The sequence below is a fragment of the Hymenobacter artigasi genome (assembly GCF_012275535.1).
Taxonomy (GTDB): Bacteria; Bacteroidota; Bacteroidia; order Cytophagales; family Hymenobacteraceae; genus Hymenobacter; species Hymenobacter artigasi.
This window is the reverse complement of the sequence record NZ_JAAVTK010000006.1, coordinates 115,343-173,013: the sequence shown is the minus strand read 5'-3', so window position 1 is coordinate 173,013 and position 57,671 is coordinate 115,343. Positions and strand designations below refer to the sequence as shown.

Below are 57,671 nucleotides of genomic sequence, written 5' to 3'. Positions count from 1 at the left end.
CGAAGGCAACCGGGTTATCAACGGCCTGCTGCAGTTTCACATCGCCGCCGAAGAAACCAAATCCGGCCTCTCGCTGGCCGAGGCCGAGGAAATGCTGGCCTCCGAAGAGTATCAGCAATTCCGGAATGTGCGCCTTACCGGCGTGATGGGCGTGGCCACCTTCACCCCCGATGAGCACCAGCTGCGGCAGGAGTTTCAAACGCTGCACGGCTACTTCGACCACCTGAAAGCCACGTATTTTACCGATGCGCCGGCATTCTGCGATATTTCGATGGGCATGAGCGGCGACTACGCGCTGGCCGTGGCCGAAGGCAGCACGCTGGTGCGGGTGGGCAGTGCCATTTTCGGCCGCCGGGGATAAGGGGCGGCCGCGCTCGGCGAACCGCAGCGTTGGCCTCCGCGACTTCTGCGGGAACCGGTATTAGCACAAGCCACCAAGCGCGGCGGTAGAAATTATCCTATCTTCCGTCCCTCGTCCGCCGCAAATTCCCACCATGCCTGCCACTACCGCGTCTTCGTTGCCCCCACCGGCCATTGTGGCCAACCAGCACATCTACGACGACTATTTCCGGGAAGAATTCACCCAAACGCTGGACGAAAACATCCTGCAGCTGCTCGACCGCGTGTGGTTCCGCTCCGAGCTGGTGGGCTTCGAGCACTTCCCGCAGCGCAACAATCCCGACCGGCCGCTCATCTTCGCCAGCAACCATTCCGGCATGGCCTTCCCCTGGGATGCCATCGTGGCGCTGTCGCACCTGTGGCGCCACCTGCTGGCCAAGAATGGCAATATCAGCGACTTGCCGCGCCCGCTCTCGGCCCCGCTGCTCTCCCAAACTGCCCTGATGAACCCGTACCTGGTGCGCGAATTCTGGAAGAAATGCGGCAGCGTGGATGCCACGACGCTGAATTTCGAAACCATGATGTACTACCAGGACCACAACCTGATGCTGTACCCCGAGGGCGTGCCCGGCATCGGCAAGGGGTTCAACCGCAAGTACCAGATTCAGCGCCTGGCTACCAGCATGGTGCGCCTGGCCCTGCAGCACGGTACCGACATCATCCCGTTCTACACCATCAACGCCGAATACCTCAATCCTTACGCCTACAGCTTCGAACCAATCAACCGGCTGACCAAGAAAATCGGCATCCCATTCCTGCCCCTCACGCTGCTGCTGGTGCTGGTGCTCATTCAGCCCTGGGCCTTTTACCTGGCTTTCCCGGCCAAGCTCACCTTCGTGATGGGCACCCGCATCCGCCCGTCCGACCTCACCGATAAAACCGTTGATGAGCTGACCCGCGAAGAATACCTGGCCCTGAGCGACCAGGTTCGCCAAAAAATGCAGACCGAAATGGATGCCGCCGTGCTCGCCCACGGCCAGAAGCCCTACCGCTGGGCCGAGCTCTGGCAGCGCATCAAGGAAAACCGTCGCTTCTTCCCGTTTTTCCTGCCCTTCGCCTGGCCCGCCATGTTCACCGAGTTCGAGCGCCTTTATGTGAAGGAGGGCCGCCGCAGCTTCCGCATGCAGCTCGATAAGCCCGGCGCGTGGCTGAAAATGCTCTGGCGCAACCCCATAACCCTGGCCTATTTCATCCCGTTGATAGGCTGGATTCCGCTGGCAATAAAAGGTTACAAAGGCAATAAGCTGGGGCAAAAAGTGGGAGGTAATTATAAATTTTGAATTATAAATTATAAATGGCTGGCATGGGCCGTCAGTTTTGAAATGAAGGATAATATCATTGTTGACAAAACGTACGCATTTGCATCGCGCATTGTGAAGCTGCATAAATATTTGACACAGGAGCAACGAGAATACGTCCTTTCAAAACAGATTTTAAGAAGCGGAACATCGATAGGTGCCAACGTGGAGGAAGCAGTGGCTGCTTCCTCCCGCACCGATTTTATCCACAAGCTTACCATCGCTGCCAAAGAAGCCTGCGAAACAGCGTATTGGCTGCGGTTGCTCCACGATAATGATTATTTACCTACACCAATATTTCACTCAGTTTATCAGGAGATTGACGAAATAAAAAGAATTATCGGCAGCATCGTTATTAGCACCAAAAGCACTAATGCCATACCCTGAAATAGCATTTATAATTTATAATTCAAAATTTATAATTCAAACCAATGCCCTCGTTTCAACACCTGCTGCTCAAGCAGTTCCTCACGGCGGCGGCCGCGCCGCTGGCCCGCCGCAAGCCCAGCGTGGGGGCCATTCGGCTGGCGATGGAAACCGGCGCACTATTCCAGTTCATGCCTTGGAAGGTGAATCTGGAAAGCTTTAAACTTGATAACCGCCTTGAAGCCGAATGGCTGCGGCCCCGCGCCGCGCACGCCACGCGAGTGCTGCTGTACCTGCACGGCGGCGGCTACGTGCTGGGCTCGCTGAACACCCACCGCAGCCTGGTGGGCAGCCTGGCCCAGCGTACGGGCCTCAACGTGCTCACCATCAACTACCGCAAGGCCCCTGACCACCCGTTTCCGGCCGCGCTGGATGATGCCCGGCGGGCCTACCGCTGGCTGCTACGCCACGGCCACCAGCCGCACGACATCGTGGTGGGCGGCGACTCGGCCGGGGGCGGCCTGGCCCTGGCCCTGCTGCTGGCCCTGCGCGATGCCGGCGAGGCCCTGCCCGCCGCCGGCATCGGCCTCTCGCCCTGGACCGACCTGAACCTGCCCATCACTGCCCTGCGCCGCGTGGCCCGCGAAGAAGGCCTCCTGCTCGAAGCCCTGCAAATGCGGACCTGGGGCCCCCTCTACGCCCACAAAACGCCCCTCACGTACCCGCTGCTATCACCCGCGCAGGCCGATTTGCACGGCCTGCCGCCGCTGCTTATCCAGATTTCCACGGCCGAAGTGCTGTATCACGACGTGGTAAAATTCACCCGCAAAGCCCAGGCTGCCGGAGTGTCCGTAACCCTGCAACCATTTGAAGGACTGGTGCATTGGTGGCATCTGTTCTGGCGCGTGGTGCCCGAGGCCCGGCAGGCCCTCGACCAGGTGGCAGCCTTCCTGACGGATATGTGGGCCCAGCCGCTGGCCGCGCCCGTGCGCCTGCCGCTGGCCGAGCGGCGCGTGTCGCTACGTCGCCGCGCCGCATAAGCTGTCGCTGAACGCATTGTGCAGCGTTGGGCCGAGGGTGGAATATTCAGGAAATTGAAAAAATAAATTCTCTTTTTGATGATTTTAGGCCACTTTTGGAGAAATCCGGCGTACACCGCTCAACTATGTTGGCGCGTGTGTGTAGGTTTGTATCGAATTTAGTCGGCTTGCATACTAATTTGGTATGGCAACGGGCTTTTATACAGTAGGTTCCCTTTTCTTTCTTTCACCCCAACTCGTTTCCTGCATCATGGAAGATTTGTTTAAAAAGTTCGTAAATGCTGGCGTCGGCTACATCGCCCAGGGCAGCAAGTCGGTCCAGAGCACCATTGAGAAATTGGTGAAGGACAATAAGATGACCCAGGCCGAGGGCAAGAAAATTGTGGATGAGCTGCTGAAAAGCGGCGAAACCAAACGCGTTGAGCTCGAAAAGCAGTTCCAGGGCATCGTGGACCGCGCCAAGAGCACCGTGGGCCTCGCCGATGCCAAGCCCGCCAAAGGTAAAAGCGCCGCCAAAAAAACCGCTGCCAAAGCGGCCACCAAGCCCGCTGCCAAAGCCTCCGGCGTAGTAAGCGCCGCTAAAACCACCGCTAACCAAGCTGCCAGCCGCGCCGCCGGTGCCGTGAAAAACGTGGCCGACCGCGTGAGCGCCGCCGCCGGCACCGCCCAGAAATCAACCGCCGCTACGGCTGCTGCCGCTGCAAAACCTGCTGCTAAGCCAACGGCTGCGGCCGCCAAAGCTGCTGCTAAGCCCGCCGCCAAACCCGCCGCGAAGCCGGCTGCGAAGGCCGCCGCCAAACCCGCCGCGAAGCCGGCTGCTTCGACTGCTGCGGCCAGCGGCGAGAGCAACTCGTAGTAATTTGCCTGCTAGTGCAAAACCCCGTTTGCTGTTTGCAAGCGGGGTTTTTTGTGTAATACTACCGGCCCGAAACGGAGGCGTAGCTCGCCTGAATCCGCGAAATCAGTTTAATCTGCGTAAATCTGCGGTCAATGTTTAAAAATACGATTTCCAACCTCTCCCGCATTCGGCAGGTGGCCGAGGTATTGCTGCGCTACGGCTTTGAGGACGTGGTGACGACCACGCCGCTGCGCCGCCTCGTGAGCCAGGCGCGCCGCCTGAGCTGGCAGCGGGCTGACCGGCAGGTGTTTGAAACCACGCGCTGGGAGCGGGTGCGCCTGATAATAGAGGAGTTAGGCCCTACATTCATTAAGCTGGCACAGGCCATGAGCAACCGGGCCGACTTGCTGCCCGAAGCCCTGATTGACGAGTTTGAGAAGCTGCAGAGCAACGTGCCGCCCTTCGAAACGGCCCTGGCCCGTCAGATTATCGAGGAGGAGCTGGGGCGGCCGATTTCGGAGGTCTTCAGCGAGTTCGATGATATTACGCTGGGCTCGGCCAGCATCGGGCAGGTGCACCGGGCGCGGCTGCTAACGGGCGAGGAAGTAGTAGTGAAAGTGCAGCGCCCCGGTGTGCGCGAAAAAGTGCGCTCCGACCTGGCGTTGCTGCACGAGTTGGTGCGCCTTACGGCCGGCTTCCTGCAAAAGCAGGGCCTCGCCAACCCGCAGGATATCGTGGACGCCTTCGAGCGCAGCATGAGCAAGGAGCTGGATTACACGGCCGAAGCCCGCTCAATGGAGCAGTTCCGCAAGCTTTACGAAGAATACACCACGTTTTACGTGCCCAAGCCTTACCGGGAGCTAAGCACGGAGCGCATTCTGGTGATTGAGTTTGTGAGCGGCTGTAAGATTACCGACAAGGTGCAGCTGCTGGAGTGGGGCCTGAGCCCGGCCGACGTGGCCGAAAATGGCATGGACATCTACCTGACCCAGATTTTTGAGTTCGGGATTTTCCACGCCGACCCGCACCCCGGCAATGTGCTGGTGCGCCCCGATGGCACCATCGTGCTCATCGATTTCGGCATGGTGGGCCGCCTCACCAAGCAGCAGAAATATGCCTTCGCGGGCGTGTTCATCGGCATGGCGCGGCAGGATGCCCGCAGCATGGCCCTGAATTTCCGGCGGCTGGCCCTCACGGCCGAAATTCCCGACATGCGCGCTTTCGAGTCCGACCTCAGCCAGCTGATTGAGGATTTCGCTATGCTTGACGTGAAGGAAATGAGTATGAGCGACTTGGCCGACGCGCTCCAGGGCATCATCTACAACTACAAATTGCAGGTGCCGGGGGCCGTGTTCCTCATCCTGCGGGCGCTGGTCATTTTGGAAGGCATCGGCAAGGTTTTGCACCCGAATTTCAACACCTTCGAATTTGTGGCCCCCTACGGCGCCAAGATTATCCGCGAGCAATACTCGCGCGAAAACCTGCTTACCGAAGCCGAATACACCGGCACGCAGCTGCTGGCCCTGCTGCAAACCCTGCCCGCCGATGTGCGTCAGATTGTGCGCAAAATCAGCAAAGGCGAGCTGCGCCTGAAGTTCGAGCTGGTGGGCTACACCACGCTGCTGCGCAAGGCCGACCAGCTGGTGAGCCGCACCATTCTGGCGCTGCTGTGCGTGGGCGGGCTACTGTTTTCGGGGCTGTCGCTGCTGGGCCATTACTCGGCCGCCATGCCCTACCACCGGGGCGTGCCCGAAATAACGTGGTGGAGCCTGGGCGCTACCGGCTTCCTGCTGCTGATACTGCTGCTGCTGGGCACCCGGCGGCGCGAGAAGTCGTAATGCCAGCGCTGGCCCAGCGCTGGCGCGAGTTTAGGCGAAGCCGTAATTCGTGCCGGGCTTTCGGGGGAGGCTGCGCCTCCCATTGGGGCGGGGCGGTCGCGCTTGCCGCTGGCGCGGCAGGGGAGGCGCAGCCTCCCACCACATCCGGCACGAGTTACGGCTTCGCCTAAACTCGCGCCAGCAGGCCAGCAATTCAATCAATAACTGAATTTGGACTAAGGGTTTGGCTGTGGGCCTTGCGTGGCCCGACCTTTGCGGCCGTGCGGGGGTATTTCGGCCCGCCTGCTGTAATGTCTGCTTCCTTCATCGTCCGCGTTACGTTTGCTGTTTTTGGGATTTTATGGGGATTGATGCCGCATTTCTCCGTTGCCCAGACGGCCCCGGTCGGCCCGCCGGTGCTGCGCGAAGCCACCCTGCGTACCGATACCGCCACCTACTTGCTGAGCCGCAACACCACGCTGGTGCAGGGCGTGCCCACGCTGTACTTCTGGTTCCGGCGCGACGATGAAACCGTGGAGTTGCGCCTCTACCCGGCCAATACCAACATTGCCAAGCCGTTGCGCCTTCGTCGTAATCCCGATTTTCAGCAGCTCGACTCGCTGACCCGGGAGGGCGACGGTAGTTTTCGCACGCGCCTCAAGTTTCAGAACCTGACCAGCAGCCGCTTCCTGCGCCTGGTGGTGGAGCAGGCCGCCGACTCGGCCGGGCGCGAGCCACGCCGCGAGGTGGTGCCGCTGTTGCCACTCGTGCACACTACGCTGGCGCTGCGAGTGGCTGATAACGAATTGTTTGTGGGTGAAGAAAAGGTGTTTGAGCTCACCAGCTCGAACACGCACAACGTGCATGCAACCGGCGAATGGGTGCGCGGCGCCGATTTCGACTACCGCCTGGTGGCCGAAGCCAACGGCACCCTGCGCCTGCACGTGCTGCCCAACCAGCTGGGCCTGCACACGCTGGCCGTGAAGCTGCAAACCGAGCGCCCGATTCTGCTGGCCGGCAACCGCATCAGCTACCAGCTGCCGGTGCTGAAGCAGGATTTCAACGTGAAGTCCAGCCGCCTGCGCTTCCTGTCGCCCGACAAGCGCAGCGTGACCATGGACGATGTGAGCCGTCGCAAGGGCACGGAGCTGATTCTGGACAACGGCCGCAGCTTCGACCTGCGCCATACCTACCGCGTGGAAGACCAGGAGGAACCCGGCGGGGAGCTCATCGCTGAAATATTCACCCGCCAGTTTCTCAGCAACGACCGGGTGCTGTGCTACCTGCGCCCCTACAACACCCACCGCCAGACCGAAGGCTACCTATACATCAAGGAAAATGACGTGGCCCGCTACCTCACCAACCTGGATATAACGCCCCAAACCGTGATTCGGAACGTGCAGGTGCTGCACCGGGGTGGCGAATGGACGTCCGGCCTGAGCGTGAGTCCCGGCGAAACCGTGGACGTGCGTCTCGAAGGCGAGGGCCTGCAAAAAGCCCGCATCTCGTTCGAGGACCTGCCGGTTATTCCGTCCGATTCGTCGGTGCGGACCGATGCCCGGCTGGTGTACCGCGTGCGGGTGCCGGTGAGCTATGATAAGCGGAAAAGCAATGTGTACAACGCGGGTCAGGCTACGGGCTACGCCCTGAGCATTAAAGAGTTTCAGCGGCCGCACCCGCTCGACTTTGTGTCGGTGGCGTATGGCGACGCGGCCCGGCCCATCACGCGGCTCAACGGCCCGGTGCTTTACGACGGCACCATTCGGGACGTGGTATTTCAGTTCAACCCCAATGCCATTGATACGCCCGATTTGCTGTTTGGCAAGCAGTACCTGACGTTCGAAATCCGCACCCTCAACAGCAAGGGCGAGCTGATTGAGCTGCGCAACGTGGAAAGCCTGCTGGTGTGCCCCGGCGACAACTCGCCCCGCTCCACTTTCTACCAGGACAAGCAGTGCCGCACCGACCCGCTCAGCCTGAACTCCCTGCTGGGCCGCAAAACCTATGACCTCGACGAGTGGAGCCGTATTGTGGTCACGGTCAAGCACCAGTCCAGCCAATACGCTGAGCCTGGCTATACCCAAACCGTAGAGCTGGTGCTGAAGCGCCGCTACAAGTTCGACATCGACGTGAGCTTTCCGGCCGGCCTGCTCACCCACAAGCAGGGCGATTCGGGCTTTGGCGACCTGGGCGGTATCTCGCTGGCCACGCTGGCCCAGTTCAGCTTCTACAGCCCCAACAAAATCAACCGCCTGCGGCCCTACAAAATAGGGGCGGGCTTCGTGGCGCTCAATGCCTTCAACCTGGGCAGCAGCAGTACCAACCGCGATTTGGGCGTGGTAATTCTCGGCTCGGTGTACCCCACGCGGCGCGAGGCCAAGTTCACGTTTCCGCTCTACCTGGGGGGCGGTTATCTGCTGGGCACCAGCCGGTGGTTCTACATGCTGGGGCCAGGCATTGGGGTCCGGTTGTAGCAAAATGCGCCTTCGCTAAAAGCCCCGTAGGGGCGACATATCGGTAGTAAGCAGGATAAAAAGAACGATAAAGCCCCATCGGGGCGACACTCGCCAGACGAGTGCCGCCCCGATGGGGCTTTATTAATGACAACCGGCCGGGTCGAAGCGGCACTTACTTGGCCCCATCGTCTGGCTTTTCCGGCCATTGGCATAAAAACCTGAAGGGTAGGCGGGGTTCGGCGGTAGTTTTGAGGCATGAAACCAACTCGTTCCGCTGTTCTTTCCTTTCATTGTCTGGCCCAATCTATTTATGGGGGGCGCTGGCCCTGGCTGGCGGCCGGCATCATACTGGCCGGTGCTACGCCACAAATGGTTCAGGCCCAGGGCCGCGTCACCATTAGTGGCACCATTAAGGATGCCAAAACCGGGGAGGATTTGACCGGTGCTTCCATTCGCATTCTGGAGCTGCCGGGCACGGGCACGGCCGCCAATACCTATGGTTTTTACACGCTCACGCTGCCGGCGGGCACCTACACGGTGGAGGCCAGCTTTGTGGGCTACGCCGCCCAGCCGCGCCAAGTGACGCTCGACAAAAGCCAGCGGCTCGATTTCAAGCTGGCCGGCGGCGGCCAGGAGCTGAACGAAGTGGTGGTGACTGGCCGCAGCAGCCAGGCCAACATCAGCAAAGCCCAGTCGGGCGTGGAAACGCTTGATATGAAGCAGATTGCCAAGGTGCCGGTGCTGTTTGGCGAGAAGGACGTGATTAAAACCCTGACTTTGCTGCCGGGCATCAAAACGGCGGGGGAAGGAAGCAGCGGCTTTTCGGTGCGCGGCGGCAACGTGGACCAGAACCTGATTCTGCTCGACGAAGCGCCCGTGTACAACGCCTCGCACCTGCTCGGCTTCTTCTCGACGTTCAATTCCGACGCCATCAAGGACCTGACGGTGTACAAGGGCGGGATGCCGGCGCAGTACGGCGGGCGGCTGTCGTCGGTGGTCGATATCAAGATGAACGACGGCAACAACCAGCAGCTGCACGGCAGCGGCGGCATTGGCCTCATTGCCAGCCGCCTGGCGTTGGAAGGGCCGATTGTGAAGGACAAGGGCTCGTTTCTGGTGACGGGCCGCCGCACTTACGCCGACATTTTCCTGAAGCTGTCGAACAACGAAACTACCAAGAACGCCCGGCTCTACTTCTACGATTTCAACGCCAAGGCCAACTACACGCTCGATGCCCGCAACCGCATCTACTTCTCGGGCTACCTGGGGCGCGATGTGCTGGGCATCAATACCTTCGAGAATAACTACGGCAACCAGACGGCCACGCTGCGCTTCAACCACCTGTTCACCGACCGGCTGTTTTCGAATACCTCGCTCATCTACAGCAAGTACGATTACCAGATAAAAATCCGGGCCAACGACTCCGATTTCAGTATCGACTCCAAGATTAAGGACTGGAATCTGAAGCAGGATTTTGAGTTCACGCCCAGCTCGAAGCAGACGCTGCGCTTCGGCCTGAACGCCATTTACCACACCATCACGCCCGGCCACGTTACGGCGGCGGCCGATGCGGCGGTAAATTCCACGGCCGACAAAACCAACTATTCGCTGGAATCGGCGGCGTACGTGTCGCACGAATGGGCGGCCACGGACAAGCTGGATTTCACGACTGGTTTGCGGCTTTCGGCCTTTAGCCTGCTGGGCGCGGGCACGTATTCGAGCTACAACCTGGCCGGCGCCGTGCTCAGCAGCCAGAGCTATTCGTCGGGCCAGGTCATCAAAACCTACCTGAACCTGGAGCCGCGCCTGGCGGTGAGCTACCAGCTGTCGGACAATACCGCCCTAAAAGCCGGCTACGCCCGCAACGTGCAGAACCTGCATTTGCTGAGCAACTCGGCCGCTTCGTCGCCCACCGATTTGTACGTGCCCACCACCAACAACGTGAAGCCCGAGCTGGCCGACCAGCTCTCGGGTGGCTATTTCCGCAAGCTGGGGGCTAATCAGGGCTATTCTTTTTCGGCCGAAGTGTACTACAAGTGGCTGCAGAACCAGATTGACTACCGCGACGGCACCCAGCTGCGCGGCAACCAGGACGTGGAAAGCACGCTGCTCTACGGCAAGGGCCGGGCCTACGGCATCGAATTTCTGCTGAAAAAGGAAACCGGCCGCCTTACCGGCTGGGTGGGCTACACGCTCAGCAAATCGGAGCGCCAGTTCACCGATATCAACAGCGGCAGCTGGTTCAACGCCCGGCAGGACCGGCCCAACGACCTTTCGGTGGTGGGCGTGTACCAGCTTTCGCCCGCCTGGAGCCTGTCGGGCACCTTTGTGGCCAGCACCGGCAACGCCGTGACTTTCCCTGTGGGCAAGTACCTCGTGGCCGGGCAGGTGGTGAGCCTCTACGGCCAGCGCAACGCCGACCGCCTGCCCGGCTACCGCCGCCTCGACGTGGGGGCCACCCTAGAAAAGCCGCAGAAAGAAGGCCACCGCTTCCACCACAGCTGGAATTTCTCCATCTACAACGTGCTGGGCCGCGAAAATCCCTACAGCATCACCTTCGAAACCAACCCTGACGACCCCTCGCGCACGCAGGCCCTTCAAACAGCCCTGTTCCGAATGGTGCCGTCCGTGACGTACAATTTCAATTTCTAAGGCAAAAGTTTCAGAACGAAAAAAGCGCGGTCATTCTGAGCGAAGCCGAAGCATCTCAACCGTCTAAGTAGTCAAATCGAATGCAATAGTTGTGCGGTAGAGATGCTTCGGCTTCGCTCAGCATGACGCTCCAGATTCTCTTTATGGAAACCCCAACCCGTTTCACCCTGCGCTGCCTGGCCGCTGCCGCCACCCTGCTGCTCGCCGCGTCCTGCCAGAAAGTCATCACCCTCGACCTGCAGGCCAGCGCCCCGCGCCTGAGCATCGAAGGCAACCTGGCCGACGATGGGCAGCCCTGCACCGTGCTGCTCTCGCGCAGCGTGAGCTATACCGAAACCAACACGTTTCCGGCCGTGAGCGGGGCCGTGGTCATGCTGAGCAACGACGCGGGCGGCCTCGAAACCCTGCGCGAAACCAGCACGCCCGGCCAGTACCGGGGCAGCACCATTGTGGGCCAGCCGGGCCGGCGCTACACCCTACGCGTAGAGGCCGATGGGCAGGCCTACGTGGCCGTATCCACGCTGCCCTCGCCGGTGGTGCCGCTGGCGGGCCTGCGGGTGCAGAAATCAGCTATTGGCAGCAATATTCAGGCGCTGCCGGACTACCTGGACCCGGCCGGCACGCGTAACTACTACCTGTTCCGGCAGTACCGCAACGGCCGCCTGAACAAGAATGTCTACCTGCAAAACGACGAGTTCACCGACGGCAAGCCCAACGTGCGCGGCCTGGGCGGCGGCGGCGGCGGGGGAGGCGGCAGCACCGATGCCGACAAACTCGTGGCTGGCGACAGCCTGCGCGTAGAAATGCAAAACGTAGACGTGAACGTGTACGAATACTTCCGCACACTCAACCTGACCTTGCAGGGTGGGGGCATGGCCACGGCCTCGCCGGCTAACCCAAAATCGAACTTTACGGGCGATGTGCTGGGGTATTTCAGCGCGCATTCGGTGCGGCGGCGTACCATTCTGGTGCCGAAATTGTAATAGAAGCCAGTGACGTATGCGCCGGCCCGACCGCCCTATAGCCTGTTATGCACTGGGGCGGTCGGGATATGGCACCTACGCGCAGTTACCCGAGCGATGTGAACGATGATGAAGGGGCCTTCGTGTCCTCGTATTCGGCCCTGCCGTGGGAAGACGCGCCCGACTACAGCAGTCAGCAACGTACAGGCCGGGCGGCTCCGAATGGCGTACCAATACGGCCTTAAAATAAAATGCCCGCGTCGAGGCGGAAAGAAGTATGCTGAGGATTTTGAAAATCACTCTCCGCTGCATAGGATTTCCGCAGACCGTCGTAAAGATGGTCGACGCGTGCTTCAAGGCTGAGCAGGTGTCCGGTGGGAATTTTAAACAGCAGGCCCGCACCGGCTACAAAGCCCGCGCTGATACTTTCGGGAAGCTGGTAAGGACTTGTCTGGCTATCGTTTAGGTATACATATTTGGTCTTCAATGTAGAAGCATTACTGAAATTGAATCCGGCACAGGGCCCGGCGTTGATAAAGGCGCGTACCGGGCCGTTGGTGAGCTGGTAGCGCAGCAGAATGGGAAGCTGCAGTTGCTTATAGTCAAGGGCCAGGGTTACGGCGCGGGAGGAAGTAATGATGCTCGGACTGATTACTGCCTGCTCGAATTCATTTTTAAGCGACAGATAATTAAGCTCTATCTGGGTCGAAAACCGACTGCGGCGCTGCATATTCAGGGTCACGCCAAACTGGTAGCTTGGTTTGAAATTAACGGGGCTTGCCGATTCCGGGCCAAAATTAAACCGACTGGCGTGAAGGCCGGCCTTCACGCCAAACCGAAACACCAACGCTCCCTTTGGCTCCATCACCCGGGTGGGCTGCGCGGGTTGGCGGCAGGTATTATAGGTTTTTACCAAGTCTAGCATCCCGCGCCGACTATAGGGAAACCGCCGCCGGGTTGCTTCAGCGCCAAAATCCAGGGCCGGGCAGTCGCCCATGAGGCGGTTCAGGGTGAGCATGGCATTCTGCGGCGCTATCTCCACCAAATAAGCCGAGTCGGCGGGCTGGACATAAAACCGCAATTCGTTTTCGGCATTGGTCCCGGCATATAGGCTCAGGTAGCCCAGGGCAATGGGCCGCACGAACTCGGGCGCGCCCTTCGCGCCCACCTGCCGGCTAACCAGCACCTGCTTGTAGGGGCGGCCGTAGCCAGCGATTTCATCGGGGTTGAATTGCAGCGTGGTTTTGCCCTGCTGCAATCGGGCCGCTTCCCGCCCCGGGCGGTAAAAGCTGTTGCGAATGGTGCCGCGCAGCGTATCGCCGTTGGCTTTTACCACAAAGTCCTTTTCTTTATTCTGCGCCCGGCTGGTCAAGCCCAGCAGAGAAAAAAATATTGCAAGAAGTAGCTGTTTTTTCACTTGATAGATTGCGTGGGATGATGGTGTGCGATTGGGTAGCCAGTCACTCAAAGTAGCGCGCGCGTAGTGCGGCGGTTTTGCACAACCGGCATCCACCTGTCGAAGTGTTTGCATCGCATAAACGATTGTTTATTATTGCGATAGCAGCATTTCGGCAGGCGGATGCCAGCGGCGCAGGTCGTTTGGGTTATTGCGCGCTATTGCAGCTTCATATCCGCAATAATGGCCTTGATTTTCTCGTGGCCCAGGCGGTTGGCCAGGTCATAATCCACCACCGATTTCAGCGGCTGCTTCACGCTGAAATAGAACTTGATTTTGGGCTCGGTGCCGCTGGGGCGGGCCGAAATCTTGCTGCCGTCTTCGGTGAGGAACTGGAGTACGTTGGAGCTTTCCACGCCGGTTTCGGTGCTGAGGCCGGTGGCCAGGTCGTGGATTTTGCCGGTTTTGTAATCGCGGATTTCCACCACTTTCAGGCCCGCGATGTGAGCGGGCGGGTTGGCGCGCAGGCTGGCCATCATTTCCTGAATTTCCTCGGCACCGCGCTGGCCTTTCTTGGTGAGGGAAATCAAATCCTCCACATACAGGCCGTAGTGGGCATACATGGCCACCATTTCCTGGTAGAGCGTGCGGCCCTGGTCCTTGGCCACGGCGGCCATTTCGGCCACCAGCGCGCAGGCCGAGATGGCGTCCTTGTCGCGCACAAAATCGCCGATGAGGAAGCCGTAGCTTTCCTCGCCGCCGCCGATGTAGGTTTCCTGGCCTTCGAGGTCGCGAATCAGGCCGGCGATGTACTTGAAGCCGGTGAGCGTGCGGTAGCTCTTCACCTGGTATTCGTGGGCAATATCACCGAGAATTTCGCTGGTCACGATGGTGTACACGATGAAATCCTGCGGCGTGCTCTGGCCGGCGCGGTGCCGGGCCGAAAGCAGGTAGTTGGTGAGCATGGCGGCCGTCTGGTTGCCATTCAGCAGCACCCATTCGCCCTTATCATTTCTCACGCCCACGCCCACGCGGTCGGCGTCGGGGTCGGTGGCCAGCACAATGTCGGCGTTGGTGGCCTGGGCCTGGTCGAGGGCCAGCTGCATGGCGCTTTTCTCCTCGGGGTTGGGCGACTGCACGGTGGGGAAGTTGCCGTCGGGCGTGGCCTGAGCCTGCACCACGTTCACATTGGTGAAGCCAAACTCGCGCAGCAGGCCGGGCACCAGCGTAATGCCCGAGCCGTGAATGGGCGTGTACACGATGTTCAAATCGTGCTGGCGCTGAATGGCGGCCGGGTCGATGCTGAGCTTTTTGGCTTCGGCGAAATATTTCGCGTCCATATCGGCTCCGATGCGGATAATCTTCGAATTATCGGCCGCAAATTTCACCTCGCTCGGGCTGGTGATTTTATTGACTTCGATAATAATATTCGTGTCGTGCGGGGCCACTACCTGCGAGCCATCGTTCCAGTACACTTTATAGCCGTTGTACTCTTTAGGGTTGTGCGAAGCCGTTATTACACAGCCGCTTTGGCAGCCCAGCTCCCGAATAGCGAACGACAATTCGGGCGTGGGCCGGAGGCTGTCAAATAAATACACGATAATACCATTGGCCGAAAAAATACCGGCCGCTATTTCGGCAAATTGGGGGCTGTTGTTGCGGCTGTCGTGCGCGATGGCGACCTTGATTTCCTGATTGGGAAAGCTCTGCAGCAGGTAATTGCACAGGCCTTGGGTGGCCATGCCCAGCGTGTAGCGGTTCATGCGGTTGGAGCCCGGCCCCATGATGCCGCGCAGGCCACCGGTGCCAAACTCCAGGCTGCGGTAGAACGCGTCGGTGAGGGCATCGTCCTGGCCGGCGGCCTGCATATCGCGGATGGCCTGCTGGGTCTGGGCATCGTACTCGGGCGTGAGCCAGGTGCTGATGGTGTGTTGGATTTCAGGGGAGAGGGGCATGGGAGGGAATTAAGGAGGGTTGGTCAGCTCAGAAACGGCCGTAAAGGAAAGAGGTTTGGATGAAAAACCGGCACGCGGCCCCTGCGCCGGCGGGTGGAGGCCGGCAATCAGCTCACTGCCAGTACACCCCTACGGAATCTCTATTTTTCTCGAAAATGTACCGGCCTCAGCGTCAATAGTCAGCAGATACATGCCGGCTGCCACCTGCGACGTGTTTATTTCCACGGTTTTTTCGGCCGCCGCCATGCGGGTTTTGAGGATGGTGCGGCCCTGCAAATCCCGTAGCGTGAGGGCGAGGTTGCCGGGTGGGCCGTCGGCCCGCTCAAGGCGCACGCTGGGGCCGGCCGGGTTGGGGGCAATGATGAAGCCGCTCACCCGGCCGCGCCGGCTGCGGGTGCCCGTGGGCACGGCCGGGGCCAGCCAGCGGCTCGTATTGAGGGCGTATAGCCGCTGCGGCACCGTGAAAAAGGTGGTGAGGCGCTCGTTGGAAATAAACACGCGGTAGCGGTCAATAAACGAGAGGCCCTCGGCCTGGCCAATAACCAGGGCATTGGGCAGCTCAATCCGGCGCTTGTTGCCCTGCAGAAACCGGCCACCCTGAAAGTCCGACAGCAGCCACAGAAAGGTGGCCCCGTTGCTGCTGTTGTAGCCCAGCAGGCCCGCGGCCGAGCCGGCGGGGTTGATATCGGCGGCGGTAATCAGGCCGTTCACATTGAAGGTGCCTTTGAGGTGGGCAATGCACGCGCCGGGCTGCGCCGGAATGGTGTAGTACTTGGTTTGGTGGTCGGCCCAGTTCTTGGTGAAGAGGTGCAGCGAATCGTTGAAATAGAAAAATGCCTCGCAGTCGAAGTTATGGTTGTTGGTGCTGACGGGATAAGTGGTTTGGTCGGGGTAGCTGAAGGCAATTTCTTCGGCAGTCACCGAGTCAGAGGCCGCCATACCGATGGCCGATTTCAGCACCCGCAGCACCCGCAGGTCGCGCCGGTTGCCGTTGTTGTTGCCAAAATCGCCCACATACAGGTACTGGGCATCGGCGGCGATGTCCTCCCAGTCCACGTTCGGGAAATTGGTGATGCGGACCTGTTGCAGCACGTTGCCCGAGGCCGAATCGACCCGAAAGAGCACCGGCGCGTTGCCGCTGTCGTTGAACGTCCACAGCGCCTGCCCGGTGAATTGCAGCCCCGACGATTCGGGCACGGCGCTGGCCAGCGCAGCCTTGGTTACCAGCGCCGTGCTGGTGCCCGCGTACTGGCAGGAGCCGTCGTTGACGGTGGCGGTGGGGTTGAAGTTGGTGGCGCGCGGGTCGGTGCAGCCGCTTTGGGCACGGGCCGAAGCGGCCGTGAGAACCAGCATGAGCAGGAAAAAAGTAGCGGTTTTGACCATGGTCTTGAAAGCAAAACGTCATGCTTCATCTTGCGTCCGTGCAGTCGAAGCATCTCTACCGCAATAGTAACTATAGGACTTACGCACTTCCAGCCCCAGCGGGGCGACATATTGGTAGTAAGTAATTGATAATATAACATTAAAGCCCCGTAGGGGCGACACTCGCCAGGCGACTCAACGAATGCCGCCCCTACGGGGCTTTTTGTTCAACATCAGCAAGTTACTATCGATATGTCGCCCCTACGGGGCTGAAAGTGCGTAAGTCCTAAACTAATTACTTGCGCGGTAGAGATGCTTCGACTGCGCGGACGCAAGATGAAGCATGACGTTCCGGGAGCTGCCGTCGGCCAGCAGCGGGCTTACAAGTTGCCCCGCAGCGCCTGCTCGCGCTCGATGCTCTCAAACAGCGCCTTGAAATTGCCTTTGCCGAAGCTCTTGGCCCCTTTGCGCTGGATGATTTCATAGAACACCGTGGGCCGGTCCTCCACGGGCTTGGTGAAAATCTGAAGCAGATACCCTTCCTCGTCGCGGTCCACCAGCAGGTTCAGGGCTTTCAGCGAATCCAGGTCCTCGTCAATCGCGCCGATGCGCTCCAGCAGGTCCTCGTAATAAGCGCCGGGCACGCTCAGGAACTCCACGCCGCGGCGGCGCAGCTCGGTCACGGTCGCACGGATGTCGCTGGTGGCGATGGCGATATGCTGCACGCCGGGCGAGTGGTAGTAGTCGAGGTATTCCTCAATCTGCGACTTCTTCTTGCCTTCGGCGGGCTCGTTGATGGGGAATTTTACGTAGCCGTTGCCGTTGGAAACTACCTTGCTCATCAGGGCCGAATACTCGGTCGAAATGTCTTCGTCGTCGAAGGTGAGCAGCAGCTTGAAGCCCATCACGTCCTCGTAAAACTTCACCCACTGGTTCATTTCGCCCCAGCCCACGTTGCCCACGCAATGGTCGACGTGCAGCAGGCCCACCGGCGCGCCCTGCGGCACGAGGCTGCTTTTGGCCACGTAGCCGGGCATAAACGGACCGCTGTAGTTGGTGCGCTCCACGAAGGTGTGGATGCTTTCGCCATAGGTATAAATGCCCGATAGCGTTACGCTGCCGTGCTCATCCTCAATGGTATAGGGCTCGAAGGCCGATTTGGCGCCGCGCTTGGTGGTTTCTTCCCACGACTGGCGGGCATCGTCCACCCACAGGGCCATCACCTTCACGCCGTCGCCGTGCTGGGCTACGTGGCGGGTAATCTCAGAATCGGGCAGGAGGGAAGTAGTGAGCACGAGGCGGATTTTGCCCTGCTGCAGCACGTAGCTGGCGCGGTCGCGCAGGCCCGTTTCGGGGCCGGCGTAGGCCACCAGCTCGAAGCCAAACGCCGCCTGATAAAAGTAGGCCGACTGCTTGGCGTTGCCGACGTAGAATTCGACGTAATCGGTGCCTTTGAGGGGAAGGAAATCCTGGGCGGGCTGGGCCAGCACTGCCGGCGAGGTCATGGTTTGCATGGGTGGGAAGGGAAAATTGGCGGGGTGAATGACTGGGTAAAAATACGGCTTTCATTGGTTTGGGGCGACAATTGGCTAAAACCAGCCCAAACCCGGAGCCCCAACGGCGCGCGTTTAGCAAATCATTCCCATTTTTGTGCCCAATCATCTGCCTTAGCGCCCCCATGAATACCGAAGAACTGAACCTCGCCCTCGTGGCCCTGATTGAAAAAAAGGCCGAGCTGCACACCCTTAAATACGACGACGCCCGCTACGACGAAGTGGAAGAAGCCCTGCACGACCTCGAAGACGACTTCAACGACGAGTACGGCGACTTCCTGGAAACGGCGCTCGACAAAGTGCACACCGACCTGAAATCGGACACTGACGTGCTGCTGCCCACCGCCTACCTGCCCAGCAACCCCGGCTCCACGCCCACGCCCAAAGAAGGCGTGTGGGTTGATTCGGAGAAATACCCCGGCAAGGAAGCCCGCATCACGCTGATTCCGAACCCGGTACGCATCATGCTCACCGTGGGCAAGCAGGTGCAGCAGGAGCTGTGGAAAGCGTAGGCTTTGAATTATAAATTATGAATTATAAATTATAAATTTGCGCAGCAAGCATTTGATGGCTGAACCCCATTTATAATTTATAATTCAAAATTTATAATTTGCAAAATGCTTTATCGTCTCGCCGAGCCTGCCGACTGGCACCATGCCCAGCAAACCGGCTTTTTCGCCAGCGCCGACCTGGCTGCCGAAGGCTTTATTCATTCCTCCGAGCAGCACCAGATTCTTGAAACGGCCCGCCGGTACTATACCGGGCGGGCCGATTTGCTTTTGCTGGAGTGGGACGAAGCCGCCCTGGCCGCCGCTGGCGTGCGCGTGGAGCGCGAGTGGGTGGCGGGCCGGCAGCAGCATTTTGCCCACGTATTCGGGCCGGTGCCTTTGGCTGCGGTGCGCCGCCACTGGCCTTTGGAGGCCGGTGAGGGCGGTGATTTTCAGCTCCCGACGGCACTGCGTACTTTGGGGGAATAATTTTCCGGCGCCGTGCAACCATGCCCGGACCGGGCGCATCTTCCGTTCGGAAGCTTTCACTAAGTCGTCAGTTTTATGCTGCCTTTTTACATTCGTTCGTTGCGCTGGCTGGCGCTTGCCGGGCTGGCTACGGCTTGCGCGCCCACCTATCAGCTGGGGCTGAAACCCACCCGGGCCACCGGCCTTTTCGTCGAAGGCCGCGAACAGGCTCAGGCCGTGGCCGACAGCGTGGAAGTGCGCCTGAGCTTTGTGTGCTACGAGCCCACGCGGGTCGTTTTCGAGGCCGAATACCGCAACCCCACTCGCCACGCGCTGGTCGTGGACCCGGCGGCCTTCCAGTACGAAGCCAGCCGGGTAACCACTGCCACGGATGACTTAAAGGGCCGCCGCCCCAAGCCGCTGCCGGGCACCGAAGTAACGGCGGCCGTGGCCGCTGCCAGCCTGGCCCTGCCGCTGCCCCCGCTGCCGCCCACCGCCGTGGCCGCCTTCGACCCCGAACCCGAAATCACGATGTTGCACGCCACTGCCGATAAGGAAGCGGCTAAAGCCGCCCGCGTCGACTGGCTGGGCGTGGCGCTGACTACGGCCAGCCTCGTTTCTACGGTGGTTAGCATCAACCAGCGCGAAACTGTGGCGCAGTACCAGAGCCGCGCCGCCATTCAAAATGCTGCCGTAGTCTACAACGTTGTTTCAACGGCCTCCAAAGTTGAGCATGCCGTGACCGCCGAGGTACTGCAGCAGCGTGCGGCTCACCTCCAGGAATATGCCCTGCGCAAAGTCACCCTCGCGCCCGGCCAGCAGGTGCGCGGCTACCTCTATTTTCCGCGCTACGACGCCGCCGATGGCCTGGTCGTGAAGGCCCCGGTAGGAAGCAGCATGGTGCCGCTGGAGTTCGCCCAGGTGCGCAAACGGCAATAGTAAATAATTGCTGAATGCCATAGCGTTTACCGTACCTTTCGATTCCTTTCCACTCTTAACTCCTTTACTGCTATGCAAACATCGCCTTCTACCTGGCTGATTGAAAGCGCCCGCCATCAGAAAAAATCTCAACGAAACGGATTAATAATAAGCGGCCTATTGGTTGCCGCCGCCGTGTTAGTTCAGCTGTTTGGTTAAAAACAATAGCCCCGGCAACTTGCCGGGGCTATTGTTTTTATGAGGCATTGGCTTATTACTGACTACCTACTTAGAGCAGTTTTCAGGTTCGTGTACACGTAGCGCGAACTTTGTAGTTCGCGTCCCCGCGCCGTCAGCGTAGTTCTAACGGCGCGGGGACGCGAACTACAAAGTTCGCGCTACTGCCTGCTGGCCTCCTAAGTTGTACACAATCCCGAAAACTGCTCTAATGAGCCGGTTTGGGGTGGCGTTTACCCGAGGTCGGCCAGTTCCAGCCACCGTTCTTCCTTCTCGCCCAGCTCTTTTTCAATGGCCGCTAACCGCGCGCCCCAGGCGGCGAAGTCCTGCGGCGAGCCACTGCCGCCGTTCAGCTTGGCGGTGATTTCCTCCTTCTCAGTTTCCAGCATCGCCATGGCTTTTTCGAGCTGCTCGTACTCTTTCTTCTCGGCGAAGGTGGCGCGGCGCTTGGCGGGCGAGGGGGCTACGGCCGTGCTCACGGCTACCGGCGCGGCTAGTTTGGCGGCGGCGCGGGCGGCTTTGGCGGCTTTTTCTTCTTCAACCAGAGCGGCTTCGGTTTCGCGCTCTTCGAGGTAGTCGCGGTAGTCGGTGTAGTTGCCGGGGAAGTTGAGAATGGCCCCGCCGGGCTCGAGCACGAAGAGGTGCTCGGCGAGGTGGTCGAGGAAGTACCGGTCGTGGCTCACGATGAGCAGGCAGCCGGTGAAGTGCATCAGGAAGTCTTCCAGGATGTTGAGCGTGCCCAGGTCGAGGTCGTTGGTGGGCTCGTCGAGAATGAGGAAGTTGGGGTTCTTGATGAGCACGCGCAGCAGCTGCAGGCGGCGCTTTTCGCCGCCGCTCAGCTTGCTTACCAGCGTGTACTGCTGGGCGGGCGGGAACAGGAATAGGTTGAGGAACTGGCTGGCGGTGAGCACGTCGCCGTTGGCGAGCTCCACTACTTCGGCCACTTCCTTCACGATGTCGATGACGCGCTGGGTGGGGTCGAATTCCAGCTCGGTCTGGGTGTAGTAGCCGAACACGGTGTTGGTGCCCACCTCAATGGTGCCGCTGTCGGCCTGGAGCTTGCCGGTGAGCATGTTCATGAGCGTGGATTTGCCCACGCCGTTGGGGCCGACGAGGCCAATCCGGTCCTTTTTCTTGAACACGTAGTTGAAATCGTCGAGCACGGTAAGGTCGCCAAATTTCTTGGTCAGGTTGTGGGCTTCGATGATTTTGCCGCCTTGGCGGGTGGTTTTCACGCTCAGCTCAATCTGCTGCTTGTTGAGGTTGGTGCTGGCCTTTTCCTTGGTGACGTAGAAGGCGTCGATGCGGGCTTTTTGCTTGGTGCCGCGGGCCTGGGGCATGCGGCGCATCCAGTCGAGCTCCTTTTTGAAGAGCTGGCGGGCCTTCTCCACTTCCACGGTTTCGCGCATTTCGCGGTCGGCCTTTTTCTCCACGAAATAGGCGTAGTTGCCCTGGTAGCGGTACATCTGGCCCTTGTCGAGCTCCACGATTTCATTGGCCACCTTGTCCAGAAAGTACCGGTCGTGGGTCACCATCAGCAGGGTGAGGTTGGGCGAGTTCAGGCGGTTTTCGAGCCACTCGATGGTAGCCAGGTCCAGGTGGTTGGTGGGCTCATCGAGCAGCAGCACGTCGGGCTCCTCAATGAGGACGCGGGCCAGGGCCACGCGCTTGCGTTGCCCGCCCGAGAGCATGCTCACGTTGCGCTGGAGCAGTTCGCCGAGGATGCCCAATTTGCCTAGTATCTGCTGCACCTGGGCTTCGTAGTCCCAGGCGTTCAGCGAATCCATGCGCTCCAGCACGCGCTGGAGGTCGTCGGGCTTGTGGTTTTCGTCGTTGATGACGTGCTCGTACTCCTGGATGGCCTTGAGCGTGTCGTTCTGGCTGGCGAAGATGGTTTCTTCCACGGTCAGGCTTTCGTCGAACACGGGCTGCTGGCCCAGGTACGTCACGCGGATGCCCTTGCGCACGCTCACCGAGCCGGTATCGGGGTTTTCGAGGCCGGCCAGCACGCGCATGAGCGTGGTTTTGCCGGTGCCGTTGATGCCCACAAAGGCCACGCGCTGGCCCTGTTGCAGGCCGAAGTTGAGGTTTTGAAACAGCCAGCGGTCGGCGTAATTCTTCGAGATGTTCTCGGCGGATAACAGGTTCATAGGCCGCAAAGGTACGGCCGGAGCGGGCGGGGGCTTTTGCCCTCACCGTTAATTTCGGCTTTTCCGAATTAACGTGTAGCGCAAGCGCCCGCGTTGACGCTTATAAGTAGTGGTATCATCATGCACGGTGTATAGCCGGATGGTATCACCATTTGCAGCAAAGGCAAATTCGGCTTGCGTTTTCTTGTAGATATCTAAAAATACGGTGTCGAGTTCGTGGAATGGTCCTTCGAAGTCAGTATTTACCTGATACGTTTTGTACCCTGGCAAACCCTGCACGTTTCCATCTGCCGTGAAATGCACGGAAGAAACACGGCCGGTAGAATCGTTCATTGAATGAGTTCCAGCAAAAGACAAACCGTTGACAAAACGAGATAATGGGATTTGAAGCGGTGGGCTTTGCAGGGCTGCACCCGCGCCCGAGGAGCCGCGTAACCGCTGAAATGCAGTAGTTGTAACACGTCCCGTTTTTTTATTTCGTTGGTCGAGATACAATAGCGTATCTGCATTATGAATTTGGTGTCGAAAGCTTATTTCAAGCAGGTCATCTCCAATTTCCTCGGCATTAGACGTAGTGGGCCATGAATTAGCTGCTGTGCTCTTTCGCAGGTGAACATAGCGCAACGGAAGTCCTTCATGATTGGCAGCGCCTATTGCGACAGCCATACTGTCGCCTTTAAAAGATAGTGAGTCAATCAGTATTTCCGTGATGCCGCTAGTGTCCCAATGCCCTTGTGCTCGCCGGGGCGAACGGGTTTTTTGCAAATAAGCGGCGTATGTTGTGTTTAGCCATGCGCCACCCAAAAGTGGCCGCATCTGCTGGGTAATAGCGTCGGCTGCTGAAGTGACTGGTGTAGCCGCCGGGCGAGGCGAAGTCACTGAATCAATAGCGGTATGTGGCTTGGTAACACTTTGCGCTGTGTCAGTCGATTTGTCTTGGCAGCCAGTCAGCAGAAATAAGCTCAGAAACGAGATTCGAGCCTGTTTAGAAAGGAAATGCATGATGCAAAGTAAGCATTCCTGATTCTTTGAATCTTAAGCCCCTGCCGCGGCGCCCGACACGCCCCGTCGCGGCGGGGGTGCAGGACCGATGCGGAGAATAACCCCTATATTCACCGCATAACCTGCGGAGAATACCCATGTACATCTATGAGCGCCCCGAGTGGCCCCATTTCACCTGGCAGCATGAGCAACTGGAGCTGCTGCTGGGCGCAGTGCGGCACCAGCAAGGGCGCGTGTTAGGGCACATGGAGGCGCTCGACTTCTCGGCGAAAGCGCAGGCAACGCTCCAGACGCTGACGCTGGACGTGCTGAAATCCAGTGAAATAGAAGGGGAGGTGCTGGCGGCCGACCAAGTGCGGTCGTCGCTGGCGCGGCGGCTGGGGCTGGACGTGGGCGGGCTGGTGCCAGCCGAGCGCCGCGTGGACGGCGTGGTGGAAATGCTGCTCGATGCTACCCAGGAATTCAAGGAGGAACTGACGGCAGAGCGACTGTTCGGCTGGCAGGCGGCGCTGTTTCCAGCAGGCCGTAGCGGCTTGCAGCGCATTGTGGTGGGCGCGTGGCGCACCGGGCGCAAGGGGCCGATGCAGGTGGTTTCGGGCGCGGCCGGGCGGGAGCAAATCCATTTTGAGGCCCCCGACGCGGGTGTGGTGGAAGCGGAAATGGCGCGGTTCCTGGCGTGGTTCAATGGCCCGGCGGGGCTGGATGCGGTGCTCAAAGCGGCAGTGGCGCATCTGTGGTTCGTCACCATTCACCCGTTCGAGGACGGCAACGGGCGGCTGGCGCGGGCCATCACCGACTTGCAGCTGGCGCGGGCCGATGGCACGGCGCAACGCTTCTACAGCCTCTCGGCCCAAATCCGGGTCGAGCGGGCGACGTATTATGCGCAACTGGAAGCGGTGCAAAAGGGCGGCCTCGATATTACGGCGTGGCTGGAATGGTTTCTGGGCTGCCTGGGCCGGGCGCTGGCGGCTACGGAACATACCTTGGCGCAGGTGCTGGCCAAGGCCCGGTTCTGGGAGCGGCACGCGCCCCGGCAGTTCAATGCCCGGCAGCAAAAGCTGCTCAACCTGCTGCTCGATGGCTTCGAGGGCAAGCTCACTTCCTCGAAGTGGGCGGCCATTGCCAACTGCTCGCAGGATACGGCCTCGCGGGATATTCAGGCGCTCACAGAGCAGCAGATTCTGGTGAAGGAAGCGCCCGGTGGGCGCAGCACGGCTTACCGGCTGGCGGAGTAGCCCCTGCCGCAGCTGCCGACACGCCCCGTCGCGGCGGTGGCGCAGCCCGGCACCGATTATTTCCCAGCCGCTACCTGCTTCAGATGGTTCTGCAGTTTATCCAGGGCCTGCCGTGAGAAGTACTGCCCGTCGGCCAGCACGCCCACGATGCGCTGGGTGTTGGTGATATCGGCGAGCGGGTTGGCGCTGAGCAGCACGAGGTCGGCCAGGCGGCCGGCCTGTACGGTGCCGAAATCGGCCTCCTGCTTGAAAAACTTTGCCGGGTTCAGGGTGGCGGTTTGCAGGGCTTCGAGGGGCGTGAAGCCAGCCGCTACGAAGCGCTGCAACTCCAGGTGCAGGCTGGCTCCGGGAATCAGGTCGACGCCCGCCGGGGTGTCGGTGCCGGCCAGGAAGCCTACGTGCGCCGCTTGCAGCTTGCGCACCAAGTCGAGCTCGTGGGTGACGAAGCGGGCGCGCACCGGCAGCGGCTCGGTATCGAGGGTGCGGGCAATGTTGGTTTGGGCCTTGGGCCAGCGCTGCGCCACCCAGCTGTGGCCGGCGTAGGCCAGGTCGGGGTCTTTGCGCCAATCAATGGAATCGACCAGCCACTGGCCGCGCTCCCAGAACAGGGTGGGGCATTGCCACACCTGCGGGTGCGCCGCCAGCTGCCGGATAATGGCGGCTTCGCGGGGGGCATCGTAGGTGGCCAGCAGCCGGCCGGGTGATTTCTCCTGGCCGGCCACGTAGGCGTCCTCGGCCGTCGAGCTGGCTTCAAAAATGCCAATCAGATGCTCGAAGGAGCGTTGGCCCGCCGTGAGGGCTTCGGTGGCCCGCACGGCGTCGGGTACGTGGCCGTCCAGGGCAAGGCCGACTTTTCGGGCTTCGGCCGCGATGGCGAAATAGGCCTCGCGGGGCACCAGCGACTGCACTTTAATGAAATCGACGCCCCGCGCTTTGAGGCGGTCCACCGCCTGGCGGCCATCCTCCGGCGTGGCAATGGCGATGGAGGCCTTGTAGGGCGATTTCGGGCCGTCCAGCATGGGGCCGCTCACCACCAGGCGCGGTCCGAGCAAGCGGTGCGCGGCTACGTCGGCCCGGGCTTTCAGTATCGAATCCAGCTCGCTGCCCATGTCACGGATGCCGGTGATGCCGTTGGCCAGCAGCAGGGGCAAAATCAGGTTGGTACCGGCGGCGGCCGTCCCGTCGAAGTAGATGTGGGTGTGCATGTCCCACAGCCCCGGGATGAGGTATTGGCCGGTGGCATCGACCACTTTGCCGACCTGGGGATTGACGCGGGCCGAAGGGCTCACCCGGGCAATGCGTTTGCCGGTGATAACCACCGTCATGTCGGGTCGGATGGTGCCCGTGGCCACGTCCACTACGTTGGCGTGCACCAGGGTCAGCTGTTGGGCCCGCGCCGCGCCGGACGCGAAAAGCAGGGCGATGCAAAGGCGTTTGGCGAATCGGATAGCGGCAGGCATAAGGGAGATGAGGGAAATCAAACAAGCACCAAGTAAGCTCATTGACTGGCTCGAAGTTAGGTCGCGCATGGCCAGACCCCGCCCACGCTGCGTAGGAGCGGCGGCGCGGACAGCGCGGGGCAACCTACCCAAGGCGTTTTACCCTTCAGCCCGTAATGCCTGCAGCGGCCGTTGCCACTTTCCGTAGCGGCAGTGGCGACGAGGACCAAATGCGGAGAATAACGGAGTCCGAAAGGAGCAAAGCCGCGTAGCGGCGACAGATTCGTGTGGGGCTTCCCCGCATTTCTGCCACCGCTACGCGGCTACCTAGTAACCTGGCCTGACTATTTCAGCGCCACTTGCTCGATGCCCAGCAGCTCCAGCGTGATGCGCCGCGAAGGAGCCAGCAGGCGGAATTCCTCGATGGCTTCGAGCACGTCGTGGTCGATTTCTACGGTTTGGGTGCCGTCGAGCACGACGTGGGCACCGGCCGATAGGTTATGCAGCTCGCTGATGATGCCGGCTTTGTTGAGGAAGGACACATGCTCGGCCAGGCGCAGGTACACGGTGCCGGGGGCGTGCGCGGGCAGGTGGTGATGCAGGAAGTAGCCCTGCTTGGCATTGGCTTTAAGGATAAAGAAGATGCCCACCACCAGGCCCAGCCCCACGCCCTTGAGCAAATCCAGAAACAGAATGGCCAGGATGGTCACGATGAAGGGCAGGAAGTGCATCCAGCCCAGCCGCCACTGCCGTAGGTAAAGGGCCGGCCTGGTGAGCTTGTAGCCCACGATGAGTAGCACCGCCGCCATGGCCGAGAGCGGAATCAGGTTGAGCACCTGCGCCAGAAACAGCAGGCTCACCAGCAGCAGCACCCCGTGAATGAAGGCCGAGAGGCGGGTTTGGGCGCCGGCATCCAGGTTGGCCGACGAGCGCACGATAACGGCCGTCATGGGCAGGCCGCCCAGCAGGCCGCTCACGATGTTGCCCACGCCCTGGGCCAGCAGCTCGCGGTTGAGCGGCGTCTGGCGGTGCTGCGGGTCGAGCTTATCCACGGCTTCCACGCTGAGCAGGGTGGCCAGCGAGGCCACCACGGCAATGGTAAGGCCGACCAGGTAAACGTCCGGGTTCAGGAAATCGCGGAAGTTGGGAAACATCAATTCGCCCACCAGCTCGCTGGGCGACGACACCACCGGCAGGTGCACCAGGTGCTCGGGCCGCACGGCCAGAGCGGGCGAGAAATGGCCCAGCAACTGGTTGAGTCCAATGGCCACCACCACCACCACCAGCGCCGCCGGTATGCGCCGCAATGGCCCAAACCGCTGCCGCCAGGGCCGGTCCCAGACCAGCATGAGCAGCAGCGACACGGAGCCCTCCAGCGTCGCGCTGGGACTCAGGTGCCGCAACGCCGACACAATGGCCGAAAACGTGTTCTGCCCATCGGCCTGGTAGAAAGTGCTGTCCTCGAAGTAATCACTGTCGGCCCCCATAAAATGGGGTATCTGCTTCATTATCAGAATCAGGCCAATGGCGGCCAGCATGCCGCGAATAACGCCCGACGGAAAATATAGCCCGATAATCCCCGCCTGCGCCGCGCCCAGCAGCATCTGCACCACCCCCGCCACGATGGTAGCCGCCATCACCGCCTGAAACGAGCCCAGCGACGCAATGGCCGACAGAATAATGACCGTGATACTAGCCGCCGGCCCGCTCACGCTCAGGTGCGAGCCGCTGAGCCAGCTCACCACCACCCCACCCACAATGCCGGTAATGATGCCCGCCAGCAGCGGCGCACCCGAGGCCAGCGAAATGCCCAGGCACAGCGGCAGCGCCACCAGAAACACCACCATGCCCGCCAGCGCATCCTGCCCCAGCGTGCTGAATATGGACGAGGCCGGGGCCGGGTCGGTAGGGGGTGGGGTAGAAAATGGGGGCGATGTTTCAGGAAGCATGGAAAGGGCGGGAAAGGTGGAAATGCGCTTGGCTAAACAGCCAGGCGCAGCCAGAAAACTGCGCGGTAGGGGTTGTAATATACATTAAACAAGCAGGTAAAGTATTTTTCCAGCTGATGGGAGCACAGCGTAGTTCGCTACTGGCGCGAGTTTAGCGGAGCGTAACTCGTGACCTGCCATGATGTGGAGGCTGAGCCTCCACTGCCGCGCCAGCGGCAAGCCGGGGCCGCACCGTATTGGTGGGGCCGCGCTACCGGGCCGTTCTGATGCGAGGCACAGCCTCGCCCGGAAAGCCGGCACGAGTTACGCTCCGCTAAACTCGCGCCAGTCCGGCCAGTCCGGCGCAGCCCACTTCTCCCCTTTACAACTTTACAACCCCGCTCCCTTCGACGTTTCCAGGCCCCAGTTGCGGCCTTTTTCCACGGCGGGCACGCCGGTACTGAGCCACACGGGGGCGGGCTGGCCTTTGAGGTAGTGGTCGAAAAACTGCAGCTCGCGAATGGAGATATCCTTGCGGTTTTCGCGCTTCACCAGGTTGTGGGCCTCGCCGTTGTATTGCAGCAGCCACACGGGCTTGCCCAGGCGGCGCAGGTCGGTGAACATTTCGATGCCTTGGTACCACGGCACGGCCCCGTCGGCATCGTTCGACATGATGACCACCGGCGTCTGCACCTTGGGCAGCGAAAACAACGGCGAGTTGCGGATGTAGAGCTCGGGCTTCTCCCAGAGCGTACCGCCGATGCGGCTCTGGGTGCGCTCGTACTGGAACTGCCGGCTCATGCCCGATTCCCAGCGGATACCGCCGTAGGCCGAGGTCATGTTCACGACGGGCGCGCCGGCCCAGGCGGCGGCGTACATGTTGGTCTGGGTGATGAGGTAGGCCACCTGGTAGCCGCCCCAGCTCTGGCCCTGCAGGCCGAGGTGCGCGGCATCAACCCAATTATTCTTCTTCAATGCCTCCACGCCGGAGTTGATGTACTCCATCGCCGAGGGGCCGGGCTCGCCCACCGTGTAGCTGATGTCGGGCGTGAAAACGAGGTAGCCGTTGCTGGCAAACATCGCAATATCGAGCCGCGAGGGTGTGGGGGCGGGCGCCTGGTAGCGGTAGAGGCCATCGGAGAGCTTTTCGTAGAAGTACGAAATCATCGGGTACTTCTTCGTGGGGTCGAAATTTTCGGGCTTGTAGAGCACGCCGGTGGCGGCGTGGCCCTGCGGGGTGGTCCAGTGCACGAGCTCGGCCGTGAACCAGTTGTAGTCCTTTTGCTGGGCATTAATAGCGCTGAGCCTGGTTTCCTTTTGCAGGTCGGCGCTCACGTACACGTCGGCCGGCTGGCTTACGCTCGATTTCGTGTAGATGTAGCGGCGGGCGTTTTTGGCCTGCTCTACGTTCGAGTAGGCCATGGGGGCCATGGCCAGGCGCTCGGGGGCCTTGGTGCCGGCGAGGGGCTTGCGGTAGTAGCCCCAGGTTTTGTCCACGTCATTCTGCGTCAGCAGCAGCAGCTCCTCCTTGGGCTCGATGAACTTCTGCTTTTCTACCGGCAGGCGGTAGCGGAAGCGCAGCTTCTGCTGGCGGCCCAGGCCGGCGGTGAAGTTAGTGGCACTACCAGTTTTGGGGTTGATTTTCCAGATGTCGTACCGGTCGTAGAGCAGCACGGCTTCGTCGTTTTTGGTCCAGGCGGCCACGCCATAGGGCTCGGGGTCGGTGGGGGAGTCGTTTTCCTCGTCGGCGAAGCTCACGCCGGCTTTGCTGGTCAGGTTCACGGTCTGGCGGGTGGCCACCGAGTAGGCAAACCAGGCCTTGGCCGCGTCGTCGTACCACAGGCCGTAGTCGCCGTGGGGCGAAATCTGAAAGCGGCTCTTCGAGGCTTTCGGGTTGATGGCCACGCGCTGGCCGGTGCGGGTGGAAACCAAGTAGGCTTGCTTGCGGGTGTTGCCTTCCCACTGCATCGAGATGCGCTTGGCCGTGTCGGTGGTGGCCAGCACGTACTCGGCGTTGGTGTTGTCGGCCAGGTAGGAGTCGCGCAGGTACTCATCTTCCAGCTGCACAAACTTGTTGGCCTGCCTGGGATAGATGACGGCCAGGTAGTTGCGCTGCAAGTCTTTCTTCAGCGTCTTCAGCTGCATGGGCTGCAGGTAGTCGTCCTTGTAGTTCCAGATGTCGAGCTTGGCGTGCTCAAATTCCACCAGCGTGGTATCCTGCGGCAGCGGGTCGGGCGCGGTGCCAAAAAACAGCTTCTCGCCGTTCTCGCTGAACTGAATTTTGCCGAAGCCGCTCGGTGACCAGTTCGCCTTCAGTGCCTTGTCGCCCGGCCGTATAACAATGGCCGCCGTGTCTTTCGTAAAGTCCGAATAGTACAGGCTGAACGGCTTCACCAGTGCCTTTTCGGGGTGCTTCTCGGCCGCAAACGCCAGCTGCCGGCCCGCGTCGTCAAACGCCAGGTTTTTGTAGGTGCCCTTGCCGCTGCTCAGCTTCTTGATTGAGCCGGCGGCCACATCGAACGCGAACAGGCCCGACTGCACATCCTTGCTGCCTTTGGGGGCCAGGACGGCAAAGGCCACACGGTTGCCTGGCTTGCTCAGCTGGTAGTCGGTCACGGCCGCGAACTCGCGGCCTTTGCCCGTGAGCAGGCTCACCACGGTGAGGGGCGCACCGGCTTTGTTAGCCCCGAGCAGGCCGTCGGTGAGCTTCTTCAGCGTATCGGCCGGGGCGGTGGGTTTCGCCTCCTTCAGCGCAGGCTTGTTGCCGAGGAATGCCAGCACGGGGGCTTTCTCAGCCAGCTGCCACGACTTCACGTTGGCGTATTTGGTGAGCTTGCCGGTTTCGAGGGCAAACACGCCCAGCGAATCCTTGGGCATGTCGTCGGGCTTTTTCTTCTTGATTTTGGCCTGCCGCACCAGCGCATAAGGCGGCTTGATGGGGAAGACCACGAACTTCGAATCGGCCGAAAACGCCGCCGAGTCGCCCCGGCTGATGCTGGCCAGCGGGCGGTTATCGTAGGTTTTGAGGTAAAGCGTGCCGTCGCCCTGCTGCGGCTTCACTTGGTAGAGCACGTACTTTCCGTTGGGGCTGATTTTGGCGTTGGCCACGCTCTCCCACTTGTCATAAACGGAATGGTCGAGCGGCTTTTTGGGGGCTTGCTGGGCCAGCGCGGGCAGTTGGCAAACCAGAATGGTAAACAGGAAAATCAGCTTTGACATAGGGCAGGGGATTATGCCCAAATATACTCCAGGGCCCGGCCCGCTTCCGTGCCAAAGCACTGGCATCGGGCTGGGGCTGAGCGGGCTGAAATCAGTCCACCATTCCATCCGCGGTAAACCATGCGCCATGTCGCGGCCCGTGCTATGATTGGCACCCGTTTAATCAGCACGTCCAGGCCCTTGGTCAAGCGCACTGAAATCACAAAAAAAGGCCCTGAGGATTTCCCAGGGCCTTTTCTGCGATGCGGCAACGCGGCTACTCCCGCGTCAGCAGCAGCGACTGGCTGATGGCCCCGCCGCGCACGCGCACCATGTAGGTGCCAGCGGCCAGCGGCTGCAAATCGAGCGGGTGCTGGCCGGCACCGGGCAGGGTGTATAGCGCCACCTGGCGGCCGGTCAGGTCAAGTATCTGCACCGAATAGTCGCCGGCGGGCAGGCCGCTCAGGTCGAGCGTGGCCGAGATGCCGGCCGGGTTAGGATATACCGTAGCGGCACTTTGCGCCCCAAACACGACCACGCGCACCGGCGAGTAGCTGGTGGTGCCATCGTAATCGACCTGCCGCAGGCGGTAGTATACCGACTTGCCGGTGGCCACGGCGCGGGCCGCGCCTGCATCCGTAAACTCATAGTCGTTGGGCCTGGTGCTTTCGCGCTGGCTGCGTACGGAGCCGATTTCGGCAAAGCGCTGGCCGTCCAGGCTGCGCTCTACCACGAAACGGTCGCTGTTGTGCTCGCTGGCGGTCAGCCACCGGAGCTGCGCGTCGGCGCGGGCGGCTACGGCCGTGAAGCGAACCAGCACCACCGGCAGCGGGGCCTGAATGGTCACGTTTTCGGGGGTGCCCGCGCCGCCGGCGTAGTTGCTGCCGATGGCAGTGCCCTGGCTGGTGTCGGTGCCGCCGGCGTAGTTTTCGCCGGGCTGCACAGTGGCCGTGGCCACGGACGTGCGTAGCGGGTTGTCATAGCTCACCGTGGCCGAGGCGCGATACGCCACGCCGTTCAGGGCCGTGGCATCAATCGTGGCCCGGAAAGTGAGTGCGAGCCGCGCCCCGGCCGGGATACTGAAGCCGCTGAATACTGGCTGGCTGACACCACTGGCGGGCAGCGTGAAGCCGGTAGGGGTGGAGGTGCTGCCGTCGGCCAGGGTGAGCGTGGCGGTGGGCTGGTAGGTGCCGTCGTACTTGAACAGGTTGTTGCGCAGGCTGCCCAGTACGCTGACGCCCGTGGCCGTACCACCGGTATTAGAGATATTGAGGACATAAAGCGCCGGATTCACCGGTCCGGCCGCCGCGCCGGTGCGGGTGACGTTGGGCGTAGCCGTGCTCATTGCCACCGTCAGCGCCGGCAGGCAGGCCGTGGTGCCCGAGCCGCTGGTAAGGGCATTGGTCATGCTGACGCCCGCCGTGCCCGCCGTGGCCCCGAAGGCATTGGTGGTGCCGCCGGTGGTGCCGTTGGCCCCACCAGCCACTGACGCCGCCGCCACCGTGCCATCGGCCAGAATAACGCCGCCCCCGCCGCCGCCCCCGGGGCCGAAGGCCGCGCCGCTCATGTTGGCATTGCCGCCGCGCCCGCCGCGGGCCGCCACCGTGAGGTTGCTCAGCGTGGTGGCGTTGCTCACCAGCAGCAGCACCGAGCCGCCCGCGCCGCCGCCGCCGGCCCCGTCGAGGGTAGTGGTGGCCGCGCCCAGGCCGTTGGCCCGCACCGCGCCGGTGCCGGCAATGGCCCCCGTGCGCAGCATGATGATGCCGCCGCCGCTGTTGCCGCCGCTGGCCAGCCCGTTGTCGTTGGCCACGCCGGCCCCGCCGCCGCCGCCCATCGTTAGCCGGCCCTGCGAAGCGCCGAAGGCCGCCCCGCCAATACCCTGGGCGTTGTCGCTCACGTTGCCGGCGTAGCCGTTGCCATAGCCGCCGTCGCCGCCTTCGCCGCCATTGGCCCCGCCGCCGCCGCCGGTGTTGCGGGCGTTGTTGCTGGGCAAGAGGTCGGTGCCGCCGCCGCCGGCGTTGCCGGGCGCGCCCCGGCCGTTGCTGCCGTTGCGGTAGCCCTGTAGTATGGTGCTAATAAGTGACGTGTAGCCACCGTTAACATACGTAGGCGTACCGGCGGTGCCTTCGCCCTTGGCTCCGCCCGTGCCCAGAGTTGTGAGGCTGCTCAATTGGTTGAAATCGGTGTTAGCGAATGCTGTGCTAACCGTCCCGCTGTAAAGCTTGCCACCCCCTCCGCGGAAGCCCCGGCCGGTCATGGTCAGGCGGGCATTGGCGCCGAAGGTGGTGCGGCCGGCCACATCGAGGGCCAGCACGCCGCCCGCGCTGCCGTTCCAGGCGGCACCCGCTACCGAGTCGGCTACGGCCAGGGCCGAGTACTGCGGCACCCGGATTACCTGGAAGCGTCGCTGCCCGGTGGGGTTGCTGCTGGCGTTGAAGTCGAGGTTATCGTAGGCATTGCCCAGGGCCTGGTTCAGCGTGAGGATGCCGCCGGTGGTACCCACGGCGCTGGTAGCCACCGCGTATTCGTAGAGGCCGGCCGTGAACTGGTCGCCGCTGCCGGTCAGGTTGCCCTTGCCCTGGCTGCCGCCGTTGCCGTAGCTGGCGGCATTTGTGGTGTTCAGCGAGGCCCCCTGCATCTGCATCACCAGTACCAGGTCGCCGGCCGCGATGGGCGTGGTGCTGGCTCCGGTGCCAGTCAGGGCCGGCCCCAGCGTGATGCTGGTGGTGCCGCCCACGGTGGTAGTCAGCAGGCCCGGAAAGTATGTATTAGGGGCTGAGGTGGCGCCCAGGCTGGCCACGCCATCGTTGCCGGGGGTGGCGCACACGCCGCCCACGTTCACCAGGCCGCTTATCAGGGTTGTAATGGCGGCCGTGTTGTTGGCGCTCACCGGGTCGGGCTCGGTGGCGGTGTTGGCGGTGGTGCCCGTCACCGACCCGGTGGCCGGGGCCGTGAAGCTGACCGTGTTCGTCACCGGGACGCCGCCCGCCGCCAGATTGGCAATGGCCCCAAACGTGACGAGGCCGGAGCCCGCCGCGTAGCTGCCGCTACTCACCACCACGCCGGTCAGGCCGGTGGGCAGCTGCAGTTTGGGTACCACATTGGTGGCCGGCAGCGAGCCCAGGTTGGCGGTGGTCATGCTGTACTGCACCTGGCTGCCGGGGGCCGTGGCCGTGGGACCACTCACGCTGTTGGCAATGTCGGCACCCCGCACAATGACCGTGATATTGGCTGGAAAGCCCGTTTCGCCCAGCACGTCGTTGGCCGTGTAGGGCACCGTGACCACCCCCGCAAACGTGCCGCTGGGGGTGAAGGTGACCACGCCCGCCGCCGTTACCACAAACGTGCCCTGGCCCGGCACCGTCAGCGTCGATTGAATGCCGGCCTGGGTGAGGTCGAGGTCGACGCTGCCCGGCGCGTAGTTGGCGTAGGAGAAAACGTCGTTGCTGAGCACGTTAATTGAAACGGCCTGATTGTAGACCGTGCTGGCCACGTCGTCGTCGAGCGTAGGCGCTTGCCGAATGGCCAGGTTGCGGATTTCGTGCACGTTGGTGCTGCCACCCGTCGAGCCCGCGAAGCCAACGCGCAGGTTGTTGGGCGGGCGGGGCACGATGAAGTTGCGCACGGCCGTGGCCACGCTGTAGCCATGCTGAATGCGTACGGTGATGCGGTAGGTGCCGTTGGTGGGCACCACATCGATGTAGGCGCGGCGGTAGTCGGCCGCGCCCGCCTGGGCCCGCACCGTGGGCACGTCGAGGGGGAAAGGCAGCGTGGGTGTGCCGGTTAGGTAAGGATACTGGGTGGTGCCGTTGCCGTTGCCCGCGCCGCGCAGGGCCACGGCGTTGGGGGTTAGCTCCGGCGTGTTGATGCCGCCCACCCGGCCTTCGGTGGCGTTGGAGTAGTTACCGAACTCATCGATGCCGATGCCGATGTAGCCGAAGGGAACCCCGTTGCTGAGCGGAGCCACCGTTTTCTGCGCATAGCCCAGCGAGCCCCCCGAGGCCCCCGGCGTAAACGAAGCCGCCGTGGTCTGGTCGGCATCCACGAGAAACACCGAAAAGCCGTCGGCCCCGGTGCCGCCGTAGGCAAAGAACTCAAAGGAGATGCTGAAGCCGTTGGGGGCCGGAAATGCGCCCTGGTCGATGGCAAAGCCCGATTGGTTGGTGGTGGCCCCGGTCAGGCGCAGGTAGCCCGCTCCGTTGGGGTCGGTGCTGGTAGCGGCCGTGAGCGTAGCCGTGCCACCCAGCGTAAAGCTCGCCGCCGTGTTGTTCTGGAATGACTCGACGCGGGGAAACTGGGCCTTGGCCGGCCGGAAATTGCCCAGCAGCAGTGCCAGCAGCAGAACCGCCCAAACGTGAATCGGCCTTAAAAGCGGCGGCCGGTGGATACAGGAAAAGTGTTTCATGTGAAAAGGATTTATTTAGTACTAAATGCAGTTGAAATGGTAGTATTGCAAATTTTACTAGCAGAAGCTGCACAAGTATATGCGTCCTAATCAATATTGCAGGTAGCTATAGGCAAAACACAATCAATAAAAAGGTAATATGCTTGTAAGCCAGTTGTAAGCTCATCTATTGAAGTAAATAGTATAAGTTTATATTTTCAATTATTTATGGTATTTACCGTTGATATTTGGCTTTATTACACGCATTTTTGACTAATATTTATATTTAATTAATATGCTTAATCAAAGAATGCTGTAATAATATTTTTTTGTTAATTCAACGATAATTTCGCTCGCTGGACGAGCAATAAGCAGCCGTGCGATTATCTGCCGCCGGTGTCGTTCTGTTGCAGCTGGTCCTGAAAGGCGCGAAATAATAACCCAGCCCAGCCCGGAAGGCGGGCGAGGATTAAGTAGGTAGTCAGTAATCAGATTTCAGCTATCAAAAAAATCAGTCAATTGATTTCTGTCTGATTACCGAGTACTTATGACTGACTACTTATGTGAAATTCCTGAAGCTCGTTCTGTAAGCGCTGGCGCCAATTGCAACCATAGGGGCGCATCTGTAAACCGTCCTCGCAACACACATACATTCTCAACAGTACTACTCCTCGACCCGAACCCTTTTCAGCGGCAGGTGGCCCAACGCATCGCAGCGGGTAACGAAGCATTGTTGGCTTGCCGCCATGCAACTAATGGGTCCCGACTGGCATCTAATTCTGCGGCGGCCTGGCCAGACACTCTTCCGCTTTGGATGGGTCAGTACCAGCTGCGCATTAGCATAATGCTGAATATTAAATTCCTGATGTTGAGTGTTTTGGTGTGGGGTGGTATTGCGCTGCCAGTCCATGGTCAAGGGCGCGATACCGCTTTTGCGGTGCACAAGCTGTTTGTGCAGCGTCGGCACGGTGCCGATGCTTTGCTGGCTGCCGCCGGCGAAATGGCCGCCTCAACCACCGTTTCGGGCGCGGTGAGCGGACTGGTGGCCGGGGCCGCCCCCGCCGCCGTGGGGCTGGTCAAGTCGGCCCGCTACAGCACGCAGCGCGAAGCCAACATTCTCAACAGCTATGCCAACGGCTGGCCCATTCCGGCCGATGTGCGCCGGAAGCTGCGGCGGAAGCACTTTCACCGCACCGTTAAGGACGTGATGCCGGGCCGCTAAACCATGCTCAGCCTTCGGCCCGCAGCACCTCCAGCGGCGAGCGGCGCAGCACATCGCGGCTATTAAACAGGCCGATGCCCGCCGTGAGCGCCGTCACCAGCCCCGCCAGGCCCAGCAGCGGCAGCACCGCCGGCCCAAAGCTGGCCTCGAATACCCACACGGCCAGCGCCCACGCCGCCAGCACGGCCAGCCCGATGCCGGCCAGTGCCGCCAGCAGGCCCAGCAGGCCGTATTCCACCAGCGTGATGCGCAGAATCTGGGCCCGGCTGGCGCCCAGCGTGCGCAGCAGCACGCTTTCGCGCACCCGCTGGTAGCGGCTGATAACCACCGAGCTGCTGAGCACCAGCAGACCCGTGAGGATGCTAAAGCCCGCCATGAAGCGAATCACGAAGGAGATTTTGTCCACGATGTCGTTCAGAGTGGTCAGAATCAGGCCCAGGTCGATGGCCGACACGTTGGGGAACTGCTGCACCAGCGCCTGCTCCACGCGGGCCAGCGCCGCCGTGTTGGGCGTGCGCGTGAGCACAACTTCAAACTGCGGCGCGCCTTCGAGCACCCCGGCCGGAAAAATCACCAGGAAGCTGGGCTGCACCCGGCTGCGGTCAATCTCGCGGGTGCCGCCGATGATGGTGCGCTGCGGCAGACCCTGCACGTTGAAATCGAGCGTATCGCCCAGCTTCAGCTTGACGCGCTCCAGGTAGCCCTGCTCCACTGAGATGCGCGGGATTTTATCGGGCCCAATGAGGGGCCGGGTGCCGGTCGTGAGCTTCTCGGAGGCGTTCAGCGAGTCGCGGAACGTGACGCGGTACTCGCGGGTGAGGGCCCAGACGGGGATGCCCCGCGCCGTATCCTTCTTGATAATGGAAACGGACGTGCCGTTGATGGCGGTGAGGCGCATCGTGACAATGGGTACGCGCTGCAACACCGGCAGCTGCTGCGATTTCAGCAGGGCTTCTACGCCGGCGCGCTGCTCGGGCTGAATATCAAACAGCACCAGATTGGCCGCCGATTTCTGGCCGGCAATCTGCACGCGGCCCAGCAGCATAGCTTGGGTGAGGAAAAGCGTGGCCAGCAAAAACGTACCCAGTCCGATGGATGTGACCAGCGTGAGCGTCTGGTTTTGGGGCCGGTAGAGGTTGGCCAGGCCCTGCCGCCACACGTAGCCCCAACCGGCGGGGAAGAAGCGGCGCACGGCCCCCATCAGCAGGCGGCCCAGGCCGGCCAGCGCCCCGAAGGCCGCCAGCAGCCCCACCCCGAAGCCCAGCGTGAGCTTCCAGTCGCGCGTCTGGCCGTAGGCGAAGGCGAGGATGAACACCCCGATGATGGCAATAACGACAAGCCGCAGCGGGTCGGGCGCGGTCGTATCGTCCTCAAACGCCGTACGCAGTACCCGCAGCGGCGACACCCGCCGGATGCTCAGCAGCGGCAGCAGCGCAAACAGCACCGCCATCAGCAACCCCGTGAGCAGGCCCGTACCAATGGCGGCCCACGAGATGCTCACCGTGATATCAACGGGCAGGAAATCGCCCAGCACCATGGGCAGCAGGCCCTGCACGGCCGCCCCCAGCGCCGCCCCCAGCACCGCCCCGATAAAGCCGAGGCCGGCCGTTTGAATCAGGTAAATCAGCAGCGCCTGCTTGCCGCTGGCGCCCAGGCAGCGCAGCACGGCCACGGCGGCCAGCTTTTCGCGCACGTAGAGGTTCACGGCGCTGGCCACGCCCACGCAGCCCAGCAGCAGCGCCACAAAGGCTACCAGGCTGAGGTAGCGGGTGAGGTCGGCGAAGGCGCGGCCGGTGCTTTGCTGGCGGCTGGCCACGGTATCGGTGTCGATGTCGGCGGCGTCGAGGCGGGTCTGCAGGGGCTTGAGGATGGCTGCTACATCGGTGCCCGGTGCAAACTGGTAGCTGCGGGTGTACTTCACCCGGCTGCCGCGCTGCACCAGCCCGGTGGCCGTGACCTGGCCCAGGGGCAGAAACACGGTGGGTGCCACGGCCGTGGTGATGCCCGACTGCCCCGGCGTTTTCAGCACGCGCCCAATGATGGGCAGCACCACCTGGCCCACCTGCACCGAATCGCCGATTTTAGCGCCGAACTGCACCAATAAAGCATCGTCGACCAGCGCGCCCGGCGCGGCGGTCGTGTCGGCGAAGCGCTGGGTCGCGGCTTTGGGCAGCACCTCCCAGTCGCCGTAAAAGAAGCCGCCCGAGCGCGCCCGCACCTGCGCCAGCCGCGTGCCCTTGCCCGGCCGGAACTGCACCAGCGAGGCGAAGGAAATTTCCCGCGTTTGGGCCGTGCCGAGGGTTGCAAGGGTCGGCTCCAGCTTGGCATCGAAGGGCTGGTTGGCGCTCAGCACGAGGTCGGCCCCGAGCAGCTCCCGCGCCTGCCCGGCAATGCTGCGGGCCAAGTTGTCGCCAAAGGAATTGATGCCCACCAGCGCCGCGATGCCCAGGATAATGCTGGCCATGAAAAGCAGCAGCCGCGCCCGGCTGCGGCGGCTGTCGCGCCACGCCATGCGGAAAATCCAGGAAGTAGAGGTGTGGGAGGCCGGAAGCGGGGGAGTATTCGTCACAGAATGGAAACAAAAAGCTACTATGCAAAAGAATAGACGTATATGTGGCCAGTACATTTTACCGCGCAGTGTTGCATCTTGTGGACCATTTCCACCGCCATGCCAACCACGAACCGTTATCTACGCCTCAATGCAGTGCCCAGTAGCAGAAACCTAAAAAAAAATAACCCGCGCTGCTATTTGTTACATGGCTTGCTGCTCATATTATCGCTGGGTGCAACAGGTCTGAATTCTTGCTATTCAGGTAGGGTGCCAGTACCTGCCACTGGGAATGAACCTGCGTTAAAAGTTGCCGCGCCAGTGACTAAACGAGTGGTTACGGTCCACGGCCGGGTATTCAGCGCACGGGATAGCACAGTAGTAATTCCGGGGATGGAGTTGATTTTTTGTCAAGCGTTTGCTGATTCTACAGAAACGAACTCGCGCACACAAACTGCATTAGATGGGGCGTATAGAATTGACCTGAACACCGGCCAATCTTATAAGGTAATTCTAAATAAGGATGGTCGCAAAGTGGAAGAGCTCCAATATGCGGTGCCCGGTATACTTAGCGATTCAAGTGCCTTTGTGCGAAATTTATATACTGTCTATTCTGATAGCTGCTGTATCGATTACGGTAATCCCGTAGTGTATTTTGATACGAATCGTTCTGCACCACGGCCGCAGTTTTTAGCTCGAATTGATGAGCTAATTAAAAGTTTTCCACAACAAGGTCTGGACAGCCTTGCCGTTGTTGTAGAAGGCCATTCCGAGCCATCCGAAGTTCCTCCTGGTCACCCTAATCGCGAGCAATATCTTTTAGGAATAGGCTGGGAACGAGCTAAGGCGACCTGTGATTATTTGACGAAGAATGGAATACCCGCAAATAAATTGTTCTTGATAAGCTATGGTGCGCAACGCCCAGCAGCATACAATTACTCGCCCGAAGAGCGGCAACTAAACCGTCGGGCTGAAATTCGTTTGACAACACTGGAATATATTTCTCTGCGAAATAGTGGCCGTTACGCGCCCAGTATATTTGGTGGCCGGGTCGTCCCCTACCTGAAATATTTGTCGCCAGCCAAAAGACCAGGCTCCAAACCTACTCTAGGTAGCCGCAACAAAAAAAGATTTTCGGCCAAACTTTAGTGATGGTATTTGTCCGTTACTGAGAACGATAATTGGTTTCTTCGCTTTCGGAAGTGTCTTTAGCTACCACTTCTTCCACCACCTTGCCGCCGCGCAGCCGCAGCGTGCGCTGGGTTTTGGAGGCCAGCTCCAGGTCGTGCGTCACGAGTACCAGCGTGGTGCCGGCTTCGCGGTTGAGCTCGAACAATAAGTCCACCACCCGCTCGCTGGTGTCGGGGTCGAGGTTGCCGGTGGGCTCGTCGGCGAAGAGCACGGCGGGGCGGTTGGCGAAGGCGCGGGCCAGGCTCACGCGCTGCTGCTCGCCGCCGGAGAGTTGGGCGGGGTAGTGGCCGGCGCGGGCGGCCAGGCCCACGCGGTCGAGCAGGTCGAGGGCAGTTTTGGTGGCTCCGCGCTGGCCGCGCAGCTCCAGCGGCACCAGCACGTTTTCGAGGGCCGTGAGGGTGGGCAGGAGCTGGAAGTTCTGGAAAATGAAGCCGACGTGCTGGTTGCGCACGGCGGCGCGCTCGTCCTCACTCAGGTTATCGAGCTGAATGTTATTCAGCCACACGCTGCCCGAAGTGGCGCGGTCGAGCCCGGCACAGAGTCCCAGCAGCGTGGTTTTGCCCGAGCCCGAGGAGCCCACAATAGCAAAGGTGTCGCCGGCGGCCAGCTCGAAGCTGACGCCGTGGAGCACCGTAAGCGGCTGGCCGGCGCTGGGGTAGGTTTTGGTGAGGTTTTCGACGCGGAGGATGGACATTGATTGGGGCAGGAGGGTGTGGGGGTAGGCGGGTAGGAGGGAATTGGGGGAGGAAAAAACGGAACGTGATGCTGAGCGTAGCCGAAGCATCTCGCGTGCAGCAGTGAATCAATCGTTGGCTACGCCGGCCTTCGGATGAAAAGGAATTAGCGATGGCATGCGAGATGCCTCGGCTACGCTCGGCATGACGTTCTTGTGGTTGGTCAAGCTGCTCACTACACAACCGCGCCGCCGCCCGTTCGTTACCTAAGACGTTGAAACCGCCGGCATGTTTTCTGGCTTTACGGTTTCGTGCCCCAAACGCTGCTTATGAAATTTCTGCATTTGCCCTTCGCCGCCCTGCTCGGGCTGGCCCTCACCGCCTGCAACGCCGGCCCCGCGGCCGAGCAGCCGGCTACTTCAGCTGCGCCGGTAGCCACTGCCCCGGCTGCAGCCAAAACGGCCACCAAGCGCCTGCTGTTTTTCGGCAACAGCCTCACCGCCGGCTACGGCGTAGAGCCTGAAGAAGCCTTCGCGGGCCTGATTGGCGATAAACTCGACTCCCTCAAACTCGGTTACGAGGTGATAAACGCCGGCCTGAGCGGCGAAACCACCGCCGGCGGCCGCAGCCGCGTGGGCTGGATTCTGAAGCAGCCCGTCGACATATTCGTGCTGGAGCTGGGCGGCAACGACGGCCTGCGCGGCCTGCCGCTCTCGGCTACCCGCGAAAATCTGCAGGGCATCATCGACACGGTGCGGCGGCGCAGCCCCGGCGCGCAAATCGTGCTGGCCGGCATGCAGATTCCACCCAACATGGGCCAGGCCTACGCCAATGATTTCAAAGCCATCTACCAGCAAATCGCCGCCAAAAACCACCTCGTCCTCATTCCCTTCCTGCTCGAAGGCGTGGGCGGCGACCGCAGCCTGAACCAGGCCGACGGCATTCACCCCACGGCGGCCGGCCACCGCATCGTAGCGCGTACAGTGTGGGCGGTACTCCAGCCGCTGCTGGCGGTAAGTGGTAAATGAGTAAATGAGTAAAGTAGCTCCATGTCGGCGCGTGCGAAAAATTACTGATTAACAGTGATTTGATATGCACGAAATGGATGACAAGCGCTATTATACATATAGCCAAGTTCTGGTAAATTACTCATTTACTCAATTGCTCATTTACTATATCACCCGCAGGCCGTCGAGGTTCACTTCGTCGCGTAGCAGCTCCAAGTGGCGGTAGGCGAGGGGCCGGCCGGCGTCGGTACTGAGTTCGGGGAGGGCGGCGCGGGCGGCATCCAGGGTGAGCTGGGTGAGCTTGCGCTCGCCCAGGTAAATAGCCACGGGGCGGCCCAGTTGGGCGTCGTGTGCGGCCAGCGCGTCGTCGATTTCGGCTAGAATGGTGCTCATAGCAAAAAGAGTTGAGCGGATAATGAGGCGGAAATATAGGGTTTAGTTGGCAGTTACCGTGGCCTGTGGTCCGGCAACATGCGCTGCTGGGCGGCGATTTGGTGGGCCATCATGCCACGTATTCTGCCCGTTGGTTCGCTGCACGCCCGAAAGGAGCGGCTGAACGAAACCAACAACCGGCCTTCGGCTACCTTTGCCTCATGACTACTGCTGCTTCCGCGCCGGCCGTTTCGGCGGCTTTGGCCGCCCGGCCCATTGGCATGTTCGACTCCGGTATTGGCGGCCTCACGGTGGCGCGGGCCGTGGCGCGCCGCCTGCCCCACGAGCAAATCGTGTACTTCGGCGACACCGCCCACCTGCCCTACGGCGATAAAAGCACGGCCGCCATTCAGGCCTATTCGGTTAAGATTTGTGACCTGTTGCTGCGCCAGAATTGCAAGCTGATTGTCATTGCCTGCAACTCGGCCTCGGCGGCGGCCTACGAGCTGGTGCGCGAGTACGTGGGCAGCAAAGCGCAGGTGCTGAGCGTGATTGACCCTATTGTGGCGCATCTGGGCCGCGCCTACGCCGGCCGCCGGGTGGGCCTCATTGGCACGAAGCAGACGGTGAACTCCAACGTGTACAAGAAGAAGGTCGACGACCTGAACGCCGGCGTGGACCTGCACTCGCTGGCCACCCCGCTGCTGGTGCCCATGATTGAGGAAGGCTTCTTCAAAAACGCTATTTCCGACGACATCATTGCCACTTACCTCAGCCAGCCCGACCTGGCCAACATCGACGCGCTGGTGCTGGCCTGCACGCACTACCCGCTAATAAAGGAGCAGATTGCCCGCTTCTACGCCGGTGGGGTCGATGTGCTGGACGCGTCCGACGTGGTAGCGGCCGATACCGAAGCCTACCTGGCCGCCCACGGCCTGCTGGCACCCGTGTCGGAAATACCCCCGGCCCACCACTTCTATGTGTCGGACTTCACCCGCTCATTTGAGGAAAGCACGCGAATTTTCTTCGAGCAGGAAGTACATTTAGAGCATTATCCCCTGTGGGATTAGGATAGGCGGGCCCTCAATTCACACCTTGGTAACACCACCCGCGCTACCTTTACAGCTTAAGAGTCACTCCTTTTTTCACCTGTTCTTCACCACAACCTTCTCTTTATGAAAAGACTTCTTCTCTCGCTGCTGGCACTTATGCCGCTAGGCAGCTGGGCCCAAGCGCTTACCCAGGCCGACTTTACCGGGGTGGTAGTGCCTCAGTATCTGAGCAATGGCAACAACAGCGGCACGGCTACCTTTCCCGGCCCACGCCTGGCAGTAGCCTTCCGCGCTACGCTCACCAACCTCACCGCCAGCACGCTGTACCGCTACTACGTGCAGGCCGCTACGCAATCGGAATTTGGCGCTTCGGCTTCCGGCGCGGGCATTGTGCTGCTGGCCACGCCGGGCACCACGCCGGCCACCACTACCTACACCACGTCCAGCACGGGCAGCCTGTCTACGGTCGGCTCGTATGCCACCTTCACCACCGACGCCTCGGGTAGCTACACGGGCTGGTTTTTCTTCGTGAACTCGAACAACGCCACCCGTTTCCAGACGCCGGGCACGGTCCTGTTCCCCACCATCACGCTGGCTACCGATGCCACCCCGACTACCGTAATAGCCCGTCGGGCCCTCAACCAGAGCATCACCCTGCTGGGCTTCCTGTCGGGGGCCGGGGCCACCAACGGCACCCTGCTCACCGGCTCGTCGTCGGCCACGCCCAACAACGTGGTGTTTACCTATGACAACGTAGCCGGCACCGGCCGCCCGCTGAGCGGGGCCGTGGTCGAAAGCATTGGCGTAGCCACCGGCACCACCCAAACTGGTGCCACTCCCTACACGTACAGCACCACCGGCGGCTCCTACACCACCGTGGTTCCCAACACCCTCGCCACCGGCGTGCGCCGCGTAGAGCAGCGCTCCATTGTTGATAACTCGGTGGTAGGCTGCGCTTCCAGCACCACCGGCGTATGGCCCAGCGGTGCCAATACGGTAAACCCCACCGGCGGCATCACCACGCCCCTGGTGCTCACGGCTACCGATACTCCCCTGAACACCAGCGCCTGCGGCACGGTGGCCACGGCTTCCGTCACGGCTACGCCAGCCGGCCCGCTCACGTTTGCTACCACCACCAATACCGCTTCGGCCACTCAAACGGTTACCGTTAGCGGCAGCACCCTCACGGCCAACCTCGTCGTGACGGCTTCAACGGGCTACGAAGTGGCCACGGCCGCCGCCGGCCCCTTCAGCGCCAGCGTATCGCTCACGCCCGCCAGCGGCGCGGTAGCTGCCACACCCGTGTATGTACGGTTGGCCAGCGCGGCCACGGCCAGCACCGTTGCCGGCACGCTCACGGTGGCCAGCACCGGCGCCACCAGCCAGACCATCACCCTGAACGGTACGGTTACGGCTGCGGCTGCCCTGCCCACCATCGCCAGCTTCACGCCCACCAGCGGCCCCGTTGGCACCACCGTTACCGTAACCGGTACCAACTTTACCGGCGCGAGCGGTGCTACGCTCAACGGCTTGGCCGTGAACAACTTTATGGCAATGAGCGCTACGTCGGTAATGTTTGACGTGCCCACCAACGCCACCAGCGGCGTCATTACCGTGACCACGGCGGCCGGTACGGCTACCAGCACGGGCACCTTCACGGTGACGGTTGCGGTCGTAACGCCGGTAGTTTCGGCCCTGACGCCCGGCGTACTCGTGACGGGTAGTGCCGCTACTACGGTGGTTATCACCGGTACGGGCTTCACCAGCACTTCCACGGTTAACTTCAACGGGGTTTCGTATCCCCAGTCCACCAGCACGGCCACTTCCATTGAGGCCGTTATCCCGGCCAGCGCCCTGACCGTGGCCGGCTCCTACCCCGTGTCGGTAACGAACACGGCCGGTACGTCCAACGCCTTCACCCTGACGGTGAATAACCCGAGCACGGCTACCGCTTACGAAAACTTCGAAGCCGGTACCAAAACGTCGTACAACGCTGCTGCCGTGGCCCTGACCAGCGGCTCCTGGACGTTCTCCGATGCCCTCATCGGCACGGCCTTTAACGACCGTTCCAACGGCCTGAAATCGGCCCGCATTCGCGTCGGCTTCATCCGCATGGACTTCGACAAGCCCAACGGCGCTGGTACCGTGATTGTGAACGCCGGCTCGTTTGGCGTCGACACTCCGGTCTCCTTCATTCTGGAAGTTTCGACCGACGGTGGTACCACCTTCACCACGGTGCCCGGCGCGCCGGCTCTGCTCACCAGCACGCTCACGCCCTACACCTTCACGGTGAACCGGACCGGCAACGTGCGTTTCCGCATCACGAGCACGGCCACGGTCGCCACCACGCGCATCAGCATCGATGATATCTCCATTGCCAACTATACCGGCACGGCCACGCTGGCCAGCCAGGCGCTGCCCGGCCTGTCGGTGTTCCCGAACCCGGCGGCCAACCGCGTGACGGTAAGCCTGCCCACGGCGGGTACTGCTACGGTTGCCCTGCGCGACCTGACCGGCCGCGTGGTGCTGGCCCCAGCCGCGCTGGGTGCCGACAAGCAATTGGTGCTGCCGGCTTCGCTGGCCTCGGGCGTTTACCTGCTGGAGGTGAAGCAGGACGGTGTTACCGCCGTGCGCCGCATCGAGAAAAACTAAGCTGTGGTATAAGCTGGCCGAAGCAGGCCAGTGCCAGTAAAAAAGCCCCCGCCCACGCGGGGGCTTTTTTTGTGCCGCTGCGTCGGGGTGGCCCTATGCAAATTGCTGGCGGCAGGAGGGAAGCCCGCTGGCATCGATGCCGGGAACGATTGCACAACTAAAAAAGGCCGTTTGCTAGGCATATGATTAATAAAACCAGACTTTTAGTGGCCTGATGCAATAATACATATAAATTTAAAGATGCTTATTCTGCGTCGTTGCATCGGCCCTGTTCGTGCTTTTTGATTTCCCAAATCTCACCCAACCCCTTTCGCTCCGATGAAAAACCGCTACTTTCTACTCTTCTGGCTGATACTCATCAGCAGCCTGGCGCATGGCCCCCGGGCCTGGGCACAGGCCACGCGCCGCCTCACGGGCACGGTGCGGGCTTCCGATTCGAAAGAGGGCCTGCCCGGCGTGACCGTGCTGGTGAAAGGCACCAGCAACGGGGCCTCGACCGGCGTTGATGGGGGCTATGAGGTGACCGTGCCCGCCACCGGGGCCGTCACGCTCAGCTTCAGCTTTGTGGGCTATGCCAACAAGGAAGTGGCCGTGGGCAGCCAAAGCCAGATTGACGTGACGCTGGCCGTGGACGCCAAGCAGCTCGACGATGTGGTGGTGATTGGTTACCAGGCCGTGCAGCGGCGCGATGTGACGGGCTCGGTGTCGTCGGTGAGCGCGCAGCAGATTAAGGACGTGCCGGTGAACTCGGCCGCCGAGGCCCTGAGCGGCCGGCTGGCCGGCGTGCAGGTCACGAGCTCGGAAGGCACGCCCGGCAACCAGAACGTGAACATTCGCATTCGCGGTGGCGGGTCGGTGACGCAGGACAACTCGCCGCTGTACGTGGTGGACGGCGTGCAGGTAGAAAATGCCCTGAACGTGATTTCGCCCCAGGATATTCAGTCGGTGGACGTGCTGAAGGACGCCGCCGCCACCGCCATCTACGGCGCGCGCGGCGCCAACGGCGTGGTCATCATCACCACCAAGGGCGGCAAGGAAGGCAAGCTGGTGGTGGCCTACAACGGCTTCGCGGGCGTGCGCCAACTGTCGCGCAAGCTGGGCGTGATGCAGCCCGCCGACTTTGTGAACTACCAGTACGAGCGCGCCCTGAACATTGACCGCGCCGCCGGCAACTCCACCACGTTTGGCGGTCTGAACACCTACAAATTGTTCTTCAAATCGAAAATCTACAACAGCGACACGCTGAACCAGAGCCGCAACTCGCCCTTCCTCGACTGGCAGGACCAGGTGTTTGGCCGCGATGCCTTCCAGCAGACGCACAACATCTCGCTCTCGGGCGGCGGCAACAACACCACTTACGCCCTCAGCCTGACCCGCAACAACGAGGACGGCATTCAGCTGGGTTCGGGCTTCACCCGCAACCTGGTGAACTTCCGCTTTGATAACAAGGCCACCGAGAAATTCCGCTTCGGCATCAACGTGCGCTTCAACGACCAGAAGGTGGAAGGCCTGGGCACCTCGTCGCAGCTTTCGACCACCACCACGCGCCTGCGCAACTCCATCGAATATATCCCGCTGGCTATCAACCTGCCCGGCGGCCTCGACCCCAGCACGCTCGACGAAACCTTCGCTTCCAATACCACGCTGGTAAATCCTATTCTGGCCATTGGCAGCGACATCCGCCACGACAAGCAGCGCACCCTGAACCTGGCCGCCAATGCCACCTACAACTTCACTAAGGACTTGGCCTTCCGCTCCACAGTGGGCTTCGATTTCGGCAACTCGACCCTGGAAAGCTTCTCGGGGCGCAACTCGCCGGCCATCCGGCAGCCGGGCGGCGGCTTCAACCTGCAGCCCTTCGTGTCCATCGCCACCGGCTCGGCGCTGTCCATCAACCAGTCGAACGTGCTGACCTATTCCCACCAGCTGGGCAAGCACTCGTTTGATGCGCTGCTGGGCCAGGAAATCTACCAGCAAAGCAGCCGGATTCTGACGGTGCAAACCAACTTCCTGCCCCTCGATATCACCGCCGACCAGGCCATTGCCAATATCAACCAGGGCGTGCTGCCGTCGGCCTCGTTCCAGCAGCCCACGCCCACCAGCGACAATCCCTCGCTCCAGCACCTGCTGTCGGGGTTCGGGCGGCTCAACTATTCCTACGATGACCGGTACCTGGCCACGCTCACGTTCCGGGCCGATGGCTCGTCCAAGTTTGCTGCTGGGCGGCGGGTGGGCTACTTCCCGGCCGCCTCGCTGGCCTGGCGCATCTCGAAGGAGGATTTCATGAAGTCGCTCTCGAACACAGTTTCCGATTTGAAGCTGCGCCTGAGCTACGGCCTGGCCGGCAACAACCGCATCAACGACTTCGGCTACAGCGAATATTACCGCACCGGCCTGGGCCAGTACTCGCTCAACCACGCCATTTCGCTGGGCACGGTGGTAACGGGCCTGCCCAACCCGTTTTTGAAGTGGGAAACCACCACCGCCCGCAACGTGGGCGTGGACCTGGCCCTGTTCAACAACCGCGTGCAGCTCTCCGTGGATGCTTACTACAACACGACCCACGACCTGCTCGTGAACGTGCCGATTTCGCCCACCCTGGGCTACCAGACGCAGTTCCAGAACGTGGGCTTGACCACCAACCGCGGCCTGGAATTCCAGTTGGCCGGCACCGTGCTCAAGACGCCGGACTTCACCTGGTCGGCCAGCGGCAACGCCTCCATAAACCGGGGCCGCATCGAGGAGCTGGGGCCGATTACGGCCATCCCCGGCGTGTATTCGGGCTGGGCCAGCACCACCATCGCCAGCGACTTCCTGGCCCGCGTGGGCGACCCGGTGGGTATTTTCTACGGCTACCAGACCGACGGCTGGTACACCGCCGATGATTTCACGGGTTACAACGCCACCACCCGCACCTGGACGCTGAAGCCCGGTGTGGCCAACGACGTGGCCGTGCAGGGCCAGCCCCTGGCCCCCGGCATCATCAAGCTGAAAAACGTGGTGGACACGCCCGGCGCGGCCACCAACATCGTGGATGCCAACGACCGGGTGGCCATCGGCAATGCCAACCCCAAAGTGACGGGCGGCATCAACCAGCAGTTCACCTACAAGGGGTTCGATGCCAGCGTGTTCTTTAATTTTATCTATGGCAACCAGGTGTTCAATGCCAACAAGGTGGAGTTCACCACGGCCGTGAATCCGTTCAGCAATATGCTCACGATGATGAATGAACGGTACCGCACCATTGACAACAACGGCGTGCCGATTACCGACCTCGAAACCTCGCGCAGCCTCAACCAGGACGCCAAAATCTGGCAGCCCACCCGCACGCTGTTCGTGCACAGCTGGGCCATTGAGGACGGCTCGTTCATTCGCCTCAACAACCTCACCATCGGTTATTCACTCCCCAAAGCGCTGATTGCGAAGGCCAAGCTCACGCAGCTCCGCTTCTACGTGACCGGCAACAACCTCTACACCTGGACCAAGTACAGCGGCTACGACCCCGAGGCTAACACCCGCCGCGCTTCCCCGCTCACGCCCGGCGTGGACTACGCCGGCTACCCCCGCAGCCGCGTGCTGCTGTTCGGCGTGAACCTGTCGCTGTAGCTGATTCAACGAGGCTGGCGCGCGTCTGCGACGCGTGCCGACTGGCTTCGAGCCTGTGGCTCGGGCATTGCAAACGCGACCAGCCCGCACCTTAACCCGAGCCGAAGGCTCGAACCCAATTGGCACGCGTCGCAGACGCGCGCCAGCAGCACCTCTCCAACCCTGAAAACTCCCATCCTCCGATGAAACCGATATTTTTCCGTTCCACCTTGGCCGTGGCCGCCGCGCTGGCCGCTGCTGCTGCCCTGCCGGCCTGCAAAGACTACCTCGACGTGAAGCCCGACTCGCTCTACACCAACGAGCAGGCTTTCAGCAGCGTGGGCAGTGCCACCAGCGCCGTGATTGGGGCCTACGACATGCTCTCGGGCGATACCGGCTACGGCACCCGCCTGAGCATGTATTACCCCTACGATACCGACGAGATGCAGGGCGCGCCCGGCCCCTTCGACGGCCGCTCGCGCAGCATTGCGCGTTACACCGCCGAGCCCACCAACCCCGAAGTCACCAACCCCTTCAACAACCTGTACCAGGGAGTGGAGCGCACCAATATCTGCATCCAGAGCATCCCGAAAATGGCGCTCTACACCACCGGCTCCTCGGCCGATACCGCCGCACTGCACCGCCTCTACGGCGAGGTGCTGACTTTGCGGGCGCAGTATTACTTTGAACTGATGCGGAACTGGGGCGACGTGCCCGCGCCGCTGGTGCCGACCTACACCACGGCCCTGAGCGGCGGCGAGCTCACCCAGCCCAACACCGACCGCCTCGCCACCTACGACCGCCTCATCGCCGACCTGCTGCAGGCCGAGAAGCTGGTGCCCTGGCGCTCGGCCGCCGGCACCACCAACGAGCGCATCACCAAGGGCGCGGTGAAGGCCCTGCGTGCCCGCCTGGCCCTGTTCCGGGGCGGCTATGCCCTGCACGGCACCCAGATGACGCGCCCCGCCGACTACTTGGCCTCCTACGCCATTGCCCGCCAGGAGTGCCTCGATTTGATGAGCAAGCGCGGCGAGCATACGCTCAACCCGAGTTTCCGCGAGCTGTTCAAGAGCATCAACGAGCTGCGGTCGGAGTCGTCGAATGAGATTATGTTTCAGGTGGCCATGGGTGCCTCCAGCATTACGGGCGATAGCAAGCTGGGCTACTACAGCGGCCCGCTGCTGAGCGCCTCGCCCATCTACGGCAGCACCCAGGCCCAGATTCGGCCCCTGCCCACCTACTTCTACGCCTTCGACTCGACCGATGTGCGCCGCGACATCACCCTGACTACCTATAGCATCGACGGCACTAACAACCAGAAAGGGGTGCTGCTGAGCGCCCTCACCGACGGCAAGTTCCGGCGCGACTGGCGCGTGCCCACCCTGGCCGGCACGGGCAACTACCTGGGCTACAACTGGCCCCTCATCCGCTTCGCCGACGTGCTGCTGATGTTTGCCGAAACCGATAACGAAATCAACAAAGGCCCGACGGCGGCGGCGGTGGCGGCTCTGCGCGAAGTGCGCCAGCGCGGTTTTGGCGGCAGCACCACCCTGGGCCAGATTCCGACTCCGGCCAACCAGCCCGATATGTTCAACGCCATCGCCAACGAGCGGTTTCTGGAGTTTGGCGGCGAAGGCATCCGCAAATACGACCTGCTGCGCTGGAACCTGCTCGATACCAAAATCACCGAAGCCCGCGCCAACCTCACCAAATTGGCGGGCGCGCAGGCTCCCTACACCTTCGTGCCCGCCAGCATGTACTACCGCGTAACCGGCGGCCAGGTGGTGTGGGCCCGCTCGTTCTACCGCCCTTCGCCGGCTGCCACGCCTACCGGCACCACGGCCGTAGCCTGGCGCACCGCCGTGACGGCGGCCCTCATCGCCAACATCGCTTCGGAGTACGCGCCCGGCAAAGGCAAGGAGCTGCTGCCCTTCCCCCAGGGCACCATCGACACGAATAAGAATCCCGGATTCAAGCAAAATGCTGGTTATTAATGAGTAGGAGCGGAACCTATCCCCGCGCCCTACTCGTCAACTACTGGCGTTGTCGGGAACGATTGCGCAATTAAAAAACCCGCCAGCCTTGTCGACATTCCAAACAGGTCGGACTTTTAAGGTCCGACCTGTTCTTTTCACCCAATACCATGCCGCCACTACCTCCCGCCGAAACGGCGCAACCCGCCTTCGTGACCGATGCTCAGGCGGCCTGGGAAACCACCGGCCCCGGCGTGCGCCGCAAAGTGCTGGCCCACGGCCCCGACCTGATGCTCACCCGCGTAGCCTTCGAAACCGGGAGCATTGGGGCCCGCCACCAGCACCCGCACGCCCAGCTGAGCTACGTGGAAAGCGGCGCGTTTGAATACACCATTGGCGAGGCAACGCGCACCCTGGGCCTGGGCGATAGCTGCTATGTGCCGCCCCTGGCGTGGCACAGTGTGGTGTGCACGGCGGCCGGCATCCTGGTCGATGCCTTCACGCCCCGCCGCGACGATTTCCTGAGTCAGCAGTAGCGCGGACTTTTAGTCCGCGTCCCCGCGCCGTGGGGGCATGCTCTAACGGCGCTGCTGCCCAAAAACTTATAAGCGGGTAATCAGTAATCAGTAATTAGATTTCATCCATCTGATAATCAGTGAATTGATTGCTATCTGGCTGCCGACTACTGATGACCGGCTACTTACTAACCAACCTGTTTTTTACTGATGAAAACCACCGCGCTACGCCTGCCGGGCCTGCTGTCACTACTGCTGCTCAGCCTGGGCTTACAGCCGGCCCAAGCCCAGACCGTGACCGTAGCTCCGGACGGTTCCGCCGACTACCGCACCATTCAGGAAGCCATCAATAGCCTGCCGGATTTAGCCGCCAAACCGCGCACGGTGCTCATCAAAAACGGCACCTACCACGAGAAAATATACCTCGATGGCAAGGAAAAACTGGTGCTGAAAGGCCAGAGCGAAGCCGGCGTGGTGCTGACCTACGCGCAGGCCCGCGACCTGTGGACCTGCGACGCCAACGCCACCGCCGGCGACTGGGGCGTGGCTACCCTCAACCTGCGCAACAGCCCCGATATCACCCTCGAAAACCTCAGCGTCATCAACAGCTACGGCTTCGACGCCGCCGCCGGTCCCGTCACCATCGACTGCCCCACCGCGCCCACCGGCCAGAAAACAGTGAGCAAAACCGGCCACCAGATGGCCCTGCGCGCCCTGCCCGGCGCCACCCGGCTGGTGGTGCGGCACTGCACCTTCCGGGCGCTGGGCGGCGACACGGTGAGCCCCTGGGACACGGAAGCCGGCGCGTACTATTTCCAGGACTGCACCATGGAAGGCGGTGTGGATTTCTACTGTCCGCGCGGCTGGGCCTACGCCGAAAATTGCCGCTTCATCTGCCACAGCAAGGAGGCCGCCATCTGGCACGATGGCTCCGGCAGCCGCGACTCCAAAACCGTGCTGCGCAACTGCACTTTCAGCGGCGACGACGGCTTCAAGCTGGGCCGGTTCCACCGCGAGGCGCAGTTCTATCTGATTGATTGCAGGTTTGCTGAAAACATGGCCGATGCCGATATCTACCACGCCGCCTCGGGGCCGGGCGCGAAGCAGTGGGGCCGCCGCGTGTACTACGCCGGCTGCCACCGCGCCGGCGGCGACTATGCCTGGATGAAGGACAACCTTGCCACCGCCGAGGGCGCGCCGAAAGCCCGGGAAATCACCGCCGCCTGGACGTTTGGTGGGCGCTGGAACCCGGTCACCGGCGTTGTGCGCTTGGCCCCGGCCGAGGCCACCGCGCCGATTGATACCATTGCCGAAAAGATGCTGCTCTACCAGCGCGCTATTGGTGGCTGGCCCAAGGCCCTGGGCGAGGTGAAGGTGAGCTACGCCAGCCGCCTCAGCGCCGCCGCCCGCGCCGGCCTGCTCGATAGCAAGCACCAGAACGATGCCACCATCGACAACGACGCGACGACCCGCGAAATCAATTACCTGGCCCAAGCCTTCCAGAAAACCCGCAACCCTGCCTACCGCCAGGGCGTCGAAAACGGCATCCGCTACCTGCTCAAGATGCAGTACGCCAACGGCGGCTTTCCACAGTTTTACCCCGACCTGAGCAGCTACCACGGCGAAATAACTTACAACGACGACGCTATGATTCGGGCCCTGACCGTGCTGCGCCAGGTAGCCCGCCAGCAGTCCCCCTTCGCCGCCCTCGACCCCGAGCTGGTGCCGCTGGCTCAGGCGGCCGTGGCCCGGGGCGTTGCCAGCATCCTACGCACGCAGTACGTAAGCCAGGGCCAGCCCACCGCCTGGGCCGCCCAGTACGACCCCGTGAGCCTGCTCCCGGCCAAGGCCCGTGCCTTCGAGCTACCGTCCCTCAGCGGCGAGGAATCGGTGAGCATCGTCCGCTTTCTCATGGACATCGAACAGCCCACCGCTGCCGAAAAAGCCGCCATCGAGGGGGCAGTTCAATGGTTCGAAAAAGTGAAAATGCTCAACGTAGCGCTAAAGGAGATTGCCGCGCCAAAAGAGCCCAAAGGCCGCGACCGCATCATCGTACCCGCGCCCGGGGCCGTGCTCTGGGCCCGTTTCTACGAGTTGGGCACCAACCGGCCCATCTATGTGGGCCGCGACAGCCAGGTGCACTATCAGCTCACCGAAATCGAAAACGAGCGCCGCGCCGGCTACCTCTACGCCGGCACCTGGCCCGCTGAACTGCTCGCGCAGGACTACCCGGCCTGGGTGAAGCGGGTAGGGGGTGAGGCGAAGAAATAATAACTTCTATCTTCACCAAAATAGGGTTGTAAACCCTGGGTTTTCAGATTGGCAGATATGAAATTTAAGAATTATCCTTGGGTGACTGCCTTGTTTATTTCTTCCTGCATATACATGCGGAAGCCGCCTGTAATAATTGCGTCGCCTTCTGGATTATATAATTTAAAAATCGAACTTAATGAAAATGCCGCTGACAGAGCGAAATTTCACTGCATTAGGCTTGAAGTTCATAATCAGAAATTTGAGCTGATTGATACACTGCAGACATCAGCCTCAAATACGATGAAATGGGCCGTGGATTGGTGGCCCGGAAAAGATACTATTGTTATTTGCAGCCGCGATATTGGCAACCAAGCGTATTATTTGAATGCTAAAAACAAGCTTGTGGCAATAGCAGCAATACCCAATTTAAATAGGGTTGGTGAGGCTATATTGGAAAAGAAATATGACCAGTAATGAATTGCTTAAAAAGCCTTAAAAGCTATCTGAGTTAATTCTTCTGATTTTAAACGGTGTAGCGACCCATCTTTGCGTCTTGTCGTTGGGCGATTTCCTTCAACGACAAGACGCAAAGATGCGTCGCTACACCGTTCCGGCGGTATTATTGGCTAACTTAAAAAGCCTTAGATTCTACAATTTCTCTTCCAGCCACAGATACCCGGCGGCTAGTAGAAACAACCCAAAAAACCACCCCGCCGGCCACGGCTCCGTCACTGTGTCCTGAACGGCCTCAGCGTCTTTTGAGGCCAAGGTATCAGCGCTCAATTGCGCTACGGCCAGCTGACGCTCCTGCAATTCCGGCCCCAGCCAGGCCGTGGGCGGGTACACGTAAAAATGGTGGCTGATGCGCCCCGGCCCGCGCACCTGGTGCCAGCCCGCAGTGTCAGGCCAGAACTGGGCCGTGCTCCACTCGGGCAGGCGGGTGTCCTGGCGTAGGGCCAGGCGCACGGCGGGGCCGCCGGTCAGCGCCGCCACTGTGTGCGGGGTGGTTGGGAAAGCGCCTGCCAGATGCAATGTGAGGGGCTGCGCCGGCCGGGGCCAACGGCTACCCGCCTGCCAGGTAGCGGCGGCCGGGGCGGGCGGCACGGCGGCCGTCAGCAGCTGGTTCCAGAAGGAGGCGTAGACGGCGGCATGCCCCTGCAGGCCCCAGTGAAACGTTTCGGGCACTACCGACACCACCGCGAAGCCCAGGCCCACCCGTTGGCTGGCAGCCAGCAGCAGCTGGCGCGGCCCGGTGATGAGTGCCCGCAGCGCCGGGTTGGCTTGCAGCTGGGCCGGTAGCATTGCGCGGGCCTCGCCGGGCGCGTCGGGCCAGGTGAGGGGCTGGGTGGCAATATTCGCTGGCCGGGGTTGCACCGTGAAATCGGCGCGGGAGGGCGCGGTGCGGGGCAGGGGCGCGGATTCAGCCAGCGTGACGATGCCCAACCGGCCGGCGCGTAAGGCCGCTTGCAGGGCCTGGGTTTCGGTGGTGGAAAGGGCAGCTAGCGTGGCCGCATCGGCCACCACTACAGCATAGCGAGCCAGCAGGGCGGGCGTGAGGCGGTCGAGCGACTGGGCCGGCAGGTTCACGAAATCAGTCTGGACCAGGCCCCGGCTTACGCTCGTGCGCAAGGCCACGGGATAGTGAGCTTCGGCCAAGTAGTTCTTCAAAAACTTGAACTCGAAGGAAGGCGTGGCGGTGAGCAGCAGCACGGCCGGCAGCGTGGGCGTGGTAATTTCGACCGGTACCGGCTCCGTCAGCAACGGCTGGCCTAGCCGGCGCAGCCGCAATTCGTAGGTGGCCAGCCCGGCGGCTTTGGGCTGGTAGCGCAGCCGGAATGGTCCGCCACCGGCCGGCAAACGCACCGAATCGCGCCCGGTGCCGGCAGCGTACAGCACCACCCACGCGGCGGCCGGCCGGCCGGGGGCTACCACCGTGCCTTCCAGCCGCAGCATTTCACCCAACGATAATGTTGCCGGCCAGAAAGCGGTGGAGAAGCCTTCAAACGGTGCCCCCGGGTGCAGCCGTACCGCCAGCGAATTCAGCAGTTCCAGTTCGGCGGCCGGTAGCCCGTGGCCCAGAATGTGCAGCCGATGCAGCGCCGGCCGTTGCTCGGCCAGCGTGAGCAGGCTGGCCAGCGGCCGGGCGTTGGCAGGCGGGTCGGCATCGCCATAGGTCCAGACCGATGTGCCCATACCCAACTGCCGGCGGAGCTGCCGCAGGGTATCGGGCGAGTAGCCGGGGGTGAGCAGAATGGCCTCGGTACGAATGGCGGGCAGGTGGCGCAGCGGCGGAAAAGTACTGAACCACAGCGCCGCAACGGCGGCCAGGCTGGCCAGAACCCTGGCTGCCCGCTGCCGCTTGCGGGGCCGCCGCCAGGCCAGCACCAGCAGTCCGAGGGCCAGCAGCAGGCAGCCCGCCAGCAGGCCAAAGTAAAGAACCGGATTCGGAGTTAAAATGGGCAACGGGCTAACGGCTTAAGTCCTGGAAATAACGCCGCGCCAGCCGGTCGGCAGCGGGCGGGGCGGCGGGCGCGGGAGTGGGCACGGCCAGCAAGTCGGTGAGGGCGCGGGCTACGGGTGCGCGGCTGGCCGCGCGGGTGGGGCGGCCGGCGCGCACGTCGGCTCCCAGCTCGCGCAGGGCCCGCAGGGCCGGCAGGTAAAAACCTGGGCGGCTGAGGGCCGCGCCGGATAGCACGGTGCCGGCCTGGTCAAGCAGCGCGGCATCGGCGGGGCGGGTGGGCTGGCCGTTGTCGGCCGCGGCCAGCCAGCGCAGGGCGGCGCGGATGGCAGGCTGAGTAGCCGGGGCGGGCAGGGTTTGCTGGCGCTGGGGCACGGCGGCCCCGGCCAGCTCGCCGGTGAGGCGCAGGGTGGCTTCGGGCATGGGCGGCGGGGTGAAGCCGGCTTTTTTCACGTAGGCCCGGGTCTGCTGCTGCACTTCCTTCAGCAGGCGCAGGGCGCGGTACTCGAAGGGGCGGGCCGCCGCCAGCTGGCCGGTGCGCAGGCGCAGCTCGGCGGCCCACATCTGGTCGAGCACGGCGTGGAGCTTGGCCTTCACGGCAGGCTCCAGGAAGTCGGCGGTTTCAGAA

39 protein-coding genes (2 of these 39 running past the window's edge) are annotated in these 57,671 nt (G+C 61.7%); 24 read left to right on the top strand and 15 right to left on the bottom strand.

All coding sequences use genetic code 11. The features are described 5' to 3' along the window. From HBN54_RS11730 to HBN54_RS11690, 9 genes are all read left to right on the top strand, one after another. A protein-coding gene (locus HBN54_RS11730) for a YggS family pyridoxal phosphate-dependent enzyme (protein ID WP_168673398.1) crosses the window boundary here: on the top strand, nucleotides 1-361 show its 3' portion. Its footprint begins 314 nt before the window's first position; 361 of the gene's 675 nt are visible here — the last part of the coding sequence; its start codon lies off the left edge, out of view; its stop codon occupies nucleotides 359-361. Nucleotides 362-494: 133 nt separating this feature from the next. After that, entirely contained in the window at nucleotides 495-1,679 is a 1,185-nt protein-coding gene (locus HBN54_RS11725) for a lysophospholipid acyltransferase family protein (RefSeq protein WP_210428044.1), read from the top strand. A gap of 42 nt (nucleotides 1,680-1,721) precedes the next feature. Then, nucleotides 1,722-2,084, top strand: a complete 363-nt coding sequence (locus tag HBN54_RS11720) for a four helix bundle protein (protein ID WP_168673397.1) — start codon at nucleotides 1,722-1,724, stop codon at nucleotides 2,082-2,084. A 44-nt stretch (nucleotides 2,085-2,128) separates the two neighbouring features. Continuing rightward, the gene (locus tag HBN54_RS11715) at nucleotides 2,129-3,103 is read left to right on the top strand and encodes an alpha/beta hydrolase (RefSeq protein ID WP_168673396.1); all 975 of its coding nucleotides are present in this window, start codon (nucleotides 2,129-2,131) and stop codon (nucleotides 3,101-3,103) included. Nucleotides 3,104-3,353: 250 nt separating this feature from the next. Then, on the top strand, nucleotides 3,354-3,959 hold the full coding sequence (locus HBN54_RS11710; RefSeq protein WP_168673395.1) for a phasin family protein: 606 nt from the start codon (nucleotides 3,354-3,356) through the stop codon (nucleotides 3,957-3,959). A gap of 134 nt (nucleotides 3,960-4,093) precedes the next feature. Then, nucleotides 4,094-5,779: an ABC1 kinase family protein gene (locus tag HBN54_RS11705; protein ID WP_168673394.1), complete on the top strand. Its 1,686-nt coding sequence runs from the start codon at nucleotides 4,094-4,096 to the stop codon at nucleotides 5,777-5,779. A 350-nt stretch (nucleotides 5,780-6,129) separates the two neighbouring features. Continuing rightward, the gene (locus tag HBN54_RS11700; RefSeq protein WP_168673393.1) at nucleotides 6,130-8,232 is read left to right on the top strand and encodes a hypothetical protein; all 2,103 of its coding nucleotides are present in this window, start codon (nucleotides 6,130-6,132) and stop codon (nucleotides 8,230-8,232) included. A gap of 237 nt (nucleotides 8,233-8,469) precedes the next feature. Beyond that, the gene (locus HBN54_RS11695; protein WP_235955504.1) at nucleotides 8,470-10,866 is read left to right on the top strand and encodes a TonB-dependent receptor; all 2,397 of its coding nucleotides are present in this window, start codon (nucleotides 8,470-8,472) and stop codon (nucleotides 10,864-10,866) included. 143 nt (nucleotides 10,867-11,009) lie between these two features. Further along, complete coding sequence (locus HBN54_RS11690; RefSeq protein WP_168673392.1) at nucleotides 11,010-11,849, top strand: DUF4249 domain-containing protein; 840 nt, start codon at nucleotides 11,010-11,012, stop codon at nucleotides 11,847-11,849. A gap of 220 nt (nucleotides 11,850-12,069) precedes the next feature. Here HBN54_RS11690 and HBN54_RS23990 read toward each other — a convergent pair whose 3' ends face one another. The 4 genes from HBN54_RS23990 to hppD form a co-directional block, all read right to left on the bottom strand. Next, the gene (locus tag HBN54_RS23990; protein WP_168673391.1) at nucleotides 12,070-13,341 is read right to left on the bottom strand and encodes a porin family protein; all 1,272 of its coding nucleotides are present in this window, start codon (nucleotides 13,339-13,341) and stop codon (nucleotides 12,070-12,072) included. Nucleotides 13,342-13,442: 101 nt separating this feature from the next. Beyond that, the gene (locus HBN54_RS11680; protein ID WP_168673390.1) at nucleotides 13,443-15,179 is read right to left on the bottom strand and encodes a phospho-sugar mutase; all 1,737 of its coding nucleotides are present in this window, start codon (nucleotides 15,177-15,179) and stop codon (nucleotides 13,443-13,445) included. A gap of 129 nt (nucleotides 15,180-15,308) precedes the next feature. Further along, nucleotides 15,309-16,562: a T9SS type A sorting domain-containing protein gene (locus HBN54_RS11675; protein ID WP_168673389.1), complete on the bottom strand. Its 1,254-nt coding sequence runs from the start codon at nucleotides 16,560-16,562 to the stop codon at nucleotides 15,309-15,311. A gap of 359 nt (nucleotides 16,563-16,921) precedes the next feature. Further along, complete coding sequence (gene hppD / locus HBN54_RS11670) at nucleotides 16,922-18,055, bottom strand: 4-hydroxyphenylpyruvate dioxygenase (RefSeq protein WP_210428043.1); 1,134 nt, start codon at nucleotides 18,053-18,055, stop codon at nucleotides 16,922-16,924. Nucleotides 18,056-18,219: 164 nt separating this feature from the next. Between hppD and HBN54_RS11665 the strand changes: the two genes are divergently transcribed. The 4 genes from HBN54_RS11665 (at nucleotide 18,220) to HBN54_RS23830 (ending at nucleotide 20,187) form a co-directional block, all read left to right on the top strand. After that, nucleotides 18,220-18,606, top strand: coding sequence for a hypothetical protein (locus HBN54_RS11665; RefSeq protein ID WP_168673388.1), 387 nt, complete (start codon nucleotides 18,220-18,222; stop codon nucleotides 18,604-18,606). Nucleotides 18,607-18,711: 105 nt separating this feature from the next. Further along, a complete protein-coding gene (locus tag HBN54_RS11660; protein ID WP_168673387.1) occupies nucleotides 18,712-19,071 on the top strand; it encodes a DUF952 domain-containing protein in 360 nt (119 codons plus the stop codon). A gap of 75 nt (nucleotides 19,072-19,146) precedes the next feature. Continuing rightward, complete coding sequence (locus HBN54_RS11655) at nucleotides 19,147-19,989, top strand: hypothetical protein (RefSeq protein ID WP_168673386.1); 843 nt, start codon at nucleotides 19,147-19,149, stop codon at nucleotides 19,987-19,989. A 72-nt stretch (nucleotides 19,990-20,061) separates the two neighbouring features. Continuing rightward, nucleotides 20,062-20,187, top strand: coding sequence for a hypothetical protein (locus HBN54_RS23830; protein WP_262888271.1), 126 nt, complete (start codon nucleotides 20,062-20,064; stop codon nucleotides 20,185-20,187). 251 nt (nucleotides 20,188-20,438) lie between these two features. Here HBN54_RS23830 and HBN54_RS11650 read toward each other — a convergent pair whose 3' ends face one another. Next, nucleotides 20,439-22,355, bottom strand: a complete 1,917-nt coding sequence (locus HBN54_RS11650; protein WP_168673385.1) for an ABC-F family ATP-binding cassette domain-containing protein — start codon at nucleotides 22,353-22,355, stop codon at nucleotides 20,439-20,441. A gap of 48 nt (nucleotides 22,356-22,403) precedes the next feature. Next, complete coding sequence (locus HBN54_RS11645) at nucleotides 22,404-23,357, bottom strand: hypothetical protein (RefSeq protein ID WP_168673384.1); 954 nt, start codon at nucleotides 23,355-23,357, stop codon at nucleotides 22,404-22,406. 137 nt (nucleotides 23,358-23,494) lie between these two features. On the opposite strand from HBN54_RS11645, the gene HBN54_RS11640 reads away from it, so the two are divergent. Next, on the top strand, nucleotides 23,495-24,592 hold the full coding sequence (locus HBN54_RS11640; RefSeq protein WP_168673383.1) for a Fic family protein: 1,098 nt from the start codon (nucleotides 23,495-23,497) through the stop codon (nucleotides 24,590-24,592). Nucleotides 24,593-24,648: 56 nt separating this feature from the next. Here HBN54_RS11640 and HBN54_RS11635 read toward each other — a convergent pair whose 3' ends face one another. The 4 genes from HBN54_RS11635 to HBN54_RS11620 form a co-directional block, all read right to left on the bottom strand. Continuing rightward, entirely contained in the window at nucleotides 24,649-26,052 is a 1,404-nt protein-coding gene (locus HBN54_RS11635) for an amidohydrolase family protein (protein ID WP_168673382.1), read from the bottom strand. 323 nt (nucleotides 26,053-26,375) lie between these two features. Beyond that, a complete protein-coding gene (locus tag HBN54_RS11630) occupies nucleotides 26,376-27,980 on the bottom strand; it encodes a SulP family inorganic anion transporter (protein WP_168673381.1) in 1,605 nt (534 codons plus the stop codon). A 369-nt stretch (nucleotides 27,981-28,349) separates the two neighbouring features. Beyond that, nucleotides 28,350-31,178: an alpha/beta hydrolase family protein gene (locus HBN54_RS11625; RefSeq protein WP_168673380.1), complete on the bottom strand. Its 2,829-nt coding sequence runs from the start codon at nucleotides 31,176-31,178 to the stop codon at nucleotides 28,350-28,352. 256 nt (nucleotides 31,179-31,434) lie between these two features. Further along, nucleotides 31,435-35,562: a T9SS type A sorting domain-containing protein gene (locus HBN54_RS11620; protein WP_168673379.1), complete on the bottom strand. Its 4,128-nt coding sequence runs from the start codon at nucleotides 35,560-35,562 to the stop codon at nucleotides 31,435-31,437. Nucleotides 35,563-36,385: 823 nt separating this feature from the next. Between HBN54_RS11620 and HBN54_RS11615 the strand changes: the two genes are divergently transcribed. Then, nucleotides 36,386-36,763 (top strand): hypothetical protein, encoded by a 378-nt coding sequence (locus tag HBN54_RS11615; protein WP_168673378.1) that lies wholly within the window; start codon nucleotides 36,386-36,388, stop codon nucleotides 36,761-36,763. Nucleotides 36,764-36,770: 7 nt separating this feature from the next. On the opposite strand, the gene HBN54_RS11610 is transcribed toward HBN54_RS11615, so the two are convergent. After that, entirely contained in the window at nucleotides 36,771-39,332 is a 2,562-nt protein-coding gene (locus tag HBN54_RS11610) for an ABC transporter permease (protein ID WP_317170211.1), read from the bottom strand. 99 nt (nucleotides 39,333-39,431) lie between these two features. Between HBN54_RS11610 and HBN54_RS11605 the strand changes: the two genes are divergently transcribed. Then, nucleotides 39,432-40,460 (top strand): OmpA family protein, encoded by a 1,029-nt coding sequence (locus HBN54_RS11605; protein ID WP_168673377.1) that lies wholly within the window; start codon nucleotides 39,432-39,434, stop codon nucleotides 40,458-40,460. A gap of 16 nt (nucleotides 40,461-40,476) precedes the next feature. On the opposite strand, the gene HBN54_RS11600 is transcribed toward HBN54_RS11605, so the two are convergent. Beyond that, a complete protein-coding gene (locus HBN54_RS11600) occupies nucleotides 40,477-41,196 on the bottom strand; it encodes an ABC transporter ATP-binding protein (RefSeq protein WP_168673376.1) in 720 nt (239 codons plus the stop codon). 309 nt (nucleotides 41,197-41,505) lie between these two features. On the opposite strand from HBN54_RS11600, the gene HBN54_RS11595 reads away from it, so the two are divergent. Next, nucleotides 41,506-42,204, top strand: a complete 699-nt coding sequence (locus tag HBN54_RS11595) for an arylesterase (RefSeq protein WP_168673375.1) — start codon at nucleotides 41,506-41,508, stop codon at nucleotides 42,202-42,204. 144 nt (nucleotides 42,205-42,348) lie between these two features. Here the strand turns inward: HBN54_RS11595 and HBN54_RS11590 are convergent, their stop codons facing one another. Next, the gene (locus HBN54_RS11590; protein WP_168673374.1) at nucleotides 42,349-42,576 is read right to left on the bottom strand and encodes a hypothetical protein; all 228 of its coding nucleotides are present in this window, start codon (nucleotides 42,574-42,576) and stop codon (nucleotides 42,349-42,351) included. A 200-nt stretch (nucleotides 42,577-42,776) separates the two neighbouring features. Here HBN54_RS11590 and murI point away from each other — a divergent pair, with 200 nt between their 5' ends. From murI to HBN54_RS11550, 7 genes are all read left to right on the top strand, one after another. Then, on the top strand, nucleotides 42,777-43,625 hold the full coding sequence (gene murI, locus HBN54_RS11585; RefSeq protein WP_168673373.1) for a glutamate racemase: 849 nt from the start codon (nucleotides 42,777-42,779) through the stop codon (nucleotides 43,623-43,625). A gap of 105 nt (nucleotides 43,626-43,730) precedes the next feature. Continuing rightward, nucleotides 43,731-46,259, top strand: a complete 2,529-nt coding sequence (locus HBN54_RS11580) for a T9SS type A sorting domain-containing protein (RefSeq protein ID WP_168673372.1) — start codon at nucleotides 43,731-43,733, stop codon at nucleotides 46,257-46,259. Between the two features lie 318 nt (nucleotides 46,260-46,577). Then, the gene (locus HBN54_RS11575) at nucleotides 46,578-49,865 is read left to right on the top strand and encodes a SusC/RagA family TonB-linked outer membrane protein (protein WP_168673371.1); all 3,288 of its coding nucleotides are present in this window, start codon (nucleotides 46,578-46,580) and stop codon (nucleotides 49,863-49,865) included. A 182-nt stretch (nucleotides 49,866-50,047) separates the two neighbouring features. Continuing rightward, entirely contained in the window at nucleotides 50,048-51,838 is a 1,791-nt protein-coding gene (locus HBN54_RS11570; RefSeq protein WP_168673370.1) for a RagB/SusD family nutrient uptake outer membrane protein, read from the top strand. 149 nt (nucleotides 51,839-51,987) lie between these two features. Beyond that, entirely contained in the window at nucleotides 51,988-52,353 is a 366-nt protein-coding gene (locus HBN54_RS11565) for a cupin domain-containing protein (protein ID WP_168673369.1), read from the top strand. Between the two features lie 189 nt (nucleotides 52,354-52,542). Continuing rightward, nucleotides 52,543-54,603 (top strand): pectate lyase, encoded by a 2,061-nt coding sequence (gene pelA, locus HBN54_RS23515; protein WP_235955503.1) that lies wholly within the window; start codon nucleotides 52,543-52,545, stop codon nucleotides 54,601-54,603. 57 nt (nucleotides 54,604-54,660) lie between these two features. Continuing rightward, nucleotides 54,661-55,059, top strand: a complete 399-nt coding sequence (locus HBN54_RS11550; protein ID WP_168673368.1) for a hypothetical protein — start codon at nucleotides 54,661-54,663, stop codon at nucleotides 55,057-55,059. A 174-nt stretch (nucleotides 55,060-55,233) separates the two neighbouring features. On the opposite strand, the gene HBN54_RS11545 is transcribed toward HBN54_RS11550, so the two are convergent. Together HBN54_RS11545 and HBN54_RS11540 are read right to left on the bottom strand one after the other, a co-directional pair. After that, nucleotides 55,234-57,048, bottom strand: coding sequence for a hypothetical protein (locus HBN54_RS11545; RefSeq protein WP_168673367.1), 1,815 nt, complete (start codon nucleotides 57,046-57,048; stop codon nucleotides 55,234-55,236). A 4-nt stretch (nucleotides 57,049-57,052) separates the two neighbouring features. Continuing rightward, nucleotides 57,053-57,671, bottom strand: partial view of a DUF4175 domain-containing protein gene (locus HBN54_RS11540; protein WP_168673366.1) — the 3' portion only. It continues 1,655 nt past the right edge of the window; 619 of the gene's 2,274 nt are visible here — the last part of the coding sequence; its start codon lies beyond the right edge, outside the window; its stop codon occupies nucleotides 57,053-57,055.

Bases quoted from the DNA above. Each gene is read 5' to 3' on its own strand.
- HBN54_RS11725 (WP_210428044.1), top strand. From the start codon at position 495: ATGCCTGCCACTACCGCGTCTTCGTTGCCCCCACCGGCCATTGTGGCC.
- HBN54_RS11720 (WP_168673397.1), top strand. From the start codon at position 1,722: ATGAAGGATAATATCATTGTTGACAAAACGTACGCATTTGCATCGCGC.
- HBN54_RS11715 (WP_168673396.1), top strand. From the start codon at position 2,129: ATGCCCTCGTTTCAACACCTGCTGCTCAAGCAGTTCCTCACGGCGGCG.
- HBN54_RS11710 (WP_168673395.1), top strand. From the start codon at position 3,354: ATGGAAGATTTGTTTAAAAAGTTCGTAAATGCTGGCGTCGGCTACATC.
- HBN54_RS11705 (WP_168673394.1), top strand. From the start codon at position 4,094: ATGTTTAAAAATACGATTTCCAACCTCTCCCGCATTCGGCAGGTGGCC.
- HBN54_RS11700 (WP_168673393.1), top strand. From the start codon at position 6,130: ATGCCGCATTTCTCCGTTGCCCAGACGGCCCCGGTCGGCCCGCCGGTG.
- HBN54_RS11695 (WP_235955504.1), top strand. From the start codon at position 8,470: ATGAAACCAACTCGTTCCGCTGTTCTTTCCTTTCATTGTCTGGCCCAA.
- HBN54_RS11690 (WP_168673392.1), top strand. From the start codon at position 11,010: ATGGAAACCCCAACCCGTTTCACCCTGCGCTGCCTGGCCGCTGCCGCC.
- HBN54_RS11680 (WP_168673390.1), bottom strand. From the start codon at position 15,179: ATGCCCCTCTCCCCTGAAATCCAACACACCATCAGCACCTGGCTCACG.
- HBN54_RS11675 (WP_168673389.1), bottom strand. From the start codon at position 16,562: ATGGTCAAAACCGCTACTTTTTTCCTGCTCATGCTGGTTCTCACGGCC.
- hppD (WP_210428043.1), bottom strand. From the start codon at position 18,055: ATGCAAACCATGACCTCGCCGGCAGTGCTGGCCCAGCCCGCCCAGGAT.
- HBN54_RS11665 (WP_168673388.1), top strand. From the start codon at position 18,220: ATGAATACCGAAGAACTGAACCTCGCCCTCGTGGCCCTGATTGAAAAA.
- HBN54_RS11660 (WP_168673387.1), top strand. From the start codon at position 18,712: ATGCTTTATCGTCTCGCCGAGCCTGCCGACTGGCACCATGCCCAGCAA.
- HBN54_RS11655 (WP_168673386.1), top strand. From the start codon at position 19,147: ATGCTGCCTTTTTACATTCGTTCGTTGCGCTGGCTGGCGCTTGCCGGG.
- HBN54_RS23830 (WP_262888271.1), top strand. From the start codon at position 20,062: ATGCAAACATCGCCTTCTACCTGGCTGATTGAAAGCGCCCGCCATCAG.
- HBN54_RS11650 (WP_168673385.1), bottom strand. From the start codon at position 22,355: ATGAACCTGTTATCCGCCGAGAACATCTCGAAGAATTACGCCGACCGC.
- HBN54_RS11645 (WP_168673384.1), bottom strand. From the start codon at position 23,357: ATGCATTTCCTTTCTAAACAGGCTCGAATCTCGTTTCTGAGCTTATTT.
- HBN54_RS11640 (WP_168673383.1), top strand. From the start codon at position 23,495: ATGTACATCTATGAGCGCCCCGAGTGGCCCCATTTCACCTGGCAGCAT.
- HBN54_RS11635 (WP_168673382.1), bottom strand. From the start codon at position 26,052: ATGCCTGCCGCTATCCGATTCGCCAAACGCCTTTGCATCGCCCTGCTT.
- HBN54_RS11630 (WP_168673381.1), bottom strand. From the start codon at position 27,980: ATGCTTCCTGAAACATCGCCCCCATTTTCTACCCCACCCCCTACCGAC.
- HBN54_RS11625 (WP_168673380.1), bottom strand. From the start codon at position 31,178: ATGTCAAAGCTGATTTTCCTGTTTACCATTCTGGTTTGCCAACTGCCC.
- HBN54_RS11620 (WP_168673379.1), bottom strand. From the start codon at position 35,562: ATGAAACACTTTTCCTGTATCCACCGGCCGCCGCTTTTAAGGCCGATT.
- HBN54_RS11615 (WP_168673378.1), top strand. From the start codon at position 36,386: ATGCTGAATATTAAATTCCTGATGTTGAGTGTTTTGGTGTGGGGTGGT.
- HBN54_RS11605 (WP_168673377.1), top strand. From the start codon at position 39,432: ATGCCAACCACGAACCGTTATCTACGCCTCAATGCAGTGCCCAGTAGC.
- HBN54_RS11600 (WP_168673376.1), bottom strand. From the start codon at position 41,196: ATGTCCATCCTCCGCGTCGAAAACCTCACCAAAACCTACCCCAGCGCC.
- HBN54_RS11595 (WP_168673375.1), top strand. From the start codon at position 41,506: ATGAAATTTCTGCATTTGCCCTTCGCCGCCCTGCTCGGGCTGGCCCTC.
- HBN54_RS11590 (WP_168673374.1), bottom strand. From the start codon at position 42,576: ATGAGCACCATTCTAGCCGAAATCGACGACGCGCTGGCCGCACACGAC.
- murI (WP_168673373.1), top strand. From the start codon at position 42,777: ATGACTACTGCTGCTTCCGCGCCGGCCGTTTCGGCGGCTTTGGCCGCC.
- HBN54_RS11580 (WP_168673372.1), top strand. From the start codon at position 43,731: ATGAAAAGACTTCTTCTCTCGCTGCTGGCACTTATGCCGCTAGGCAGC.
- HBN54_RS11575 (WP_168673371.1), top strand. From the start codon at position 46,578: ATGAAAAACCGCTACTTTCTACTCTTCTGGCTGATACTCATCAGCAGC.
- HBN54_RS11570 (WP_168673370.1), top strand. From the start codon at position 50,048: ATGAAACCGATATTTTTCCGTTCCACCTTGGCCGTGGCCGCCGCGCTG.
- HBN54_RS11565 (WP_168673369.1), top strand. From the start codon at position 51,988: ATGCCGCCACTACCTCCCGCCGAAACGGCGCAACCCGCCTTCGTGACC.
- pelA (WP_235955503.1), top strand. From the start codon at position 52,543: ATGAAAACCACCGCGCTACGCCTGCCGGGCCTGCTGTCACTACTGCTG.
- HBN54_RS11550 (WP_168673368.1), top strand. From the start codon at position 54,661: ATGAAATTTAAGAATTATCCTTGGGTGACTGCCTTGTTTATTTCTTCC.